Source organism: Roseibium sp., assembly GCF_965232425.1.
Classification (GTDB): Bacteria; Pseudomonadota; Alphaproteobacteria; order Rhizobiales; family Stappiaceae; genus Roseibium.
The window spans coordinates 115,343-173,013 of record NZ_OZ246971.1; the positions used below are offsets into that span (position 1 = coordinate 115,343).

Sequence of the window (57,671 nt, forward strand, 5' to 3'; positions counted from 1 at the left end):
TGACGCAGACCGATGGCTTCGATCGTTCCAGGCGGTGCGAGGCACAGGTTGACCGCCATTCGCCCTTTCGCATCGCCGGCAATGGCTTCCCAATGGGTTGTCGATCCACAGATCTTGCAGGTGTGAAAGGCAAGCTGGCGTTCGCCCCGTGAGTACCTGATCGTGGCGTCCGGTTCAGCGCTGATGACAATGGTCCCCGGGCCGCCATGACCCCACACCGTGCCGAGGCTCCGGCAGATCGAACAATTGCACGCGACCGCATGGCGGGGCTGCACCGACATTTCGAAGGTCACCGCACCACAGTGGCAGGCCCCCTTGATGGGAAGCGCCACCGTGGAGGGATCGCCTGCACCGGCCATGGACTATTCCAGACCGATTTTCTGTTTCAGAAGATCGTTCACGGCCTGCGGATTGGCTTTGCCCTTGGAGGCCTTCATGACCTGTCCGACGAACCAGCCGACAAGGTTCGGCTTTTCCTTGGCCTGCTCGACCTTGTCCGGGTTGGCCGCCAGGATCTCGTCGACAATCGCCTCGATCGCGCCAAGGTCCGTGACCTGTTTCATGCCGCGATCTTCCACGATCTGCGCCGGGTCGCCGCCTTCGGTCCAGACGATCTCGAACAGGTCCTTGGCAATCTTGCCGGAAATCGTTCCCGCCTTGATGAGGTCGATGATCGAACCGAGCTGATCGGCAGAAACCGGGCTTTCGGAAAGATCCTTGCCTTCCTTGTTGAGCCGCCCGAACAATTCGTTGATGACCCAGTTGGCAGACAGCTTCGCATCGCGTCCCTTGGCGACATCCTCGAAGAAATCGGCAGACGCCTTTTCGACGACCAGAATGTCGGCGTCATAGGCGGTCAGCCCGTAGTCGCTGATGAACCTTGCCTTCTTGTCGTCCGGCAGTTCCGGCAGATGGCCGGACAGGTCATCGACGAATGCCTGTGTGAATTCCAGCGGCAGCAGGTCGGGATCCGGGAAGTAGCGGTAGTCGTGCGCCTCTTCCTTGGAGCGCATGGACCGTGTCTCGCCCTTGACCGCGTCAAACAGCCTTGTTTCCTGGTCGATCTCGCCGCCGTCTTCCAGGATACCGACCTGACGGCGCGCTTCATATTCGATTGCCTGGCCGACGAAACGGATCGAGTTGACGTTCTTGATTTCGCAGCGTGTGCCGAAGTCACCGCCCGGACGGCGCACCGAAACGTTGACGTCCGCGCGCATGGAGCCCTGATCCATGTTGCCGTCGCACGTGCCGAGGTAGCGCAGGATCGTGCGCAGTTTCGTCAGATAGGCCTTGGCTTCATCGGAGGACCTGAGATCCGGCTTGGAGACAATCTCCATCAGCGCAACGCCTGACCTGTTGAGATCGACGAAAGACATGCTCGGATGCTGATCGTGCAGGGACTTGCCCGCGTCCTGTTCCAGGTGCAGGCGCTCAACCCCGATCTCGACCTGTTCGTCCGGCATGTCGAGCAGGATCTTGCCCTCGCCGACGATCGGCTGCTTGAACTGGGAGATCTGATAGCCCTGAGGAAGATCGGGATAGAAATAGTTCTTGCGGTCGAACACGGACTTCAGGTTGATCTGCGCCTTGAGGCCAAGGCCGGTGCGGATCGCCTGGCGCACGCACTCCTCGTTGATGACCGGCAGCATTCCGGGCATGGCCGCGTCGACAAGGCTGACATTGTCGTTGGGGTCCTTGCCGAATTCTGTCGAGGCGCCGGAAAAGAGCTTGGCTTCGGACGTGACCTGGGCATGGACTTCCATGCCGATCACGATCTCCCAATCGCCGGTCGCGCCCTTGATGAATTTCTTCGGGTCGGGTGTGCGTACGTCGACAATCGTCATCTTCGTCAAAAATCCTGTTCTGTTCGATTTCGCGCGCGCGATCAGGCAGGTCGGCAGGAATGCTGCGGCGCGAATTTCTAGCTGCCTGATGACCTATTCGGGAATTGCGCCGGCTGCAAGGGTTTCCTTGTGTGCCACGCCAGCTTTCACACAAAGTGACGTGTTTGAACGCCGGGCACGCATCCGGCGCGCGCACGAGGCGGGCCTGCGCAATGTTCTCAGCCTTCGCCGGGGTTCTGCGCGTTTCCCGTCCGCATGATGAAGCCGATCAGAACCGCAACGGCCTGATAGAGTTCGAGCGGGATTTCCTGGTCGATTTCGATCTGCGAGAGCGCTTCGGCCATCATCGGGTTCTGCTCGATCGGAACCCCGGCTTCCCGCGCGAGTTTTTCGATCTGCTCGGCAATCGTGCCGCCACCCTTCGCGGTGACGACGGGCGCGCCCTCGTTCTCGTATCGAAGCGCGACGGCGAGTTTCTTTTCAGGCTTATCTCCCGGCTCCATCGTCCCCTCCTCAGGATTGCCTGTCGACAAGTGTGCCGTAGCTGACGGCCGACCTCGGGGGCAGCCCGCGCACAAGCCGAAACTCCTGCAAATCAAGCCCGGCATCGGCAAAGGACGCCATCATCGTCTCCTCGAGAGCCTTCAGACTGTCGAAGGTGGCCGGTCGTTCGACCCAAAGGCTGACATAGGTGCCGCCGCCTCTCAGGCTGACGGCAGCCTCCACCGGCCCGGTCGCCGTGAGATCCATCGCGAACCGGAGCCGCCAGGCAGCCTCGTTCTCCCCGTCTTCGGACTGTCCGCCACCATCGCGGCCGACCTGCAGCTGCAAAATTCCCGTTTCCTGACCAAGGGCCAGCGGCAATTCAAGCACAAGATCCATGGGGCGGGACGCCGCCTGGGCACGGTCGTCTCCGGCAAGACCCGTGTTGACGAGCTGGGTCATCCTGACGCGCGCAAGGGCCGCGTCGGTTTCCTTCAGCATGGCCTGCAGGATCTGAGGCGTGCTTCCCGGCAGGAAGCCTCTCGAACCCGGCTGGGCTTGCCCCTGCGGCGGGTCCTGCCGCGAAGGCGGTTTGGGCTGCGCGGCGGGCCGCGTGACCTGTGCGTCTGCGCCGAACTGCTGCAACAGCGATCGGAAGGACAGCAGGACCGACTTGAGATCCGTCTGTGCACCCGGTGTGGCGCCACGCGGTAAGGCGGCGTTTGCCTCCCTGAACTGGCCCGAAAGGCGCACGGACTGCTGCATATCCGCGGCGGAAAGGTTCTGTCCCGTATTCAGGCGCAATCCGAGGATCTGCTGCATCGCCTTCACGACGGGGTCCGGCAGGGAAACCTTGCCCGACGCCTGCAAGGACACCAGATTTCCCGCCTGTGCGAAGATGTTTGCCAGGCCGGACTGCTGTTCGCCGAGTGCCTGAAAGGCCTGACGCGCAACCTGATGAGCAGGCCTTGTCTCCGTCCTCGCGTTCAGGTCCGGAGCCGCTCCCGGCTGCAGCGCAGATCCCGATCTCGGTGTCTGGTAAGGCTGGTGTTGCGCAACGCGCAGGCTTTCTCCCGCTTGCGGCAATCCCGCGCCCCCAGGATTTGCGGCCGGCGGCGGCTGCGCAGCTGAGCTTGCCGTGCCCGCGGCAGGACGGGCCTGAGGCGCTACAACATCCGCCGCCGTGCTGCCCTGTCCAGCGGGCAAAGGGCCGGTCGCCGAAACCTGTGTCTGGGTTGATACCTGAGCAGGTGCCTGGCCGGTTGGTTGGCCGGCTATCTGGGCATTTGCCTGGGCCGGCGCGGCCCTTTCCGGTACCGGGGCCGGTGAACTGACCGCAGGCCTGCCCGGCGCCGCTTGCGCAGGGACGGAACCGGATACCGGTGCAGAAGGTACCTGCCGGGTGTGAGCGGCCGTCGGGGCCGTGCCGCCCGAAGCCAGCGCCGGTGCACTTCCAGAAGTGGCAGGCGTTCCGGGTGCCGATCGCGGTGGCGGCTGTTGAATTGACGGGGTCTGCCCGCCTGCACCCGGACTTGTCTGCGCAGCGGGCCGTGCCGGTCCGGGTGCTGCTTCTGCGGACTGAAGGGGCCCCGAGGTGGTGCCTGCCGACGCCGGACTGGCCGGTGTCGCCACGGGTGCCTGCCTGATGCCTTCCGCCCCCTGTTGCAGCGCAGCAGGTGCCCCCGGCACGGTCGGGGCTGAACCGGTGGACGACGCAGAGGTTGCGCCCGGTGCTGACGCCGGCGGCTGCGCCGAACCGCGCGGAGGCAACGCCTGCGGGCTCTGCAGACCGGCATTGCCGCTTGCTGGCGCAGCGACGGTTGCCGTTGTGCCCGCACCGGTTCTGGCAGAAGCGGGAGGCGGAGCTGAACCGGAGGCCGTTTGCGGCTTGGGAACGGGTGCACCCGGATCGGTCCGCAATCCCTGCGCGCCCGGTGCAGCAGCAGGTGGGGTGCCTTGAGGCGTGACTGTTGTCGGAGATCCGGGTTGCTGCGACGGACCTGCCGGCGACTTCCCGGGAAATCCCGGATTGGGCGGAACCTGTTGCGCCGACGCGTTCTGCACGGGGAGATTTCCCCGGGCCGGCACGGCTTGTACGACTTTCGCAAGCTGCGAACCCGGCGCGCCCTGGGTTGCTGGCGGCTGTGCGGTTCCACCCCGGGCCTGTAGCGGCACGTCGTTGGTTGCCGGCCTGCCGGGCAGTAGCTGTTGTGGCGGCGGCGCGGTCTGCTGCGGCTGTTGTAACTGAACCGGTGTCGCGGGATCCGCGGGCAAAGCCTGCGCCGTTGTCACCTTGATCACGGGACTGGCCCTGTCGCCGGAAACGGAAACCGTCACATCGCTTCCCGGAGGCAGCTTGACCGGGATCTTGAGATCAATTTTCGCATCGTCAGTCGCAAGCCGGACGACACCACCGGGCAAATTGGCTTCAACCCTGGCCTTCAGTTCGGTTCCAGGCTCAAGCCGCACCGCCGCCACCGAGCTTCCCTGGGCCAGGGCGAGTGGTTGCGCGCTTACCGTTTCGACCATCGCAACGCCTCTCGCATTCGCAGTCGCAGAGATTCGCAAGGTTGCAGTATGACCGCATTCGCCCGACCTGCACAGAGTTGACCCTGATCAATGCCGCCGGAGCCTTAACGGTTCATTGTGCAGGCCTGCATGACTTGAGAAACCGACTTGGCCACTCGATTTGCTCGCGGACAACCTGGGGCTGACCTGGACTGAAGGCTGTGAAGGGAGAAACAGCGTGAACTGGATGGACCGCCTGAACGAGCGCGCCGGCTTGATGGGCAGAATGCTCGACACCATCGGTGCCATGGAAAAAATTCCAACAGGGATCAGATCCGATGCCGAGTTGCGGTCGGCTGCCCTGAGATGCATCAACTGCGGCAATGCCGAAGCCTGCAAGACATGGCTCGAAGCGCACCCGGACGGGGCACAGCGTCCCATGAAGAATTGTCCGAACGCCGAGCTTTTCGACAGCTGGCTGCAAGACTGACTGAGTTTCAGGTCTGCCTGCGCTGCCGGCGCAGCCAGAACATCGCGCCGCCCAACGCCGCGCCCCCGACAAATCGAAACGGGAACATTGCCAGCGCGCCCGCGTCCTGCGAGATCGGTTGCGGTATCTGAAGCATGCCGACCGCAGCTTCGAGCATGAGGGAAAGCGCGGCGGCTGCGAAGCCGACGATCCAGAGCTTTTGAAGCGTGTCAGCACGCCAGCCCAAGTAACCGCCGATCAGCAGCGCAAACGGATTCAAAAGTCCCGAAAATCCGAGAAGATCTATCCAAGTATCAGAAAGCACGTTCATTCCCCTCTCATAGCGGCACGTCCGTCGAATGGCGAGACATTTCGTGACGCAATTCAGAGGCTGTCCGGATATTTTTTTCTATCCGGTCAAATATTTCTCTGAAATACTGGCGATTTTACCAATCAATTCGATGAAAAATGATATTTTCTCGCAACATGAACGATCATTCATGTGTGTTTTTCGCTGTTTTACTTTTGAATTTGTTGTGATATATTATTAGGGAACATAAGTTAAATTTCCGAGACCTCTCGGAAATCAATTCTATTTGCACACCATTTAATCATGTCTTTAGCCTCAGCCGCCCCTACTGATGATCCAACCATCGAAGCTCTGGGAAAATCCGACCGGCGGCTTGGTATCATCTGCCACAATTGCGGGCGGTTCAGATATATGAACGGGTCCCGATTCTCACAGGAGCAGAAAGTCTCGGCTCTCAGTGAAACGCTTGTGTGTTCGTCCTGCAGGTCGCGGGACGTGAAGGCGATTGCCGTCTCACGGAATCCTGAGAATGGGTACTGGCCCGCGGAAAGCAGCTGACTTTTGCGGCAATTCCGCAACAGGTGGCCAGAACAGTGTTCCGTTTCCTGCCAATGCGCTGACCGAGATTGATCGCGCTCCCTCGCCGTGATACGCGGACCACCCGATAGCGAGGTTTTATGTCCGGACAACTGGAGTCCCGATAAGTCCCGGCTAAACGATAGCCGGACAGTTCAAACCGGCGTTGCGTGCGACTGGCCGCAGCGACCGTCGACCTGTATCGATTTCTCAGGCACTTCAACAATGGACATATCAAAAGCCGAACAGCGGGTTCTTCACCTGCTGGCGCAAGGTGGCTGCATCATCGTGGAGAAAGACGAAGATGGCCGCATCATCAATCAGGAAACCGTCACGCGTGACGGATGGTACTGGGGCGGATGCTCGCTGAGACTGTTCCGAAAACTCAGGTACAAACGATTGATCGCCTCAAAAAACAGCGGTCCGTACCGGATTACCCAGCTCGGACTGAAACGCGTCCGTCCCCAGCTGGACAACAGATGACACCGGGCGGACTGTCTTGAACCCGAAAGATGCGCACCGGTTTGCCGGTGCGCATCTTTCATTGACGTGTTTCACGTATCTCTTCTCAGCCCGTTCTCCAGACCGGGCCGGACGGCGGGATGGCTAGGGTACAGACCCATAAATGAAGCCGATTTGGCGGCAGAAATGGCAAAATCTCGAGAGGAAGCGTGTGCAGAACGGGCTTTATGCCCGGTCAAGCGCGGTGACGCTGCGAGGTAAAGCCATTTTGCCGTCCTTCGGTGTGGCCGTTTTGGCCATCTGCTGCGTCGCGAAAGGCTTGAAAATGAACCACATTTCCTGCGCTTTCGCTCCTCGCAGTTGGTCAAAACGATCCAAACCAAATTGACTTCATTTATGGGTCTGTACCCTAGCCCCCCTCGTCTGGGCTTGCGATGTCGGGAAGGTCGCCGAGCAGATACCTGGGGCCGCGCCCATGGCGTGCCGCAGCATCGCCTGCGTTGTAGAGCCGGCAGGACTTCATGGACAGGCACCCGCATCCGATGCACGCATCCAGTTTGTCGCGCAGCGTGGTCATTCTCTCGATCCGGTCGTCCAGGTGCTTCCGGAACTCCCTGCTCATTCTGCTCCAATCCGCCTTGTTCGGTGCCCGGCCCTCCGGCAGCTGCGCAAGCCGGGTGGCGATCTCCGAGATCGTGAAACCGAACTCCTGGGCGACGAGCGCAAACGAAAGACGGCGAATGTCCGCACGCAGAAACCTCCGCTGGCCGCCGCTGTTCCTGACGGGATGAACGAGCCCCTTTTCCTCGTAGAAACGGATCGCCGATACTGACAAGCCCGTCCTGTCCGCGAGCTCGCCGATCGAGAGAAGATCCGTCCCCTTCATAACCTTTTTCAAATAAATTCCTTTTTACCCTTGACCTCAAGTTTACTTGAGGAATTATCTCATGTGTCCACGAGGAGTCAAACCCCGAAAGGACAACACCATGAGCACTGCCTTCCTGGAACATGTCAACGTGACGGTCACCGATCCGGCGGCGACTGCAAAGCGGCTGGAGCAATGGTTCGGCTGGAAGATAAGATGGCAGGGAGCCGCCATAAACGGGGGCGTGACCTACCATATCGGCAACGACACAAGCTATGTCGCGGCCTACTCTCCCTCCACTGACACGACGCCCGTGAGCGGTGAAAGCTACAGCCATCACGGCGGCCTGAATCATATCGCGGTGGTTGTCGACGATCTCGACGCGACAGAGGCGCGGATAAAGGCCGGTGGCTACGAAACACACAACCACCAGGACTACGAACCCGGCCGGCGTTTTTATTTCGACGATGACGACGGCATCGAGTTCGAAGTGGTGAGCTACAAGTGACCGGGCTGGCCGGGTTCGGAGAAACTTGCTTCCGCAACCCGGTCCACCTTTGTTCGGTTGAGCCCGAAATCGGTTTTTTGATGACACCTCAGGATCCTGAACTGGTGACGGACGGACGCGGCCGCTTCTCCAGTGACAAATGTCGATTGTGCGTTCCAAACAGGACGGCGACGGGCTCGGTCCTACCTTTGAAAACTATTGAGAACCGGCCCCGGTTGCTCCACGGCCAGTGAAGTGCCGTGAGGGTTGCATGGCCCTATTTTGGCACTTTCTTCTGAAACACTCCCTCATTGGGTAGAATTTCCAATGTCCAAATGGCCCAAAACGGGCATCGAAGGACAAGGGGAAACCAACGGGAGGGATGCATGAAGCTGGTGCGTAACGAAGACATCGCCTGGGCCAACGGCCCCGGATACAGGAAAAAGATCCTGCTGCGGGACACGGACATCAACATGGACGGCGGCCTTGTCCAGATTGTCGAAATTCCGCCGCATACTCTGGTGAATGAGCATTTTCACAAGTCGTGCACGGAGGTGTTTCACGTCCTGTCCGGCAAGGGGACCTTCCGGATCGAAGGTCGGGAGTTCAATCTTGATCCGGGCCAGACCCTGACCTGCGAACCGCTCGAGGTGCACAGCACCGAGAACCCACACGATTTTCCATTCACTTATGTCGTTTTCAAAACCAACGTCGTCGACAACGATATTTTCTGGTGCGATCGACCAGCGCTTTAGGATACGGACTCACGCGGGAAGACCGCGCGCCCTCAGCGCGCAGCCGCACAACGTGTGCCCAGGCTCGGGTGAGCGTCAGTGTCCAGTCAGCACGAGCGCCGTGATCGGGTATCTGAGCGCCTGCCCGCGGATCATGATCGCATGGACAATGCCGACGGTGTCGACAACGTGGAGGAACACGAATTCTCCCGTCCCGAGGTTTTCGTCGGAAGTCAGCCTGTCGTGATTGCTGGTATAGGCATTGACCGAACAGCTGGCTCCGGGAGGAAGCCTGTCGAGGCCGCCTTCGTACAACGGCTCGAGGATCGCCGTGACGGTTCCCTGTTTCGTTGCTGCCTGCGACGTGTCGAACAACTGACTGCCTGCGGTCACCTGGCCGGATGCAATCACGTTCTGAACGTCCGTGACGACGAGGGGGATAATCGTAAACGGCACCGAGGGGCAGAAGGCTTCCGCGACCATTCCCGGCTTCATCACCTGCGCTTCAATCTGACTGAAACCCGCGACGATGCGTTCCTGCTGCGAATCCGCCGGGATCAGCACACCTGCCGGGCGCATCAGCGGATTGACGATATCGCCCGGTCTGAGAACGAACTGGCTCACCGTGCCGTCGACACCTGCATAGACGGTCATCTTCGACAGCTCGACTTCCGCTTCCTGCAGCCTCGCCCGCGCGCTTTCCAGGCTGGCCGGCAGGGCAACATTGATCTTCGTTTCAACAAGTTCCTTGTTGGCCTGCGCGGCGGCGAGCGCACCTTGCCTGGAATCCACCGTTGTCTGCAATTTCTCTATGTCGCGCTCACTGACCACATTGGCATTGCGTTCAAACAGTTCCTGCTTGGTGTCGAGTTCATCCTGTGCCTGTTTCAAGGCAGCTTCCGCCTGCTCGACCTGCGCGCTGGCAACGGCAAGCTCGCCCTGTGCGAGCGCGATTTCACCCTCGATTTCGGCAACCTGCTGCTTCGCTGTGTTAACATCCGCTTCCTGGCGGCTGCTGTCCAGCTTGAACAGCGCATCGCCCGCCTTCACCTCCGTGTCGAGCGACAAGGGAACGAACACTTCGGCCACCCGCCCCGAGCCTTCCGGCAGGATCGGCAGGACACGGAACGTGGACACCGCGCTTGCGGAAGAGGGATGGAAATAGAAGATGAGCGTGATCAGCGAAATCGTCAGCATCAGGCATGAGACGATGCCGTAGCGCAATTCATACCAGACGGAATAAAGCGTGATCTCGTGGCCGATCCGTTTGCCCTGGACGTATCTGCGGAAGAGATAGTCCGGCAGGATCGTGATCATGGAACAGAACAGGGTTTCAAACATGTGTCCGGCCCCCCTCGGCTTTTTCGCCGGTGCGGGTTTCGGAGACCGGGCTCTCCGCGCCGCCCTCTTGTGCCGGACCGGCTGTCGCCTGTTCCTCCCCGCTGTCGCCACTTAACGTTTCCTGTGCCTCGAGGTAGGCATCGGCCGATACCTCGCCTTTTCCATCGAACTTTTTCGCGATCCGGTTGGCAGAATTGGCAATCGTGTCCAGGGGTGACATGAAATCCGGCAATTGAATGAACGCCAGCACCAGGGCGGCAACCCAGAAGATCTGGTTATGCGTGAACAGCGCAAGAAGCCCCAGAACCGCGACCAGCTCGAATTGAATTCGGCCGTGTTTGTGGGCCAGCCGTTCGGGCAGGGAATGCAGGTAGAGATAAAAGGTTCCCAGCAGCAGAATAATCACGATCAGCGCGATCAGCACCGTCAGCATCATCTGATCGCTGCCGTCTGCCTTGGGAATGAAAAAAGGCAAATGATGAGGCGCCAGCTCGTGCATTTTTTCAGTCATTTTCAAATCCGTAAATCAACAGGTCCGCACAACCTGTTCCACTATCAACGCTGCGTCAAACGAAAAGAATGGCAGTCGCGAGGACAGAATGGGCGCGCCGGTCGGGCGGGTTGAAGCGGCGCGCCGACGTCGATACGCACGCTGGACGCGGCGTAGATGGTGCGGAAATCGGTGTCTTCAGCGGGGCGCCATCCGGATGGCTCCATCGAGCCGGATCGTCTCGCCGTTCAGCATGTCGTTTTCGCAGATTGCGCGGACGAGACCTGCATATTCGTGCGCCTTTCCGAGGCGCGAAGGAAACGGCACCTGCTGGCCGAGTGATTCTTGCACTTCCGGCGAAAGGCCCAGCAACATGGGCGTCTCGAATATGCCCGGCGCGATCGTCATGACCCGGATTCCCGACTTCGAGAGATCGCGCGCCACGGGAAGTGTCATGCCGGCGACACCTGCCTTGGAGGCTGCATAGGCAACCTGTCCGATCTGCCCGTCGAAGGCTGCGACGGAGGCGGTGGACACGATGACACCGCGCCCGCCGTCAGGGGTCACGGGCGCAAGTTCAGCCATCCCTGTCGCTGCAATCGCGATGCATCTGAAGGAGCCGACCAGATTGACCGCGATTACCTTCTCGAACATGTCCATCGGGTGCGGCTCTCCGCGCGAGGTGGTTTTTGCAACCGGTGCAATGCCCGCGCAATTGACAAGGATCCGTTCCTGGCCATGCGACTTTCTCGCGAGTTCGAAACCTGCTTCCACGCTGGACTGACTGGTGACGTCGACATCGGCGAAGACCCCGCCGATCTCGAAGGCGGTTTCACGTCCCTGCTCCGCGTTGCGGTCGAAAATCGTGACCTTGACGCCCTCCTGAGCCAGCATTCTCGCGGTGGCGGCTCCCAGACCCGATGCGCCGCCGGTGACGATTGCGGAAAGTGTTGAATCCAGTTTCAAGCGCCCATCCTTTGCTTTATATATCTGTATTTATTATTTTTTTTCTTTTAGGTTGACGAAAACGTCAATTTTCGGAGTTAAACTCGCTCAGAAGAGCCCGAGCGTCAAGTCCAATCTCGGTCAAACTGTCACGTGGAACTTTCAAACCAGCAGAGGCATTTTTTTAGGCCAGACTATAGATCCGCCAGAACGACCAAATCGACAGGCTGGCTCATGCCAGGCACGCTCATGCATGGCCTGACCTCCAACAGGGTGGCAGGGTAGCCCTGCCTGAGCGCCAGGTCCCAGGTGGGCTGGTCTGTCAGCGACGCCGATTTCTGGGACTTGTTGGCATCCTCCAGCTTCGCGGCGCGGTTGACCGCATCCCCGATCACGGTGAATTCCAGCCGGTTCTTCGATCCGATGACACCGACCGTGACTGTTCCTGCAGCCGCCGCCGTTCCTATCTTCAGTTCTCCGGGCCAACCGGCAGCGCGGAACCGCTCCTGAGTTTCGGCAACACCGCCGACAAGCTTTTCCGCTGCCCTGAGCGCGTCCGCGGCATAGGTCTCAGAGGGATGAACAGCGCCGAATGTCGCCAGGATCCCGTCGCCCAGAAACTTGTCGACGCGCCCCCCCTCCTGATTGATCACTTCAACGGCAATGTTCTGATATTCAGCCAGAACAGCCAAAACGACTTCAGGCGGGAGCGTTGCAGACGTGGACGTGAAGGAACGGATGTCGGCGTAAAGGATAGCGGCCTCGCGCAAGCTGCCCTCCCCGGCCTCCAGAGACGTGTCCGCGTCGGTGATCGAGGCCGCAACCTCCGGCGCAAAGAAGCGCCGCAGGTCTTTCGCCGCGGCCTGTCCCCGCGTTGCCTCGAACAGCATCGAACGTCCGCGGTAGAGGGCAACCGAAAGGATGATCGTAACGGCAAAGATCACCATCGTCTTGTCAAGTTCGGCACCGATCAGGATGGAGTTGCCGGTCAGGTATTCGACATAGTTCCGCGTGACGCGCATGGAATCCATGTCGGCAAAAGCGGCGTAGAAGACCAGTCCCAGCCAGCCGGCAACGGCGACAAGCCCTGTCGTCAGAACGAAACGCGGGTCGAACCTGAGCGCGCGCAGTCCGATGAAGATAAAAACATACATCAGCGTCGGCGCCTTCAGATAGAACGCCGGATGCTGGTCGTACTGGATGTGGAACGAAAAAATCAGTCCGACCAGAAGCGCCATGTCGACGCCGATCGATATCAGGAGATACCACTGCGGCAGCTCGAACCTGTATGACAGTGCGAGACGCAGCACCGTAAACAGGAAGTAGGCACCCAGCGCAACCGGCACGAAATTGAAGCCGGCGGTTCCCTCGGCTCGCGGTGCGAGCGCGTAAAGCACCGAAAAGAACAGGACGAGCCCGAGTTGCACCCAACTTATCAGGCGCTCCGACGATGCTTCCCGCGCCCTGATCTCCAGCCGGACCCTTTCGGGCATGCCTGTCTCAGGAGGTCCGCCCTGCACGATGTAGCGAAGTGATTGCGAAAGTGATCTCATGTCGATCCAGCTTCAAAAACAGACCGGAGTGTCCACTTTCGGCGCGGATTTCGCAACAAGGGACGCGTGAATGTGACCGTCCGTGATGCCGCACCTCAAAAATCTCCCAAGTGCCGCAGCTGTTCCACCTTCTGCACGAGCTCACTTTGCCGCCGGCACCCGGACTTGGACAGCGCGGACTTGATCTGGTTGCGGACGGTGTGAATGCTGACCTGTCTCTGCTCCGCGACCTCCGCCGGCGTGAAGCCCTCGGCGAGCATAACCACCGACTGGGCTTCCGCATGGCTGAGCGACAACGAGCTTCGCAGCGTATCGACCACGGCGACCTGACATCCTGCAGGCTTGAGCGCAAGGAGAGTCGCGGCCATGCCGCCATTCAGGAAAGCCCCGAAAGGAGACTGATCAAGATCTCCAAGGCGCATTCCGATAGTCCGGCAAATCCACTCCCTACCGGTAAGATCGGAAAGCGCGATATTTGCAAACCGCTGCGGATTTCCCGCTGCCCGTTTTCCCGTCGCAGTCTTCAGACGCTCGTGAACATCACGCGATGAAAAATTCAGGCGTCTGAACATGTCGCTCCGGATAAGGCTGCCTGAGGCCAGCAAGCGCTGCGCTTCAGGGCATGCATAGTGGAGCACCCAGTCGGAGTCGACAACGAGCATCGCGGTCCCCGCACCGAGCAGATGCCGTTCCGATGCCCATTTCTCGAACTTCAACCCGTTGATCATGCGATTGATTTCGAGCGACTGCCGGATGGCCGGAGCTAGTGTGACGCAAAGATCCAGCCAGTCGTCTTCGTGGCCTTCCTTGTCCTTCGCGCGCATGTTGCCGCCGATCAGAAACATGCGGCTTGTATCATATGCCAGCATGGAACCGCCGCCTGCGCAAAGATCCTCAAGGGGAAGGAGTATGTCGGCGTAAAATTGCGTTCGCTTGAGCTGCTCGGGCGCGCACAGTTCATGCGACGTGATGGCCTCTCCGATACCGCATTTCCGAAAATTTGCCGCGAACGGGTTCTTGTCCGCGAAATGCGTTTCGTAGAGCGTCAGGATTGACGGATCGTACCCGGACGAACAAGCCAGCGGCGCTGCGTTGGTCATCTGGTCGTAGCCGATCAGCTGGGTGCAGACACGTGTCCTCATGGCCCCGGACATGGCGTCGAGAAACACCTGCCACTGGCCCGGATCCACGGAGGCCGCCATTGCCAGGTTGGACAATTCAATGATTTTCTTTGAAGTTACGACCACGCTTCCCCCAAAAGTGGTATCGATAACGTTTTGTGTCAGCCCACCTCTGCAACCGCATTGCAACTCAAAATTTATGGGCTCATATAGTCCATATGGACCATGCGTTTAATGCATGCGTCTAGTAAACAGATATTGATCGTGTTGTTCGGTTTCAGGCAGCGTGAATTTTGCTGTCGTTACCGTAATTCGTTTGCAACATGGGAATTCCCGCATTCCCGCAATCGGCGAGCGGTCAATTTTTAAAGCAGTGTTGTTTTTTTGGGCGGCCATTTTGGGCCGCCGTTTTTTTATACGGTCCAGGCTAACGGGCCACATTCACGACATTCAAAAAACAAAAGCGGCTCCCGAACGGGAACCGCCTTGAACTTGGTCCGCGTCCACCTGCCGTCAGGCTTTCAGGCGCCTGCGCGCCACAGCAAACAAGCCGATGCCGCTGAGCAGAAGCACGCCGCCGGCCGGAAGCGGAACGGTGGTCGGCGGATCGAAATGAACCGTCACGCTTTTCAGCTTCCAGAAGTCGTACTCCTTCTTCTTGAAGGAATCGAAGGCGCCAAACATGAAGAGCGAACTCGTGACACCACCGAAGGCAGAGAACGGGTTCGAATCCTGCCGGTAGCTCAGAAAATCGCCGTCTCCATATGCGCCATCGCCGCTCAGGTCATATCCCCAGCGGAAGTCGTCCCGGTCATCGAAAAAGCTGAAGGAAACCGAGGACATGGCCACGTCTACGGCTTCGCCGTTGTAGCTGAACGACGCCGTTATGAAATCGCTCCAGCCGCTGCTGTCCACCTGGTGGCTGTTGTCGCCGGGGCTGTTGGTTACACTTGCACCGCCGTAATACCGGCCGATGCGCGCGTCATCGGTGGCATTCAGCGTGTTGTTCGGGCCGCCGATCGTATACCCATTGACGTTGTTGTTGATGATGTTCCGATCGCTTCCGGACGCATCCAGATCATTGATGAACGCGCCCGCCGTGAAAGTCCCTGTCAGGCCGTTAACGGTAAGCGAGAACGATTTCGAAAGATTGGCGTGTTTGGTTGAATCGCCCGGATGTTTCCAAAGATTGAAAGTCGTCGGCGCAGCCGTGGCAGCGCTCATGCTCGCAATTAGCAGCACGCCGCCCAGTCCCAGTTTTTGCATTGTCTTCCTCAAAAAAAATTCTTCTAAGCACCCTAAGCCATTAACACACTGTCAAATATACCACAAGCCAATGTTAACCATGTTGCCAGTCAACTTTGCGGGATTGCCGCAGGATTGCGATACCCCTGCACTGCCGACCCCAAACATATTGCAGGGCAGGATCTTACGTGGATTGGTGCAGGTTCAACTGGCAGCGTCGCCGGATCCAGGTGCGGACCCATAAAATGAGGTTGTACCTAGGGCCTCAGAACCATGCCCTCGCTGGCGACCAGCGTGCCGGGATACGCGGCCTGAGCGGCAAGCCCGATCTCGTCAAGTTCATCGTCGGAACGGCGCGGATCGTGGTGGAACAGCACAGGTGTCCTGACATTGCCGACACGGGCAAGCTGCACGGCCTTCTGCCAGGTTGAATGCCCCCACCCCTTGAAACTCTCGTATTCGTCGTCGGTAAACATGGCGTCGTAAATCATGATGTCGGCGCCCTGCACGAACCCGGGAAGAACGTCGTCCACTTCGGGATCGCCATGTTCGTGGTCGGTGATGATGCAGATGGATTTTCCGTGATAGTCGAACCGGTAACCGCAGGCGCCTCCGGGGTGGTTGAGGCGTGTCGTGCGGATAACGAGATCGTCGTCGCGCGGAATGTTATCGCCAGCCGTGAAGGACCTGAATTCCACCGCTTTCAGCGTCTTAGCCGCAACCGGGAATATCGGTGGAGACATTATGCGGCTGACTATGTCGACAAGCTTCGTTCCGTCTTGGAAATGCCCGGCCCAAGCCGTGACTTCGAAATTCGGATCATAGGCCGGCTTGAAGAACGGCAACCCGCAAATGTGGTCGAGATGCGTATGCGTGAACAGAAGATCGAACTTGCGCGCTCTCGCCTTGCAAAGTTCCATGCCGAAATTGCGCGCACCGGACCCGCAATCGACCAGGATCAGCGCGTCACCGGCGCGGATTTCAAAGCAGGAGGTTTCTCCCCCGTATCGCAGCGTGCTTGACCCCGGTGTGGGCGTCGACCCTCTGACGCCCCAGCAGCGGAGTAAAAAATCTTCTGCCACGTTTCACTCCCTAACCACCGGAAGCCCCCCGGCGGGCATCTGCAAGATCGCGGGTCGTCCGCTCGAGCCTCAATGCCAATGTTCGCATGACTTCCAATGAAATATCCGGAAATTCTTTCAATAGTTTCAAGAAATCATCCTTGGAGACTGTCAACACGTCCATGTTGTTGGCGGCGACCAGCGTCGCCGTGCGCGGAACGTCGCACAGGATCGCAATTTCGCCGACGATCGAATTTTCCGCAACCTGGGCGACCTTCTTCTCACCTTCCGGCGTATCGACAAGAACATCCGCGGCACCGGACAGAATGATAAAGGCGCAATCGCCTTCCTCTCCCTGGGAACAAAGGCGTTCACCGGAGGTGTATTCAGTCCGTTCGCTTATGAAGGCCAGTAGACGCAACTTGGTTTCATCAATGCCATGAAACAAGGGTACCTTTCGAAGGGCTTCAACTTCTGTTTCTAGCGTCATCGCTTGCTCCCGCCGTCATTGTTGTTCCCGCTTATTCTTTTGTTGGCATGCAATTGGATGCTGCGGTTTCCATGCCTTCCCACATAAAACGGCATTTTTCTACCCTTTATCCGAAATCCGGCCCTGGTCCAGAACGAAGCGCTGGTCGAACTCGGCGGCAATTTCCGCATTCGCAGTGCCATACAGGAACGTTTTTCCGGAAAGGAAGTCCCGCAGGGCATCGCGCAACGCCTTGTCCTCCTCGGTCAGTCCGGTCGCAATATCATCCAAGATCGTAATCTTCGCGTTCTTCAAGAGACCGCGCACCAAAGCGATCCGGCGACGCTGGTTGGCCGAAAGGCGTGAACCGGACACACCGACATGGTATCCGAACCCGGCATAGATGATCGGATGCCGCAGCCCCGTTTCCTCGACAATCGTCCGGATGACGTCATCGATCCGGCGGCGGGCATCGCGCCGGTCGACACGCGCACGCCCAAACAGGAGGTTGTCTTCAATGGTCAATGGCGGCAGATAGACATCCGGATCGAACGCCACGAAGCTGTCGCTGTTGCTTACGACGCCGTCCAGGAATTTCTTGCGGGCCGCAATGACCTCATCCCGAAGTTCGTCGGTCATGACGCCAAGGCGATGCCTGGCCGGAACGAGCTTGAAGGCAAGTCCTGTCAGCTTCATGCGGTCGGCATCGGACAATCCGGGCCGTTGTTGTTCCGATTTCGCGATACGGACGATGCGTTCGAATTCCGGCAGGTCGTCCTGATTGATGAAGGAGTAGGATCCCAGCAAGCCGCTGTCGCCCGAAACGTTGGCGAACAGTTCGAGCATGGTCTCGGCGATCTTGAGACCGATCTCTTGCAGTTTCTTGTCGAACCCAGTCTCGGACAGGAACTTCTTGACCTCTTCGAGTTCCGGCACCTGATCCATCGTTATGTCCGGATCGGAGGGCACGGCGAAGAACAGATTTTCAGCCAGGCTCGCGCTCGCGTTGAAACTGTCCGCGTGCCAAAGCTCGACCAGCCCGGCAAGTTTGGGCTCGTTGGCAATCCGTCCGGCGAGGCTCTTGCGGACGTTGAGAATTTTCTCGGCAAACGCGTCGTTCATGGACGGATCCAACCGCGACTGAAGACCCAGGCGGTAGATGTCATTATCGAGCCGGACCGTCTCCAGCAGGGCAAGCGCCTTTTCGTCGAGCTCGTCGTCGTTGCTGACACCCGCGGCATCGAAGTCGTTCCAGTCCGCCGCCAGGTCATAAACCGGGTTCATGGTCTGGTTCGCCTCGTTCACGCGGCGCTTGTATTTCTTCTCCTCGTCGCTGTCCCTCTCCGGCGGTATCAACGGACGGTGGCGCAGGCCGTAATAGAGATTGTCCCTGATCGTTCCGGTCCAGACATGAACGGCGCCCCCGACATAGGCGATTTCGCGCCCGAGCGTGCTGTCGTTCAACTTGTCCAGATCGTGATCGCCGATCAGCACCTTGCCCGACGCGGCGGACACCAGACCTGCAGCCAGCTGGAGCACCTCGGATCGGCCGGACCCGTCCGGCCCCACGATCGCGCACTCGCTCTGCGCCGGCACGGTCAGCGAGATGTCCATCACTTCCTGGCCGGCCGCGCCACCCGAAAAGCTGACACGCTCGAACTTCACGTCACCGTCGAGCCTGACATCGTCGTCTGCGGTCAACCGTTCGGTGTCGTAGATATCCGGCGGATCGAAATTCTCGACAACGGTCTGGTACTTGACGCTGACATCCGCGGTCATCTGGTAGAAGGACAGAAGCAGCTTCCACGGACCGGCAAGGTCCTTGTAGGCTGCGATGACGGCGAGCAGCGCACCGATGCTGAGATTGCCCTGGATGACCAGATACCCGCCGATCAGGTAGAAGAAGAACGGCGTCAGCTGGTTCATGAAATTGTTCAGGAACTTGATGAGGAACTTCCGGTTGAAGATCTCGTAGCGGATCTTGAAGTTCTCATAGAGACGGTCGGAAATGTCCGCCGAATGCCAGGCGGCGGCGTCATTTGCGTGTATCTCCGCAACGCCGGTAATGCTTTCGCCCACCTTGTCGGCGATGACGCGTACGTTCTTGACCCGCTTGCGCGACAGGAGAATGACCTTCTTCTGCAGCATCGGGATGACGTAGCCCTGGATCGGGTAGGAACTGACGGCGGCAAGACCGAGCAGCGGATCCTGCATGAAGATGAACCCGAGCTGGACGATAAGCATGCCGCCCTGATAGGCCGGAAGCGCGAATGCCTCGCCGATATAGCCGCCGACATCCTCGACCTCGGAAGTGATCATCGGGATGATTTCACCCGAACTCACTTTCCGGAAATGCGGCAGGCGAAACCTCAAGACACGCTGAAAAAGCTCAAAGCGCAGCCTGCGCAGCATGCGCTCGCCCAGCCGCCCCTTGTAGACGTTGAGGTAGAACTTGAGCCCGTTCGAAACCACGACGAGCCCGAGAAAGGTAAGGCAGAGCAGGACCAGGTAGGGGATCTGATCGAAGTCGAAACCAAATACGTCGCGCGGGAAATTGTCTCCCTGAACCGCGTCGTTGACGATCAGCTTAGGTAATTCTAGCAGGAAATAGACCACCGGATACGTAAGTACGGTGACCATGAGGATAAATATCTGCTGGCGAGCACTGTACTTCCAAATGAATCCAAATAGGCTTTTTTCCATTCGCTCGTCCAAACACTTATGGATCAATTATGTTCATTGTGATCATATTGGTATATTAGCGACCCAAGATCGATGCGCCAGCCAGGATTAACATTTGCCACAAGCAGTTTAAATCCGTCCGATGCCGAAAATCTCATGTTCGTGAACATCCGGACGTGACAACAGTTGATGATATGAGACATAAGCTCCCAGGGGCAGCATTACAAATCAGGGGCAGTATGAGTTCCAAGACGCCGAAAATTCTGATCTACAGCCACGACTCGTTCGGACTGGGTCACCTGAGACGGTGCCGCGCGATCGCGCATTCCCTCGTTGGAGATTTCGACACCCTGTCCGTTCTGATCCTGTCAGGGTCACCGATCATCGGAAGTTTCGAATTTCGCTCACGCGTCGACTTTGTCCGGATTCCCGGCGTGATCAAGCTTCGGAATGGCGAATACACCCCGCTCTCACTCCATATCAACATCGACCAGACGCTTGCCATCCGGTCGTCAATCATCGAGCACACGGCGAAGGTCTTCGAGCCGGACATCTTCATCGTCGACAAGGAACCGCTGGGTCTGCGGGGCGAGGTTCTGGGAACGCTCGAAGCGCTGAAGCACACCGACACGCGGCTTGTGCTGGGGCTCAGGGACGTGATGGACGACACCCAGGTCCTGAAGGAAGAGTGGGACCGCAAGAATGTCTATCCCGCGCTCCGGGATCTTTATGACGAAATCTGGGTCTACGGCCCGGAGGACATCTGCGATCCGCTCGAAGGAATCGACGTTCCGGACTGCGTCACCGAGAAACTCAGATACACGGGATATCTCAGGCGCGAACTGTCGACCTCCTCGCTGGAACAGCCCGTCGCGGCCCCTTTCGGAGAAGAACCTTATGTGCTGGTCACGCCCGGCGGTGGCGGGGACGGTGTCGAGATGGTCGACTGGGTCATGCGCGCCTATGAAACGCGTCAGCGACCGCTCTTTCCGGCGCTGATCGTGCTGGGCCCGTTCATGCCTGCGGCGGCGGCGGCCCAGTTCAGCGAGCGCGCCGAACACCTGCGCGACGTCGAGATCATCCGGTTCACGCCACAGATAGAACCCTACCTGGCAAACGCGACAGCCATCGTCGGCATGGGCGGATACAATACGTTTTGCGAAATCCTTTCCTTCGACAAACCGACCCTTATGGTCCCGCGTGTTCTTCCGAGGCGGGAACAGGCAATCCGCGCGGAACGCGCGGAACAGGGCGGCCTGCTCAAGGTGCTGCCGATCGACCGCTATCCGGATTCCGATCTCATGGCGAAGGCCCTGTCCGACCTGCCCTCGCTCAAGCCGCCCTCGTCGGCCAATGTCGACCGGCTTCTGGACGGACTGGATGTCATCTCCGCGCGCGTCGGCGAGATCTTTGACATGAACCACGCCGCGGACGCGCGGAAGCTGGTCAACTTCTAGAACGCCGCGCCCACCACACCTGGAATCTACCGCACATGTCCCGTATCGCCGTTGTGGTCAAAGGCTACCCGCGTCTGTCCGAAACCTTCATCGCCCAGGAAATGCTCGGCCTGGAACGCCGCGGGATCGAGCTGCTGATCGTTGCCCTCCGGAAGCCTTACGATCCCTACATCCATGAACTGCACCGGCAGATCTCGGCGGAGATCCTGTACTTGCCGGAATATGTCAAAGACGATCCGGTGCGGGTTGCCCGCGCCAAGAACTGGGCCCGCAAGCAACCGACATTTGAGGCCGCGAAGAACCTCTTCGAGATCGACTTCCGGAAACAGCCGAATGCCGACCGCCGGCGCCGCTGGGCACAGGGGTGTGTCTTCGCGCATGAATTGCCGGACGATGTCAGCTGGATCTACACCCACTATCTCCATACGCCTTGCTCCGCGGCACGCTATGCGGCGCACCTGTCCGGCCGCAAATGGTCCTTCTCTGCGCACGCAAAGGACATCTGGACAAGCCCGGAATGGGATTTGAGGACCAAGATCAACGACGCGGACTGGGGTGTCACGTGCACGCGCGTCAATGCTGACCACCTGAGCGCACTCGCTGACGATCCCGGCAAGGTCGAGCTGCTTTATCACGGTCTTGATTTCTCGGGTTTTCCGACACCTCAAGAGCCGTATCCGATGCGCGCGGGCGACGCGGAACCGGTTCAACTGGTGTCGGTCGGACGCGCAGTTGAAAAGAAAGGCTATGACGACCTGCTCCAGGCCCTTGCCGGGCTGCCGCAAGAGCTGAACTGGCAGTTCACGCATATCGGCGGCGGAGAGCTTTCCGAAAGCTTGAAATTGGCGGCTCAATCGCTGGGACTGGCTGACCGGATAACCTGGCGGGGGGCGCAGCCGCGCGAAGAGGTGATCGCGACCTGCCGGCGTTCCGATCTCTTCATCCTACCCTCGAAGCTAGCCAGGAGCGGCGACCGCGACGGGTTGCCGAACGTCCTGATGGAAGCCCAGTCAATGGGACTGTGCTGCCTGTCGACCCGGGTTTCGGCGATCCCGGAATTGATCGTCGAGGACGAGACCGGCGTCCTGGTTGATCCGGGCGCGCCAGAACAATTGTCCGCAGCGCTGGAAAAACTGATCCGCGACCCCCAGTTGCGCCGCAACCTCGGCCTTGCGGCGGCACAGCGCGTCCGGTCACATTTTTCGACAGATCCGGGTCTTGACCGGCTGGCCGCAAAGTTTCGTAAAGTGGTGTGACGAAAAACGCCGGGCCGACCTGAATGAAAATCGCCTTCACAGCACCGATGAAGCCTTTGGATCACCCGGTGCCCTCCGGCGACCGGACGATGGGACGGCTCATTGTCAAGGCGCTTGAAACCAGGGGCCACGATCTTCGCATCGCAAGCACGTTCCGGTCCTGGCGCAAGGACGGTGCAGACGCCATCCAGGCAAAGGTCCGCAGCGAAGCGCTCGAGGAAGCCGACCGCATTTCAGCCGAGTGGGAAGCATCAGGCTACCGGCCGGACCTCTTTCTGACCTATCACCTCTACCACAAGGCACCGGACTGGATCGGACCGGCCTTGAGCGACCGGTTCGACCTGCCCTATGCCGTCGTGGAGGCAAGCCGCGCCCCGAAACGGCAGACCGGCAACTGGGCGCTCGGCTTCGCGGCCGCAGATCAGGCGCTCAAGCGGGCGGACGCGGTCGCCGCGATCCACAATGCGGACCTGGGATGCCTGAAGCCGGTCGTTTCCCCCGGAAGGCTGCAGGTTCTGCTGCCGTTCCTTGATGCCACTCCGTTTCAGGCGGCTTCCGAAACCGACCGTCCTCCCGCTTCGCCGCCGCTGAAGCTTCTTGCTGTCGGCATGATGCGCGAAGGAGACAAGCAACGCTCCTTCGAAGTGCTCGCCGAAGCGCTTGATGACATCGCTGCCCTGCCCTGGCACCTGACACTTGTTGGCGACGGTCCAGCCATGGATCACGTCCTCGGTCTGTTTCCCGCAGACAGGACAACCTGGCTCGGCGCCTTGCCTCCGGACCGGCTTCCGGCAGAATACGCCGCCCATGACCTGCTCGTCTGGCCCGCCATTCGCGAGGCCTTCGGCCTTGCGCTTCTGGAGGCTCAGGCGAGCGGCACCGGCGTGATCGCGGGTGATACGTTCGGAGTTCCCGATATTGTCCGCAACGGGAAAACAGGGCTTCTGTCGGCGGAGGGGGACGCGGCTGCCTTTGCCGCAAATCTCAGGCGCGTGATCGAAGATCCCACCCTTGCGGACCGCCTGGGCCATGCAGCAAGGGCGCATATTGCAGAGAACCACTCGCTTGCCGCCGGGGCGGCCAGACTGGATGCCCTGCTGCAGCGGGCGATCGACAATCATCTGCAGAGGGCATCGAAACGGTGACGCCAAAGGCCTTCATTCACGTGCAGCACCTGCTGGGGACCGGACATGTCGTGCGTGCGGCCGCCATCGGCAGGGCTTTGGCGGACAGAGGTGTCGAGGTCACGCTGGCAAGCGGCAACACGATACCGCCGACGCTTGACACGACGGCGCTCAAGGTCGTGGAGCTGCCTGCCTGCAAAAGCCCGGATGCGGCATTCAAGCGCCTTGTCACCCTGGATGGAGAAGACATTGACGAACAATGGAAATCCGGCCGGGTTAAAGCATCGATTCAAGCGTTTGACACGGACGAATTCGACCTGCTACTCACCGAGACCTATCCGTTCGGACGCCGCCAGCTCGACTTTGAACTGACACCGCTGCTCAGCCACGCCAAGGCAAAGAAGCGACCGCCCCTGATCGCCACATCCATCCGCGACATTCTGGTGCGCAAGAAGGAATTGTGGAAGGAACAATGGATGGCGGATCAGGCGCTGACATACTATGACCGTGTGCTTGTCCACGCCGATCCGGACTTCGTTCAACTCGGTGACAGTTTTCCCTTTGCCGACAAGGTCGAGCATCTGGTCCGCTACACCGGATATGTCGGCGGCGACAAGCGCCCGCGCGCCAGGGAGGCGGACGGAGAAGATGAAGTCATTGTGTCCTGCGGCGGCGGTGCCGTGGCCGAAGGCCTGCTGTCAGCGGCCCTTGTCGCCAAGCCGCTTTCGCGCAGGGCGGAAGACACCACCTGGCGCATCCTGATCGGGCATGACGTTCCGGAGGAAGCCTATCAGGCATACCGGCAGCGGGCGCCGGAGGGGATCCTCGTGGAACGCGCCCGGCGGGACTTTCCCGAACTCCTGAAGCGGGCGCGCCTGTCTGTCAGCCAGGCGGGATACAACACCGTTCTGGACGTCCTGATTGCAGATGTCGCCGCCGTCTTCGTTCCCTTTTCGCAGGAGAACGAAACGGAACAGACCCAGAGGGCCCATGCGCTGGAACGCCACGGCCGCGCGGTCGTCGTGGAGGAAAGCCTCCTGTCTCCCGAACGCCTTGCGGCCGCGATTGACGACGCACTGGCGCTTGCGCATCATCCGCACAAGGTTCTCCTGGGCGGCGCGGATCGAAGCGCGGACATCCTGATCCGGGACATCAACGACAACCGGCGCGGATCGGCTTCTTGACCTCGTCCATTCCCGGAGGAAATGCCCATGGAACTGCGCCATTTCAAAGCCATGAACAAAGTTCATGACACCGCCGGATATGTTGCGGCCCTGGAAGCCTTCGACAGCATTCCCCAGCTTCGCGAACTCAAGGTGCTGGCCCGTCAACGCGGCGGGATCGTGCCCGGCGGCTCCGTTCTGGATGTCGGTTGCGGTTTCGGACTGGAAACGCTGCGTCTTGCCGATGAGATCGGCTCAACGGGAACCATTGCCGGGGTCGACATCAGCCCCGACTTCATCGCCGAGGCCCGAACCCGTGCCGAAGAAGCGGGAGCTGCCGCGATCGACTACCAGGTCGGCGATGCGCATGATCTTCCCTTTGCAGATGGTACTTTCGACAGCGTGCGGGCCGAGCGCATGCTCATCTACCTAAAAGACGTTTCCAGTGTGCTCGCCGAGATGAAGCGGGTTCTGAAACCGGGAGGCCGCCTCGCCCTGATCGAGCCGGACTTTTCGACGAACACGATCAATATCGGCAACCGCCGGCTGATGCGGCGGATCGTGGATTACGAGACCGCCGTCGCCGTCGAACAGAGCTGGCTGCCCGGCCCGCTTGCGGTTGCTCTTTCCGCTATCGGTTTCAACGACATCGAGATCGCAACGCGGGTGCTGATCTTTCCGCAGGAGCTGGGCGCAACCTATTTCAAGAGCATCGGCGTTCATGCACAGGAAGCCGGCGTGATTTCCGGCGTGGAGCTGACGGAATGGCAGGACGATATTGACAGGCTGAGAGACAAGGACCAAGTGTTCGCCACGATAGGCTATTTTCTTTTCACCGCAACCGCTCCCTGACCGCACCGTGATCCCAGACAACCGCACCACCGACTTTCAGGTTTTCCGCGACGAACTCGTCCGTCACCTCGACTGGTTTGCAGATCGCGGGCGCAAGGTCTCGTTCTGGTGGCGCGATGACGACGCGATCGAACCGAGCACGGCCCTCGACAGGATGCTTGCACTTGCCAACGAACACCGGGTCGATCTTGCCCTTGCGGTCATTCCGAAGGACGCAACGGAAGCGCTCGCCCGGCGCCTTGCCGAAGAACCGCATGCCGTCGTGTTGCAGCACGGCTGGCAGCACAAGAATTTCCAGCTCAAGGCAAAGGGCGAAAAAGCCGCCGAGCTGGGGTCGCGCCGGGATCCCGATGAACTCATGGACCAGTTGCAGGCAGGAAAGGCGCGGCTCGAAACGCTTTTCGGCGACAAGTTCATTCCCGCCATCGTGCCGCCCTGGAACCGGATCGCTCCGGAGATTTCAAGACGCCTGCCCGGGGTCGGTCTTCCAGGCCTGTCCACCTTCACTTTTCACAATTTCCCGCGCGATCATCAGGTCCAGTCGCATATCGACATCCTGAAATGGAAGAAACCCGTCCGCTTCATCGGCTGGGAAAGCGCGCGCCTGCGCTTCGACCTGCAGCTGACCCGGCGGCGCAACACGGGCGTCGAACCGCTCGGTCTCCTGAGCCATCACCTCGCCCATGACGAGCCGAGCTTCGAGTTCCTGGAAAAGTTCCTCGCCATCGCCGCTCATCACGAGGGCGCGGACTGGCCGTCCGTGAAGGCATTGTTCGGCTGAGTGACGGGCCGGACCCGGTGGTAACGGGGGCCGGCCCCACCTGTCGCCACTCGTCCTTCCGGACAAGTGGGGCGAAGCCGAGCACCGATCCGGAAACCAGACGTCTTTCGCGCCGGAGGCGCGGCACCTTCGGTGGCATCGACGTTTGAGTTCGCTGTGCTCACGCTGACTTCTGGATTCCAGATCAGCGTTCGGCTTCGCCTCACTTGTCTGGAATGACGTAAAGCAAATGTCACCGGCTGCGATCGCCGCCCGTTGACGGGACAGGCTCCCTCACTCCGCCGCCGCGACCGGTTCTTTCAGCACAGCGCCGTACTGTTTTCTGAGCAGCGCCAGCTTCGGGTCGATATAGGTCTTGCAGAACGGCCGGTCGGGGCCCTTGGCGTAGTAGTTCCGGAAGCGCTCGTCGGAGGCCTTGAAGCCAGCAAGCGTGAGCACGCATGTCACCAGAGGTTCCTCGAATTGCGCCTGAAGCGCGCGCAGCGTGCGGCCGGCCTTGACACCGGTTCCCGCGTCGTAAACATAGATCGCCGAACGGTACTTGCCGCGCATCTTGTGGCGCGAGGTGCTGGAATGCGTGCGCAGATGGATCTCGATCAGGCTCTCCAGCGGCAGGACGACCGGATCGAAGGTCACGATGACGGCTTCCGACCAGTGATCCTCCGGCGGATCGGAGCGGATGAAGCCCTGCTCCACGCTCGAGACGCCTTCAAGCGCCTGAAAGACCGCTTCGGTGCACCAATGGCAGCCGCCGCCCAGCCCGATTTTCAATTCCGCCTCCACTGACATGTCTTGTCTTTCCAGTCTGCCAAAGAATGTATTTTCCGGAAAACGCCTTGGCGGAGATTCCCCCAGAGCAGTTTCACATGAATTTCAGATGCGGCCCCTTGGCGTTGCGTCCGTCGCAATTTAGGATCGCATCATCCTTCCGCCAATGGAGCCCTCCATGCCGCATCATCACGATCACGAGCATTCCGAGTTATCGGAGATCGAACTGCGTGTTCGCGCTCTGGAAACCCTCTTGACCGACAAGGGGTACATCGACCCGCCGGCACTCGACGCGCTGATCGAGACCTATGAAACCAAAGTCGGTCCGAAGAACGGGGCGAAAGTGGTGGCCAAAGCCTGGGCCGATCCGGACTACCGCGAACGGCTGATGGCAGATGCGACGGCCGCAATCGCCGAGCTCGGCTTTGTCGGTCGCCAGGGCGAACACATGGTGGCAGTCGAGAACACCGGCACGGCGCACAACATGGTCGTGTGCACCTTGTGCTCCTGTTATCCCTGGACCGTGCTCGGCCTGCCTCCCGTCTGGTACAAATCGGCGCCCTACCGGTCCCGTGCCGTGCGCGACCCGCGCGGCGTCCTGGCGGAATTCGGCGTGACGCTTCCGGCGGACAAGGAGATCAAGGTCTGGGATTCGACCGCGGAAGTCCGCTACCTGGTCGTCCCGGAACGGCCGCAGGGAACGGACGGCTGGTCCGAAGAAGACCTGGCTGACCTCGTCACCCGCGACAGCATGATCGGAACGGGACTGGCGCTTGATCCGGCCCAAAAGGAGAGCGCGGCGTGAACGGGGCACAAGATCTTGGCGGCCAGATGGGCTTTGGCCCGCTCGAACTTGAGGACAACGAACCGAATTTTCATGCCAAATGGGAAGAACGCGCCTTTGCGCTTACGCTCGCAATGGGGGCAACCGGGACCTGGAATATCGACAGTTCCCGCTTTGCGCGCGAATCCCTGCCGCCGCCGGTCTACCTGACGTCGAGCTACTACAAGATCTGGACGCTCGGTCTGGAGAAGCTTCTGGTCGACAACAGCCTTGTAAGCGCCGAGGAGCTGGACGCGGGAAAACCGCTCGGGCCGAGCCAGCCGCTCAATCGTGTCCTGAGGGTAGAAAATGTTGCGGCGACCCTGAAAAAGGGCGGCCCCGCCGACCGTCCGGAAACGCAACCGGCGCGCTACAAGGTCGGCGACAGGGTCAGAACCAGGCGCATGAACCCGGAACACCACACGCGCCTGCCCCGCTATGCCCGCGATGCGGTCGGCACGGTGGAGACGGTTCACGGCGTCCACGTCTTCCCGGACACCAATGCGCGCGGTCTCGGCGAGCAGCCAACCTGGCTTTACGGCATCGTCTTCAATGGCACGGATATCTGGGGCGCGGACAGCGACCCGACCCTCACCCTCCGCCTCGATCTCTGGGAGCCTTATCTTGACCTTGCATGAAGCAGTCAATTCGACGCCTCGCCTTCCGCTTGACGCGGATGGCGGACCGGTTTTCGAAGCGCCCTGGCAGGCACGGGTCTTTGCCATGACCTTGCAGGCCCATGAGGCCGGGATGTTCGAGTGGACCGAGTGGGCCGAAACCCTCGGCGCGGAACTTGCCGGGGACGGAGACGGCAGCGGCGAAAAGCGCGGTTACTACGATCACTGGCTGAGCGCTTTTGAGAAGATCCTGCATGCGAAGGGCGTTGCGGGTGCCGGGCAACTGGGAGAGCTTCGGCAGGCATGGGACGAAGCTGCGAAAGCGACCCCGCACGGCGCGCCGATCGAGCTGAAAAGGTGACCAGACCGAGATGAAGCTGAAGGTACCTCCCCCCCTGGTCCTGATCGTTGCGGTGACGATGACATACGCCGCCGCGTCCTGGTTCCCGGGGCTGACCTTCAAATTCCCCGGGCAGTTCGTGCTGGCGGCGATCCTGTTTTTCCTCGGCCTGATACCGGATGTGCTCGCGCTGCTGACCTTTTTTCGCAAGAAGACCACGGTGAACCCGATGACTCCGGAAAAGTCGACCACATTGGTGACGGACGGGATCTACCGCATCAGCCGGAACCCGATGTATCTGGGGCTCCTGTTTCTGCTTGTTGCCGCATCGCTCTATTTCAGCAGCTTCCTGTCGATCCTGATCATTCCGGCTTTCATCTGGTACCTGACGGAATTCCAGATCAAGCCCGAAGAGGAAAGCCTGAAACGCGTCTTCGGCGACGCCTACGAAGTCTATATGAAGAAGGTTCGCCGCTGGGTCTGAAGCCGGACTTCATGTCCCCATGTAGAGCCCGCCGCGCTCCTTGAAGGCATCAGCGGCAAAGCGCAGGAACGCCCTGATCCGCGCAACGTTTTTCAGGTCGGGATGGGTCAGGACCCAGATGTCGAGATAGCGCGACGGTTCCATGCCCGGCAGACGGACCAGATCCGGGTCCGGATCGCCGAGGAAGCACGGCAAACGGCCAATGCCCATGCCCGCCTTCACGGCCGCCAGCAGGGCGATCATGTCGTCGGCAACGAGGCTGATGAAGGCAGACGGATAACGGGCTCTGATTTCCTTGGGAACGCCCTTGCCCCACCACTTGAAAGTCACGCAGGGCAAAGAGACGCTGCCATGTCGCGTTTCCATGACCTGCCGGTGCTTGCGTGCGAAGGAACGGGACATGTAATAGCAGCGGTTCTGTCCTGTCGCCAGGCGGCCGAAAAGCGTTTCTCCCGGATTGTCCGTCACTCTCACCGCAATGTCGGCTTCGCGCCGATGCAGGCTGAGTTTTTCGTTGGCCGCGATCATCTGCAGTTCGATACGCGGGTGCCGTTCGGCGAATTGCTGCATGATTTCGGCCAGTTGCACCTGAAACAAGAGCTGCGCGGCCGTCACGCGCAGCAGACCTTCAAGTTCGGTATCCTGCGCGGTGATGCGCGTGTCGAGCGCCAGCACTTCGGCTTCCATCCGTCTGGCTGTGGCCACGGCTTCCTCGCCGGCCGCCGTCGCCACGAAGCCTTCGGGCAAGCGCTCGAACAGCCGAGTCGCCATTCGGTCCTCCAGGGCAGACAAACGCCTCGAGACCGTGGAATGGGTAACGCCGAGCCCCTTTGCCGCCTTGGTCACGTTGCCCGCGCTGGCGATGGCCAGCACGAATTTCAAGTCATCCCAGTTGTCCATGAGGTATCGATCACTTTCAAACGGCAAGATTCAAACGCCCTTTTCATGGTGGTGCATTTTTGCACAGCCCTGTTTGAAAATTGATGAATTTTTCGCGACCACGATCCGGGATAGCGTCGACGTCACTTCAACAGGGAGACCTCACATGACCGTACAAGCCCTTGCCATGATCACCGTAACCGACAGGGAGACCCTCGGGGCCTACCGCGAAAAGGCCGCCGATGCCCTTGCAAAGCATGGCGGCAGCGTCGTGGCTGCAGACCCGGAGGTCACGGTTCTTGAAGCCGCCGGCGACACGCCTAACATCGCCGCGCTGCTGTCCTTTCCGAGCGTTGAAGCCGCAAAGGCCTGGCGCGAAGACCCGGCCCTTGCCGATATCCATGCCCTTCGCAACAAGGGCGGCAAGTCCACGATCGTGGTTCTGCCGGGCTGACGGTGCGACGGTGATGCGCTCGCGCTGATGTCCGAATTACGGATCGGTGTTCTCTGGTGCGCCATTCGTCCGGACGTGCTCAACGCTGCGGCCTTGGCCTATCGCGCCAGCCGGCAACATCCCTAAAGTGTCATCCCCGGCTCGACCGGGGTCGACTCCACGTTTGACCACGCGGGTGCGCCAAGAACCGGTACCTGGGCGAAGTCTCGTTCGGACGACGACCGTTCTGGATACGAGTGGATCCCTGATCTCCGCTGCGCTGCGTCCGGGAAGACGCACCATTGGAGCATTTTCCGGCATTTGAACCGCTCCCTCATCCTGAGGAGGACCGGATGGTCCGTCTCGAAGGATGGCGGCGAGGCAGGAATACGTGGCCCATCCTTCGAGGCTCCGCTGCGCTCCGCACCTCGGGATGAGGGAGGAACGCGGCGCGGCTGCCAGGCGGCTAAGCCAAAGGCTTCACCAGCCGCATGCGCCAGGTAACGCCTTTCTTGTCGGAGACGAGGCGGTAGTCATCGAGGACTTCCCATTTTGCTGGATCGTCGGTCGCAGCCCACAGGCTGTTGATCAGCCTGTTGGCACCGGATTCCGGCCGCTTCGGCGAATACATGGACAGCGCGATGACGCCGTCCTTTTTCAGGAACGGCACGTAGCGGCTGACGACGGCAGCCGGGTCGTCGGCGAAGTGGAGCACTTCGTTGAAGACGATCGCGGAGAAGGTTTCGCCCGCCTGCGGTTCGAAGGAATGCATGTCGCCGGCCCTGAGAGACGCGATCGAGGGATCGACATCGGCGATCTCCAGCGATGCCGGGGAGAGGTCCATGCCGACATAGCGCTTGATGCCCATCGGCTGCAGGCGTTCGTAAAGGAGCCCCTCGCCGCAGCCGATATCCAGAACCTCGTCCATGGATCCGGTCAGGGACAGCCACATGCCGATGATGCCGTAGCGGCCGCTCTCCGGAAGCGAGCGCAGAAAGGCCCAGCGCCCGGCTTCGTATTCCTCGTCCCAGCCATCGGCAGTGGTGGCGTTTTTCGACATGGCGGCTTCCTGACAGCAAAGGCGGGCCGCTACGGCCCGCCGGAGAGTTTCAATATTCAAAGCATCACTTATAGGGATCTGCCGCGTCGCGCAAACCATCGCCAAGGAAATTGAACGCAAGAACCACGATAATGATCGGGATGACCGGCGCCATCAGCCAGGGATAGACCGTGACTACCGAGATGTTCTGCGCCTCGTTCAGGAGAACGCCCCAGGAGATTGCCGGCCGGCGCAGTCCGAGGTTCAGGAAGGACAGCGCCGTTTCCCCCAGGATCATGGCCGGGATCGACAGGGTCGCGGAGGCAATGATGTGACTGGTGAAACCGGGCAGAAGGTGCCGCGTGATCACGCGTTTCGGCTTGGCTCCCATGAGCACCGCCGCCTTGGCGTACTCCTCCTCGCGCAGCGACAGAAGCTTTGACCGCACCGCACGTGCAAGCCCGGGCCAGTCAAGCAATCCGAGAATGATGGTCAGCCCGAAATAGATCCAGATTGGGCCCCAGGTCACGGGGAGCGCCGCCGACAGGGCCATCCAGAGCGGGAGTTCGGGGAGCGAGCGGATGATCTCGATCATGCGCTGGATCATGCTGTCCAGAATGCCGCCGAAATATCCTGCGATCCCACCGAAGAAAAGACCGAGCACGATGGAGATCGTGACGCCGACAAGACCGACCGTGAGTGACAGCCGGGCACCATAGACAAGACCGGAAAACTGGTCGCGTCCGAGACGGTCGGTGCCGATCAGGAACAGCGTGCCGCCTTCCGCGGGGCAGAACAGGTGGAAATCCGCGTCAAAGAGCCCCCAGAACTCGTAAGACGCGCCACGACAGAAAAAGCGGATGCGCTGAACATCCTCGGTGTTCTCGGTGAACACCCATTGCAGCGTTTCCATGTCGATCTCGGAGGTCATTCCGTAGACGAACGGACCGACGAAGGAGCCCTCGTGGAACATATGCACCACCTGAGGCGGCGCGAACAGGTGCTGGCTGTCGCGCGAGTTCGGGCCGTAGGGCGCGATTACTTCGGCGAAGGGCACGCAGAGGTAAAACAGGATCAGCACGACGCCGGACCAGACGGCGATCTTGTGGCGCTTGAACTTCCACCACATGATCTGCCACTGGGACGCCTGGTAAAAGCGCTCCTGCTCAGCCGTCATTTCCTCCGTGACGGCCGGGTTGAACGGGGTCGGGTCGACGTAATGCTCTACGTTGCGGGGCGGCGTGCCGTCTCTTGCGTCCATGGTCACGACGATGCCCTCCCGCCAAGCCGTATGCGCGGATCAAGCACCGCGAGCAGAAGGTCGGATATCAGCATCCCGATCAGGGTCAGGACCGCCACGAACAAGAGGATGAACCCGGACAGGAACTGGTCCTGCGACTGCAGTGCGGACAGCAGGATCGGCCCGACGGTCGGCAGGCTCATGACGACGGAAACGATGACCGAACCGGAAACCATGGAGGGGATCAGGTTGCCGATGTCGGCAATGAACGGGTTGATCGCCATACGCAGCGGATACTTGACCAGAAGCTGGTTTTCCTTGAGCCCCTTCGCGCGGCCCGTCGTGACATATTGCTTGTGCAGTTCGTCCAGGAGGTTCGCCCGCAAGCGCCTGATCATGGCAGCGGTGCCGGAGGTCCCGATCACGATGGTCGGCACGATCAGGTGGGCGAGCACCGACATGGCCTTGTCGAAGCTCCAGGGCTGGTCGATGTACTCGGGTGCCATAAGCCCCCCGACCGACAGGCCGAACCACTGATTGAACAGGTATAGCAGGATCAGCGCGAGCAGGAAGTTGGGTGTCGCCAGGCCGATATAGCCCAGAAACGTGAAACCGTAGTCGGCCCAGGAATATTGCCGTGTCGCCGAAAAGATGCCGATCGGGAACGACACCACATAGACGAAGAGAATGGTCGCGAAATTGAGCACGATCGTCAGCGGCAGCGTTGGCCCGACGACCTGTTCAACCGGTTTGTCGAATTCGAATGACCAGCCCCAATTCCCCTGGATCAGGCCGTCAAATCCATGCGGACCGGGCCACAGACCGATCCAGATGAGGTATCGCTCGAAGAACGGCCTGTCGAGCGAGAACTCCTTGCGCAGGAATTCCAGCTTGGCGACCGAGGACTGCTCGCCGGAAGATTTCAACGCGGCGATCTGATTGGAGATGTAGTCGCCGGCAGGAAGTTCGATGATGAAGAACGTCAGAAGACTGATCACCAACAAGGTCGGGACCATCATGAAAACCCGGCGAATAATGTAATAGAGCACCTATACTCCCCTCACCCCGACGCGACCGCCGCAACGCCTCCACATAAACCTCACGCGCATGGCGGCGACTTCCGTCCTGCAGTCCGGGACTTATCCGGCACATCCCCGGCAACCCGTCCCGTCAATTCCCAATCCACTTGCATCCGTAACGCAACGAACCGAACAGCCGGTTCACGTTTCCCGCAAGCTCAGCATGTCTTCCCGCGCTCTGGCAAGTCAACATGTGCGGAAGACCATGCGCGCGGCAAATCGATATTAGCCCTGATGGAACCGTTTCGATTTGCCGCGCGTTCTTGCGCGAGGATGCCGGTCAGCCTATTCACTCAGAAAGAACTCATCCATCCGGTGAATGCCGAAATGTGCGCCGGGGTCCCAGCCGTAGATGCCTTCCAGCGGGACATTCTTGACATCCTTGATAACGACCGGCTGGCGGACGCCGGACACCAGTCCGATATGGATGGTCTCTTCGGCGTGGATCTGGAGGATCTCATCCCAGATCTTCGTGCGCTCTTCCGGCGTCTTGGACACGAGCCACGCCCGATAGAGTTCCATCAACCGCTCGGCGGGTGCCCAATCGGGTTTCTCGCCGCCCTCACCGCGGGTTTCATAGTGGTCACCCCAGGAGTGCCAGGACAGTTCGTCGCCGCGCACGGGGACATAGTCCGACGGCGGCATCTCGGATGTGGGGATGCCGTTTTCAAAGCCCCACCAGACAGACATCAGCAGATCGCCCGAGATGGCGCGCTCGCGCATGTTGTCCCGCTGGCTCGGCTTGGCAAACAGCTTGACGCCGATCTCAGCCCACATTTCCGTCACCAGTTCGAGGGCATCTTCCTGGACCTGGGCCTCACCGGCGGTCTCGACGATGATCTCAAGCGGGCGGCCGTCCGGGAGCAATCTTATGCCCTTGTCGTTGCGCTCGGTCAGGCCGATTTCGTCCAGAAGAGCGTTCGCCTTGTCCGGATCGTAGTCCGCCCACTTGCTCGTGAGCTCCGGCTTGTAGAGCGGGCTGGCCGCAAGGACGGTGTCATTGCCCGGGGTGCCGAGACCGAAAAACAGGACGCGATTGAGCAGGTTGCGGTCAATCCCCAGCGACAGGGCATGACGGAAACGCGAGTCGCGCAGAAGCTTGCGCCAGACCGGGTCCTTGACCGTCAGGTTCGGCTTGATTGCGATCTCCGATCCCTTGCTGTTGGACCAAAGCGCCGTCTTGTAGTCGTTCTGCTTTTCTCCCTTCTTCAGAACCGTGATGTCGGAGAAACTCAGGTTCCGCGCCTGAAGATTGCTTTCACCGGCCTGCGCCTTCGCCGGGATCAGCTTGCCGTCGGCCACCGTCATGATGACCTCGTCGATATAGGGCAGCTGCTGACCTGTGCTGTCGACACGGTGATAGAAGGGATTGCGTTCCAGGATGAAGCGCAGATCGCTGTCGTCGCGCTTGCGCACCCAGGGCTGCAATGTCGGCAGGTCGACATTGCGCGCGTTGTACATGTCGTCTTTCTTGTTGTGCAGCGGCGCCCAGCTGCGCGCCTTCACCTTCTCCGCTTCCTTGGCGATGAAATCAGGATCGCCGTACTTTTCGTGGAATTGCCGCAGATAGTGGGACGGCCGGTAGATGAAGGGCGGCCGGGACTTCGCCAGTTCCGGCAGGAACAGCGGATTGGGCTCTTCCCATGTGAAGCGGACGGTCGTGTCGTCGATCACCTCGAACTTCGGGCCCTTGCCGTTGACCAGAAGAAACGGTGGCAAACCGGAAGGTGTCAGGTTCTCGTCGCTGACGATATCCTCGAAGTAGTACCGGATGTCTTCGGCATCGAAGGGGTCGCCGTCGGACCACTTGTGGCCTTCGCGGGTGTGCAGCGTGAAGATCCTGCCGTCTTCGACGTCGACGGCCGCGAGGATGTCCGGAACCAGTTCTAGCTTGTCGTTGTAGCCGACCAGGCGCGCATATCCCCATACGTTGATCAGGCGCACGTCCTTGGCGCGGCCGATCAGCGTATCGAGAGACCCGCCGTGCTTGCCGACCTCGCGGCCCTTGGCTTTCAGGTCGACGACAAGCGGTTCGGAAGGAATGCGCTCGGCGATCGGCGGAAGCGAAGCGTCGAGACCGGGCGTCTCCTTCAATTCCAGCGCCGCCAGCGGCGTCGCGGCCAAGGCTGCACCTAACAGCAACCCCGCCCTTTTCAGATGTAACAATTTCATGCTGCAGTCCCTCAAGTGCCCCGGAATTCTTCAGTCCGGGTGCGCAAACAAAATGATCTGGCTCCATTTCCACCAGCAACGGCACGGTGCCGTCGGATATCTGGAACGGTTCCGGCCACAAATGCGGCTCGCTAGCCCTGTTGGCGTCGAGCGCGGCGAAATCCAAGGGTGTCGACAGGTCCGGTTCCGGCACGGCCGACAGAAGCGCCTTCGTGTACGGATGGAGCGGGTTGCCGACGACGGTGCGCGTTTCCCCCATCTCCACGAGGCGGCCACGGCACATGACCGCTATGCGATCGGCGACGTAATCGACGACGGCCAGGTTATGGCTGACGAACAGATAGGTCAGGTTGAGATCCCGTTTCAGATCCTGAAGCAGGTTGAGGATCTGCGCCTGTACCGAGACGTCGAGCGCCGATGTCGGTTCGTCGCACAGGATGAACTCCGGATTAAGCGCAAGGGCGCGCGCGATGCCGATGCGCTGGCGTTGCCCACCGGAGAAGGAATGCGGATAGCGGCGCAGGAACCTCGGGTCGAGACCAACCAGGCTCATCAGGTTGCGGACCCGTTCCGAGCGCTCCTGCTGCGTCCCGATCCCGTGCACTTCAAACGGCTCCAGCAGCGTGTCGTTGATGGTCATGCGCGGATTGAGCGAGGAGAACGGGTCCTGGAAGATGAGCTGAACCCGGCGGCGGTAATCCATAAGGTCCGCGCCCTTGAGATTGGCGACGTCTTCCAGTCCCTTGCCGCGATTGTAGAGAACCTCGCCACCCTCGATGCTGAGCGCGCGCAATATGGCTTTCGCGGCAGTGGTCTTGCCGGATCCGGACTCGCCCACGAGGCCAAGACATTCGCCGCGGCGGATCGTCAGGCTGATGTTGTCGAGCGCGGTCATGGTCCTGGTCCGGGCGCTCAGGAGCGACCCCTTGCGCAACGAAAACTGCTTGGTGACATTGCGCATCTCGACCAGAGGCTCACCCGGTGCGACATCGCAATGCGGCCGGTTGCTGGTCAGGTCTTCGGCCTTCAGCTCGATCGGGCGAATGGGGACGAGGCGCTCGTCCTTGTCCATGTGGAAACTCGGGACCGCATTCAGGAGCGCTTTGAGGTAGTCGTGCTGCGGGTTTGAGAAGAGCTGCTCGGCCGTGCCCTTTTCCATGATCCGGCCATGGTAAATGACGGCGATTTCGTCGGCCATGTTCGCCACGACGCCGAAATCGTGCGTGATCATCAGAACGGACATGCGCAGCTCGGACTGCACTTCGCGAATGAGTTTCAGGATTTCGGCCTGGATCGTCACATCCAGCGCCGTGGTCGGCTCGTCGGCGATCAGAAGAGCCGGATGGCAAATCATCGCCATGGCAATCATGGCGCGCTGGCGAAGACCGCCCGACAATTCGAAGGGATAGGTGTCCAGGGCACGCTCGGGGTCGGGAAACTGCACCAGGCGCAGCATTTCCGAGGTCAGCTCCCGCGCCTCCGCGCCTGAAACATTTCTGTGCAGGAGGGCAGCCTCGCCGATCTGGTCCCCGATCGTGTGCAAGGGGGACAGGGACGTCATCGGTTCCTGAAAGATGATTGCGACCCTGTTGCCGCGCAGATGCCGCATTTCCGGACCTTTGCGTTCGAGCCCGGCAATGTCCACCGGCGGCTCCGCACCGGTCGGGTCAGCAAGGATCACCTTGCCGGAAGAGATCGACGCTGCCTGGGGAAGCAGACCCATGATCGTCTGTGAAATTACCGTCTTTCCGGAGCCGGATTCGCCAACAAGCGCGACCGTTCGGTTTTCGGGGACGACAAAGGAAACGTCGTCAACTGCCCGAACACGGCCTTCCGCCGTATCAAAATCAACCGTCAGTCCCTCGATCGAGAGAACATTCACCGCGCGTTTCCTCCCCGGCAAGGATTGTCTGCGAGAGCCTTAATAAGCCTTTTCTGCAATAGAAAGACAACCAAATTCGCCGTTGATTAGCAATGCAGAAATGCAGCGAAATGCGCTGCGATATTCATCACTTTGATCAGAATCCTGTCTTTTTTTCAGAATCTTGCGTGCAAGTGCTTAATGCAAAGGTCATTTGGCACCCTTATTCGGCTGCCGAAACGGGAAGCTTTCGGGTCGCCGGCGTATCCGCGACCGTCTCCGGATAGGGATCGATCCAGTAGACCTCCATCAACCCGCTGCGTCCGCGCAGATGATGGGCGCCGACGGGACGCTTGTTCTGTTCCCGCGGCAGTCTGGAGACCGTGTCGGCGCTGGCCAGTATCGTCAGTTCAGGTTCACCGTCGACTTCCTTGCCAAGCGTTTGGAGGCGTTCCGCCGCATTCACCGTGTCCCCCACGACCGTATAGTTCCAGCGGTCGAGCGCGCCGACGTTGCCGACAACGGCGCGTCCGGTGTGAATGCCGATCCTCGTATTGATCACCGGCCGTCCCTCGGACCTGGACCGCAAGTTGGACTCCTTCAGCGCACATGCGATGCGCCGCGCGGTCCTGACGGCCGCCTCGGCATGGTCGGGCCGTTCATCCGGAGCGCCCCAGAAGGCAAGCATGCCGTCACCGAGGAACTTGTCCACCGTACCGCCCTCCGATTCAACGGCTTCCACCAGGATGGCGAAGTGATCATTCAGCAGGCGGGCCGTTTCTTCGGCACTCAGGTGCTCGGACAGAGCCGTGAAGCCGACAATGTCGGTGAACAGGATGGTCAGTTCCGCTTCCCGAGCCTGTGCCGCCTCGCCGCCACCCAGCCGCATCAGCTTGATGAAAAGAGACCGCGGCACGTAGGTGTTCATCGCCTTCAGCCCCTCGACCATGGAATTGAAGGCGAGCGCAACCTGATCGATTTCCGCGACCCTGCTGCGCGGCATCGGTTCCACTTCGTTGAGCGAGAGGCTGCCGACCCTTTCCGACTGAACCGCGAGATTGCGCAGCGGCCTTGCGACCCTTCGGCCGAGCCAGAACGCGATCAGAACCGAAATCACCAGCGCGCCGAATCCGACGAACATCGACCCGGCCAGCCGGCGGACTTCCCGCGACACGGTTGCGCTCTGATAGTACTGACCGATTGTCCAGGGCTGATCGCTGAACCCGTCCAGCGATGCCTTCATCATGATATATTCTTCGTCTTCCGCCTCGACGAACGACACGTCAATGCCGAGGTCGGCGGCCTTCTGAAACTCCTCTATCGGCTGTTCGCTCGCCATCGCGGCAAGCACGGGGTCGCCGACTTTCTGCCAGGCCTCGGGGAGCTTGTTCTCGATCGCGCCGCCGGTCTGCAGGCGTCCGGCATCCGAATGCATGATGACGCGGCCGGATCCGTCGAGGATGAACACGGTGTTGTCCTGGCCCTCATCCTGCGCCCTGACGATGTGCGACAGGTCTTCCATCGAACTGGCCGCCGTCAGCGTGCCGATAAAATCACCTTCCCTCACCAGCGGCACGGACACATTCGCAAAAAGCCCGACCTCGTGTTCGACCAGCGGGCCCCAGGTCGGCGGGCTCCCCGGTTCCAGCATCGGCAGGCTGGCCGGGGTCATCCCCGGCGTGGGCACGTCGGTCTCGATACGCCACAGTTTTCCGGAAGGTGCGCGATAGATGCCGAGGCGTTTTCCGTCCGGCGCTGTAACGGCAAGCGTGGTTATGTCGCTGTTGGATTTCAGCGCGATCGACAGATCCTCCAGCGTGCGCTCGGGATCGTCGATCCGCAATGTGCCGTCATCAAAGTAAGGTTTGAGGCCGACAACCGCATTTTCGACGGAGGTGAAATGCGTGCGCAACTGCGATTCCAGCGCATCCGTACTCAGGATCGTCTTGTCGTTCAAAAGGGAAAAGGTGTTGCTGAAATTCGCGCTGACCGAAAGTCCGAGCACCAGTCCGATGGCCAAAGCGACAAACGCGCCGAAGCCCATGCCGACAATCGAAGTCAGCGGGAGCTTCATCCGTCGATCCTGGCGCTTGCCCTTGGCCATCCGGCGCAAATCCTCTCGTTGCTTCCAGCAGCTTACCTGCCAGACTCTTTGCGTCAAATTAAGGCTAGGACAGAATAAAGGCGCGGTTTTGCCAATCCGGTGTTACCCGGACTGGCCGGTGAGCTGCCGCAATGCGAGTTCCTGAAGCAACAGGATCGTTTTCCCGTCGCTGATGTCACCGGTGCGGATCATCGCCAGCGCCTCTTGCAACGGGATGTGCAGCACCTCGATGTCCTCGCCCTCGCTTTCCTCACCGCCTCCGTCCGATACCTTGTCTTTGGGCTGGTAGGTGCCCCTGTAAAACGAAAGATATTCGGTCACCGAACCCGGGCTCATATGCACGTCGAAGAGATGCTCGAGCGCAGACACCTCGTATCCCGTCTCCTCGACGAGTTCGGACCGCATGCGCTCCTCGGGGTTGGCCCCCTCCAGCAGACCAGCGGGCGTTTCGATCAGGAACGGGTCCCTGCCATTCAGCAGCACGGGCAGCCGGAACTGGCGTGTCAGCAGAACACAGTCCGTCTCCGGGTTGTGCAGCAGGCAGGTCACGCCGTTGCCGCGGTCGTAGGCTTCGCGGACCTGTTCCTGCCAGGACCCGTCGCTGCGCCGGTAGTCGAACCTGTAGCGGGTCAGCTTGCCCCAGTTGTCGGACAGGAGCGTTTGATCGATGAAGCGCAGATAGTCGGTGTCGTTCGGCAAGGAGACGTCCTCGAATTGACGTGTTCAGGTATCGGGGGTGTTGTCGGCCGCAAGCCCGATTTCGTTCAATATCTCAAGCGTGTGTTCGCCCAGCGACGGCGCAGCGCGGTCCAGCACAAGGGTGCCGTTCGTGAACGCGATCGGCGTGCGCACGGACGGAACGCTGCCCCCGGCAACGCCATCGGCGGGCAAATCGACCTTCAGGTTCCGGTGCGCGACCTGCCGGTCGCCGAAAACATCCGCGACGGAATTGATCGGTCCAGCCGGCACGCCCTCCAATTCCAGGGCGGCCAGCAGGTCGTCCCTGGCACGGACGGAGGTCTCCGCACTGATCAGCGGCACGAGTTCGGTTCTTGCGGCGACCCGTGCGGCATTGGTCGCAAATTTCGGTTGTCCGGCGAGTTCCGGCACGCCGAGCACTCCACAAAGCCTCTTGAACTGGCCGTCATTGCCGACCGCAATGATCAAGTGACCGTCCTTTGCCGGAAAGACCTGGTAGGGCACGATGTTCGGGTGGGCATTGCCGAGCCGTTTCGGGGCCTTTCCGGAGACGAAGTAGTTGAGCGCCTGGTTCGCCAGAACAGCCACCTGCGCGTCGAGCAGCGCCATGTCGACCCACTCGCCCTCGCCCGTGCGGTCGCGCCTGCGCAGGGCGGCAAGTATTCCGACGACACCGTAGAGCCCCGTGAAAATATCCGCGAACGCGACACCGATTTTCTGCGGCGCGCCCTCAGGTTCGCCGGTCAGGTCCATGATCCCGCCCATGCCCTGGATCATGAAGTCATATCCGGCCCGGTGCGCATATGGGCCGTCCTGACCAAACCCCGTGATGGAACAATAGATCAGCTTCGGATTGACCTCTTTCAGGCTGTCATAATCAAGCCCGTATTTCTTCAGGCCACCGACCTTGAAATTCTCGATGAGGATATCGGCGCCAGCCACGAGGCGGCGGACCGTTTCCTGGCCTTCCGGAGTCCTGAAATCGACCACGATCGAGCGTTTGCCGCGGTTGCATGCGTGAAAATACGCTGCATCGCGCTCGGCTCCGCCGGCCTCCTTCACGAAGGGAGGCCCCCATCCCCTCGTGTCGTCGCCCTGCGGGCTCTCCACCTTGACGACATCCGCCCCGAGATCGGCGAGCGTCTGTCCTGTCCAGGGTCCTGCCAGGATCCTGGCGAGTTCGACTACCTTGATGCCTTCCAGCGGCGCTGACATTCTTCGAAATCCCGGGGTTATGGCAAGGTCTCAGGCTTCTGCGGTCTTGCGGTAGATGTGATACCGGCCCGGATGAATCCCGTCCGGCTTTTCCAATATTTCAAAATTGGTCAGGTTCAGTTGCAGCGCCGTCAGGATATAGCCACCGACCGCCATGCGCTGATCGATCAGCGGCTCCAGCCAATTCACGATTGCCAGATCATTGGTCGGATCGGCTGACCCGATATCGATATGGGCAAAGGATGCCTTCGCGCCAACACGCGGCCCGCAAAACGCAAGCGTGTCGCGGATATCGCCCAGGATCATGTGATCGGCATCCGGTGCGCAGCTCGGGTGGCAGTTCATCGCGAAATCGAAGACAAAGATCTCCTTATCCGGATAGATTTCGCGCAGATGATCGTACGTGCGGCCGTTGCCGAGCCCCAGTTCAAGGATCGGCCCTTCGACCGCATTGACCTTGTCAACGAGGTGTTCCAGCAAGATCTTCTGCGATGTCATGCGGCGAATAAAGCTGTCCAGACGACTCATAAAACGTATCCCTGTCACTCATGAGGCCTCTCACATAGTCAAACGGGAGCCTGAGGTCAAAAGCCATGCCCGCGATTGCCGCACAATCGCGTGCCTTGCCGCTCTGAAACAGCACTTTGCCATCATCCGGGATCATGGTAACGCGTTAACCGAAGGGTCGAGAGGCAACTCCGGTTCCGGGAAAAAACACAACAACAAGCGCAGGAGACCTGAATGCGTTCCGAAACGGCGCCGGCAATACGGCTGGAAGACTATCAAACGCCTGCCTATCGCATCGACAGGGTTCACCTGACCATACGGCTCCACCCGAGCGAAACCGAAGTCGTGTCGGTTGTCTCCGTCACGCCCCAGGAGGGCACCGATGCGGGAACACCACTCCTTTTGGATGGCGACGAGCTGACCCTCCGCGCCATCGCGTTGAACGGTAGGGCGCTGGAGGCGAGCGCCTACTCCGTCTCGTCCGACAGGCTGGAAATCCTTGCTCCGCCTGCCGGACCGTTCGAACTCACGATCACGACCCTCATCAATCCGGATGCAAACACGAAACTGATGGGTCTCTTTAGATCTTCCGGCACCTATTGCACGCAATGCGAGGCCGAGGGGTTCCGGCGGATCACCTACTTCCTGGACCGCCCGGATGTGCTGGCGGTCTATACGACCCGCATCGAGGCGTCCCGGAAGGACTGTCCGGTCCTGCTTGCGAACGGTAACCCGGCAGAAGCGGGCGACATTGCAAACACGGACCGTCATTTCAGCACCTGGCACGATCCCCATCCGAAGCCCGCCTATCTGTTCGCGCTTGTCGCAGGCGATCTTGCCCGTGTTCCGGACAGCTTCCGGACGGTGTCGGGCAAGCACGTGGACCTGAACATCTTCGTTGAACACGGAAACGAAGCCCTGTGCGGCTGGGCGATGGACGCGCTCAAGCGTTCCATGACATGGGACGAAGAGACTTTCGGCCTGGAATACGATCTCGATGTCTTCAACATCGTCGCCGTTTCCGACTTCAACATGGGTGCGATGGAAAATAAGGGCCTGAATGTCTTCAACGACAAATACGTGCTCGCCGACCCTGAAACGGCGACCGACCAGGACTACGCGAACATCGAGGCCGTGATCGCCCATGAATATTTTCACAACTGGACCGGCAACAGGATCACCTGCCGCGACTGGTTCCAGCTCTGCCTCAAGGAAGGGTTGACGGTCTTCCGGGACCAGGAGTTCACCTCCGACATGCGCTCCCGCCCGGTCAAGCGAATCGCGGATGTACGGCTTTTGAAGTCGCACCAGTTCCCGGAGGATGCAGGACCGCTCGCACATCCGGTGAGGCCCAGAATCTATCACGAAATCAACAACTTCTATACGGCGACCGTTTACGAAAAGGGTGCCGAAGTCGTCAGAATGCTCAAAACGGTTCTCGGCCCGGCGAACTTCAGGAAGGGACTGGATCTCTATTTTGAACGGCATGACGGAGACGCCACGACCATCGAGGCATTCCTGACCTGCTTCGAGGATGCAACCGGCACCGACCTTGGTCAGTTTGCGCTCTGGTACGAACAGGCCGGAACCCCGGTCCTGTCCGTCAAAACCCAGCATGACCCAGCGCGCGGGACCTTTTCCGTCGATCTTGCGCAAGAGATCCCGCCGGTGCCGGGCCAGAGAAAGAGCAAACCGGTTCTGATGCCGCTTCGCTTCGGCCTCGTCGACGCCAATGGACAGGATATGGAGCCGAGTGCCGTGGATGGCATCGAGATTGCCGGCGACGTCATGCTTCTGGAGCAGGCCAGACAGAAGGTCACGTTTTCCGGCATTCCGTCAAAACCGGTGCTGTCCCTCCTGCGCGGCTTTTCGGCACCGGTGCGGCTCGACCAGAACCAGAGCGAACAGGACCTGCAGCATCTGGCGGCACATGACGGTGACCCCTTCAATCGCTGGCAGGCCGTGCAGACGCTGGCGATGCGCGAACTGCTCAGACTGACGCACCTGTCGCGCAACGACGAAGCGCTGTCACCATCGTACAGCGTGATCGATGTCTTCGGGAAGGTTTTGCAAGACAGGGAGCTCGATCCCGCGCTGAAGGCGCTTGCGCTCACCCTGCCGAGTGAAGCCGACATCGCACAGGAAATCGGTAAGGACGTCGATCCTGACGCCATTCACGATGCACGCCAGACATTTCGCAGGGAGATCGCCGCCCGGCATTCTTCCGCGCTTCGGGAAGCTTTGACGAATTCCATGCCGTCCGGCCCCTACTCGCCCGATGCGAAACCGGCCGGAATGCGCGCACTGGGCAATCGGGCGCTTCACTATTTCGCTGTTTCGGATGCCGAAAATGCAGCCGAAATCGTCTGGGACAGGTTTCGCAGCGCCGACAACATGACCGACCGAATCGCGTGCCTGACACTCATCGTGCATGATGCCATGCCGCAAAAAGACGAAGCACTGAACGCTTATCGCCTGCGCCACGAAAACAATTCCCTGGCCATGGACAAATGGTTCATGGTGCAGGCGACCGCGCCCGGGTCAGGAACCCTCGAACTTGTACGCGCCCTGAGGTCGGATCCCCTGTTCGACGAAACCAATCCCAACAGGGTGCGCGCGCTGCTGCAGTCGTTTGCAACGGGCAATCCGACGCAATTCGCCCGAATAGACGGCGCCGGGTTCGAATTCATCGTCGCAGCAATTCTGGAGCTGGACAAACGCAATCCGCAAGTCGCGTCGCGACTGTTGACCAGCTTCCGTTCGTGGAGGGCGCTTGAGTCGCAACGTTGTGCGCTGGCGGAGTCTGCGCTGTTGAAGATTTCATCATGCGAAGAACTATCGAGAGACAGCCGGGATATCATCGACAGGACACTGCAATAGTGCGCAATACTGGAAAAGGTTAACAAGAGCGCCCAGACTCTGCGGGGACGTTAACCATTTTCTTCTTGGTTGGGACTGGACAAAAACCGCATATTTGATTCAAATGGAAGTGATTCGGAGTGAGCTCCGATGCGGCGGTTTTTGAGGCACACTTTCCATGGCGCGAGCACTGACTGGCGACGCTTCCACGCGTGGCCACGAAAAGGATTCGAACGCTGAAAAGAGTTCAGGCGAAACGCGCCCGCAACTCAAGTCAGCCCTGGCAGCCTTGCGGAACGTGATCGTCACGTCCGACACGATCATACGCCGCATCATCCCCGGCCTCGCCATCGTCTTTATTCTCGTCCTTGCCCTTTTCCGCGCCGGCGAACTCGTGACGAGCCACACGGAAACCGAGAAATCCGCACAGACCACGCTCAGCCTGATGGCCTCCGTCGTGGCAACCCGCCTGAAAGCCGTCGAGGGCACGCTTCCGGCGAACGGGTTCCGGACCACGTTGAAGCGCGCACTCGCCGACAGCCTTCCGGCCGGCGCCACCGGAAAGTCGCGGGTGTTTCTGGTAGCCGACAAGCGGGGAACGATTGCCGCGACAGCCCCTGCGCACCCTGCCCTTGAAGGCAAGCCGATAACCAACCTGCTCAGCCCCTCCCAGCCACTCACCGTATTCGGCGCGCGCGCCGGCGTTCTGACGGTGCCGGTCAACCTGGCAAGCGACGGCACAAGCGAGACCTTCCTGGCGACCGTGCACCATCTCGACGGCAATCTGGGCATGATTGCCGTGCTGCAGCCGGAAAGCGCCGTCTTTGCCAGCTGGAGAGACGATCTGTCCGCGAATGTCACCCTTTTTGTCGGGACATCCCTCGTCCTGCTTGCGGTCATCTACGGTTTTTTCAGCCAGGCGACACGCGCGGAAACCGCCGACGAGATGTATGCGGCCACACGCGGGCGGATCGATACCGCGCTCACGCACGGCCGTTGCGGCCTGTTCGACTGGGACCTCTCGCGCGGACGGATGTTCTGGTCATCTTCGCTTTACGAATTGCTGGGGCGCGAACCGAAGGATGACATCCTGAGCTTTGCCGATGTCGCGGACATCACCCACCCGGACGATATCGACCTGCTTGGCCTTGCCGAGCACCTGCTTGAGACCGGTGAAACGCTGGTGGACGAAACCTTCAGGATGCGCCATGCGGACGGCAGCTGGATCTGGCTGCGGGCCCGCGGCGAAATCCAGTCCGAGCCCGGACGCGCCGAACCTCACCTGATCGGGATCTGCATCGACATCACGGAACAGCATCGCCTCGCCGAACAGAGCCGCATGGCGGATCTGCGCCTTCGCGACGCGATCGAGACCATCTCGGAAGCCTTCGTGCTGTGGAACGCAAAGAACGAACTGGTGATCTGCAACTCGAACTACCAGTCTCTGCACAGCCTGCCGAGCTACGTGATCAAGGCCGGCACGCCCTACGGAGACGTGATGGCCGCGGCCTCGAACGCGGAAGTCGCGCCGCAACCGGTCACGGTGAACCAGCGCGGCGGTGCTCCGGAAGGGTCCTACGAGGCCCAGCTCGAGGACGGCCGCTGGCTGCAGATCTCGGAGCGGCGCACCAAGGACGGCGGTTTCGTCTCCGTCGGCACGGACATCACGGCGCTGAAGAAACACGAAGAAAAACTGATGGAGTCCGAGAAACGGCTGAAGGCGACCGTTTCGGACCTCCAGAAGTCCCGCCAGACGCTTGAGTTCCAGGCGCGGCAGCTTGTCGAGATGGCAGACAAGTACCAGGAAGAAAAGACACGTGCCGAAGCGGCCAACCAGGCGAAATCGGAATTTCTCGCAAACATCTCGCATGAACTCAGAACACCGCTCAACGCGATCATCGGCTTTTCCGACATCATGACACAGGAGATGTTCGGGCCGATCGGTACGGAGCGCTATTCCGACTATTGCAAGGACATCTATTCCTCCGGGACGTATCTGCTCAACGTGATCAACGACATTCTCGACATGTCCAAGATCGAGGCCGGAAGGATGTCGATCGATACCGAAGTGGTCTGCGCCTCCTCCGCCGCCGAAGACGCCAGCCGGATCGTCACCGGAGCCGCCACCGAAAAGAACATATCGGTCAGTACCGATGTCGGCGAAGACCTGATGGTTCATGCCGACAAGCGGGCGCTGAAACAGATCCTGCTGAACCTTCTTGCAAATGCCGTCAAGTTCACGTCGGACAGCGGCGTGGTCACGCTCAAGGCAGAGCCGCGCGGCGACAAGCTCAGGTTCGAGGTCAAGGATACGGGGATCGGCATTTCGGAACGCGATATCGAACGGCTTGCGCAGCCCTTCGTCCAGGTCGAGAACCAGTTCACGAAAACACACCAGGGTTCAGGTCTCGGGCTCGCCATCGCCCGCTCGCTGGTCGAGCTGCATGGCGGGAAGCTCACGATTCATTCCGAGGTGAAAAAAGGCACGACGGTCAGCTTTACCCTGCCGCTGGCCGAAGAAGAAACCGGCGCCTAGAGTACGAACTCATAAGGAGCCACTGAACTGCTCGACGGTGAACGCGTCCTTGATCGCACTTGCCGTCTTTGCCGCATCGATGATGCCATCGATTACGTGTATCGCCATCAGTTGTTTTTGGAAAAAAGAGCCAGCATTGCCGCGCAGTCTGCGTCGCTTGGGTTTTCGGACATCACTGCTGCGCGCGCAGCTTCTTTGCTGACGCCCTGACCTGAACTCTTTCCCAACTCGATATAGAGCGCGACCAGCTTTTCGCAGGTTGGTTTGGCATCTTTTCCGTCCGCTTTTGCGGCCGCTACATGCAGAGACAGGGCCAGCGCTGCGAGGCACACAATCTTCATGGCCGTGTTTCCTTGAATGAAATGGAAGCTTGCAAGACGTCAATTCGATTTCGGGCCACAGGAAAGATCACCCGTCTGATAGATCTGAACCTCACTCATGGTGTCTGCGGGCAGGCGCACAACGAAAGTGCCTCGTTCGGAATCGATCAGCATTTCGCCGGGGCCTTCGACAGAACACATTTGCCGCGCGTTGCCGGCGTCTTCTTCGCAACGAATTTTGCCGTCCGTCGCACGCACCACGATGTCTTTGTATTCCATCAGCATGATCGCCTGTTCAAGACGCTCATAGTAAAGACCGACGTCGGAAATGATTTCGCATTCAGTCGCCTGTGCAGTGGAGGACACGGGCAGAAACACCAAGGCAAATGCCCCGAATACGCCAGAAAGCAGGCCGGGTTTGAGGCTTCCGTGGATTAGGAAAAACACATTGGTGTTTAAATGAAGCTCGACTTTTGGACGGTTCTTGACTTGTGCGATCACAGAAAATCCTTCTCTCTGCATCGACACTAACGCTGCGCAAAAAACCCTCAAGCTATGGATTTTATTAGCTGAGTGCCTAAAACATTCTTTTGGTCCGGGAGCAGACAGACGCGAAATGAAGAAACTGGAGCAGTTTGCCGACAAAATCTTGTCGGCCAATAGCCCGCAGGAAGCTTGGGAAAACACGATCGGTTTTTTCGAAAGTTTCGGCTTTAAGGGGGCCGTCTATGGCCAGCGCAGACGAAACGTCGTGCCGACTGCCAACGATATCTGGTTTTCCGATCAGTTGACCGAATGGAAGGCTGCTTACTTCAAGCAAAAAGACTACGAGCGCGACCCGCTGTTCATTTACGCGCCCAATCTGCCCAGCCAGTTCATGACGGGAATACACTTCCTGCCGGATCACGCCTATCTGACCGAGGAAGACATTGCCGTCATTCGCCGGGCTGAGGAATATGGGCTGACGTCCGGGATTGCGCTCAGAATGTCGCGAGAGGACGATCCGGTCGTCAAAGGTTGGAACCTTGTCAGTGCCTTGCCACGGGCCGATATCGAAGCAGTCAACGAAGAGTTCGGCATGTTGCTGCATATCTGTGCGGCGATTGCGCATCACAAGATCGGTCGTCTGGAGAACCTGTCGCAAGCCAGCCTGACCAACCGTGAACGCGAATGTCTTTTGTTGCTGGCCAAGGGCTTCAGAACTGCCCGGATCGCTGAACATATGTCAATTCAGGCGGTCACGGTCGACCTGCATTTGCGCAATGCACGGGCAAAGCTTGGTGCGCGTACGCGTGAGCAAGCACTGGCGACTGCGATCGTGACCGGTCGCATTCACATTTAGCAATAGCCCAGGCAGGCCCTGTGCGCACTGCGCCCAATCATACGGACTGACTGATCAGCCCAATCAATTGGCTGAAAATGAAGCCGACTAGTGCAAGCTCCGTTGAGATGCGGTCCTGCGTTATTTTCGTGTGTTCTGAGCGTACAGCCTGAGCAGCGCCAATGCCTTGCCTATGCCACCCTATGGATTTCCATAACTATCACCTTCGTAAAGGCGCAATAGTCATTTCCCTTGAAATTGTACCCTGTTGCCCGGGAGAGCGCTTTTGCAACCACCAAAGCAAACCACTCCGGTTTCCCAGCCAAGAGCCGCTATCCCCGCCGGCCAGGCGTGCCCCGCATGGCCAAACATTCAGATGAGTACTGTTGTCACTCAACCTAATGCCGGACGAGGGCACTCCGAAAAAATAAGCTAAAAAAATGAATCCTGAATGCCGATTGGACCTGGCAGGAATTTGCCCCAAGCGCGGGAGGCGGTCACACCACCGCCCCCATGCAAAGACGCTTTGATTCTCAATCGGCGGGCTCAGATCCGGTTGCCTCTCACCCAGTTCAGAAGCCGCATTTTATCGACCAGGCCACCACCGGTCCGGTTCATCTTGCTGGAGTATCTTGTCAGGCTTGCCTGGGCCGCCATGCCCGGATACGTGCAGACGAACGTGGTCATGTTCGTCCCCGGGGTTTTTTCCATCTGGTACCCGAACAGTTCCAGGCCCACGAGTTCGCGACCGGTTACGAAGTATCTGTTGTGGTTCGCGTCCCAGAAATCGGCGGCGGAGTTGATGTCGGTTTCCAGAACGAACCGTTTTTGCGCATGCACCGCGCCGAGTACCCAGCAATCATTGATCATGATCGACCAGTCCTTCAGTTTCTGGACATTGATTGCACCGCCCGGCGACAGGTTGTACCGGTGCTGGGCGTCCAGACCAAATACCCAATAAAGCTGCTGTGTCTGAGCCAGGCGGCCCATGAACATGTCGCCACCCTGTTGGAACGATTTTTGATAGACGCGCCACGCAATGTTCGATGACAGCCGGGCCAGGGTCGCGTTCGCACCGACTTGCAGACCTGCATAGACCGCCCTTTCACGGGCGTCCGGCAGGAATTGCAGTTCGCCAAGGTTGTAGTTGGCCCTGGCGGTGCGCATCAGATCATGTTCGAATTGAAGTCTTGAATACATGTGCCTTGCCTCGTTTCCAGTGTTTCACGCAGGTGCGGTTGCACACCGAAACATGGCAATTGAAGCCGCCCCTTCCGTGTGACACGCGGCACAGCGAAAGTAATCCCTCGGCATTTTCGTGGATTTCGAGAGGGCACGGCCAATCGTGCGAAGACACCACACGCTTCTCCGTGAACCGCTTGGCAGATTGAAGACACGGTCTAAGTGGCGGTGGTAACCTGCTGCCTCCTGCGGCAAACAGCGGTTTGATAGTGGTTTTTGCGGCCGCGTCAGCAGGGGCGATTGACGGGTCCGGCTTTCGACCGCTTGCGGGCCGAGCTGCATGGCGGGAAGCTCCCGCTTCATTGCGAGGTCAAAAAGGGCACCACCGTCAGTTGCACGCTTCCGGTTGCGGAACGCGATACCAACTGAGCGGCGGCACGCCTCGTATTCTTGCTAAAATCAATTTGCGCGCAGCGATTACGCAGCATGCGGGCTCAGGATCGGGTCTGCCTGTGTTTCGGGATGCTCCGCGTTCAGTCCGGCAAGCCGGAAAACCTCTTCGACCCGCCGTTCGAACTCCATTTTCTGCGCCATCTGTCTGACGGCATTTACCTGTTTTCTCTGCTCACCCTCGATGTCCAGCTGCATTCCGTGTCTCGGGTTGGCGTTCTGAAACCTGCTCAGATTGACACCAGCCCTGCGGCAGTCCTGGTTCATATTCTCCGGAAACTGCGTGCGCTCAAGCGCAACGAAGATGAGTTCTGCTCGATAAAGTCCGAAACTCTGACCCTCTTTTGCGTGAACTAATTCGAAGCTCTGGCTGGTCACGCGTTTCGGATGTGCGATCGGTGGTTCAGCGCCGTGTCCGATGCCAAGTCCATCAGGCGCGACCAATCTTGGCAATTCTGAAGCAAAATGGCTCTGGCGCCTTCTCTGATGCTTCTTGACTACCTCGATGACTGCTTTCCGCGATTCTGAAGAGTCACAGTAAATCACGACGGTGTCGCACTTTCTTGCACCTGGCGCGGCGACCTTCGCAGCGTACAACCCTGGTATGTCCCAGATCTTTTTCAGGATCGTGGTGAACGCACTGGCGCGCGTCTTTTCCTTCAGGTTGATATATACACGTTCCTTGCACTGGACCCGCTGTGATGTCCGGTAGTGGATGAATGATCCGATCCACTCGTCCCAATTTGGAAAGTCGCTCACGCTTTTCATTGCTTTCCATTCATGGCTCTGGATTATGCTAGTGACACCGGGGAGTTTGTTTTGCAGCTTATTGCTAAGCATTCTTCTGAAGCTGTCCATCGTACTCCGGGATACACGATCTTCGGGGTTTGCGGGGTTTTCGCTGCTGATGTACCCGTAGATTTTACCGATCGCGCGGTTTTGCTGTGACAGATGCGTTAGTCCTTTCGGTTTATGAGTACTTTCAACGGCTATGCGCATCAGTTCCGCACGGTTTTGCCATGTCCAGTCAACTACGGTTTGCAAGTTCCGATGAAGTCCCATTTGATCGCTCCGTGTTCAGTTCGTGACCTGAAGATGGAAGAGCAGGCGCGGCTTTCCCTGTGACGCGCGTTACAGTGCAAGCATGCCGGTGCGCCTTTCCGGATTGAGACGAACCGTCTGAATGTCGGGATTCGAGGAGGTTTTGAACTCTTCGCGTGTTGTCACTCCGGCCTGACACCACTGCTGTCCGGTTTGGAATTTGCTGTCGAACTTATGTCATTGAGAAAGAGGCAGTATTCCGTTCAGCGTCAAGTTGGGACAAGGACTGTTTCCCGGATTTGTCGTCCCGGTTTGGCGCGTAAGCGGCAAGACCGGGATCTAGTACGCCGTGTGGCCTCAGGTTAGAAGAAGCGGGAGAAACAAGGGGTTACTGGTTCCCTGCCTTCCGCTGCGCTTCAGCAGGGATGACAAGTCAGCATACGCAAGCGCGCCCAAAGGGACCCATTTCGTCTTAAACCGGACAGCAGTGGCCTGACACCGGGAATCGTCACCCCTGCAGGAGAGCAAGAAACGGGCGGATCAGCTCTCCACCACCTCGACCGCGCCGATCAATCTGACGAACGTGGTGCGCACCTTTGTCTGAAGGTCGGCGAGTTCAATCTCAAGCCGTGAAAAAGTCGGGCTTCCGGATGCCTGGACCAGAAGATCCAGAACCCCGCCCGGTGCTTCGGCAGGCTTGAAGTCTCCGGAGAGCGAAAGCCGCAGAACCTGGGTGAGCCGTTGATACATCCGCAGTGCTTCCAGCAGCAGGGCCGCGTCTCCTGGTTCGAGAAAGCCGGCTTCCCGCAGCCTTTCCAGCGCCTCCTCGGTTCCCTGGGCCAGGATGCCGGGCGTCTCATGTGCGTTGGCCAGTTGCAGGTACTGGGCCAGGAATTCGATATCGACGAGACCACCCGCGACCTGCTTCATGTCCCAGATATCCTTTGTGCCCTTCTCCTTTTCGATGCGGGCCCGCATGGACCGGACATCATCGGCGAGTTTTGTGGCATCGCGGGATTTCTTCAGGGTTTCGCAGATGCTGTCGCCGATCTTCTGAGCAAATTCCGGTGAGCTCGAGGCGATCACCCGTGCCCGTGTCAGAGCCATGTGTTCCCAGGTCCAGGCACTGTTTTCCTGATAGGAAATGAACCCATCGAGGTTCGTTGCCAGCGGCCCGGCATTGCCGGACGGACGCAGCCGAAAATCAACCTCGTAAAGGAGACCTTCCGCGGTCGGTGCCGACAGGGCGGTTACCAGTCTTTGCGTGAGACGGGTATAATACTGCGTGATCGCGAGCGGCCGCTTGCCATCCGTTTCCTTGACGTCTTCCCGTGCTTCGTAAAGCAGGATCAGGTCGAGGTCCGAGGAGGCGGTCATTTCGCGGCCGCCTAGTTTCCCCATTGCCAGGACCGCGATGTTGCCACCGGGCACGACACCGTGTGTTTCGGCGACATGGCGGATCACCTGAACCAGGGTCCGGTCCACGACCACCTCGGCAAGACGCGCGAGCGCAAAGCCGACGCGGTCTGCAGAGAGCGTGTCGGAGAGCAGTCTGAGGCCAATCAGGAACTGCTGCTCCTGGGCGAAAATGCGGGCGCGGTCGAGCGCCTCCTCGTAGAACCGCGCCTGCGACAGGGTCTGGTCCAGCCCGATCCTGAATTCCTGCACGCTCGGCATGGCACCGAAAAAGGCCGGGTCCAGCACCGCATCAAGCACGTGGACGCGTTTGGAAACAGTCTCCGCCATGCGCGGGGCCGTCCCCATGGTGGTGGCCAGCAGGGTCAACAGTTGTGGATTGGATCTGAGGAGCGAGAAGAGCTGAACACCGGCGGGTAATTTCGACAGGAAGCTGTCGAAGGCGACCAGCGCGGCGTCGGCGTTGTCGGTTGCCGCCAGAGCACCGATGAGCGTCGGATGCATTTCGGTCAGCCGTTCACGCGCCTTGGTCGACCGCGTGCACGGATAGCGGCCGAAATGCCAGGCCTTGACGATGTTGGCGGCCTCGTCCGGCTTCCTGAAACCAAGACGTGCAAGTGTCTCAAGCGTATCGGGATCGTTGTCGTCACCGGTGAAAACAAGATTGCCCAGTTCGGAGGACAGTCCGGGCTCTTCCTCGAAGAGTTCGGAATAATGCAGCTGGACCTTCTGCATGTGGCCAAGCAGTTCGGTTTCGAACGCGCCGAACGTCTCGAACCCCATGAGAGCGGAGACGCGTTTCAATCCGTCGTCATCCTTGGGCAGGAGTTGCGTCTGTTCGTCGTTCAGCATCTGGATCCTGTGTTCCACGTTGCGCAGAAACACATAGGCGTCCCGCATCTCGTCGCGGGTTCTCAACCGTATCCAGTCCGCATTGCTGAGAGCATTGAGCATGTCGAGCGTGCGCCTTCCGCGTAGCGCCGGATTGCGTCCGCCTGCGATCAGCTGTTGCGTCTGGACGAAGAACTCGACCTCTCGGATGCCGCCGCGGCCAAGCTTCACGTTGTGCCCGGCGACGGCCAGAACACCATGACCCTTGTGCATGTGGATCTGGCGCTTGATCGATTGAACGTCGGCGATCGCGGCAAAATCCAGGTATTTCCGCCAGATGAACGGCACGATTTCGTGCAGGAACGCTTCACCTGCCGGTACGTCGCCAGCGCAAGCCCGCGCCTTGATAAGCGCCGCCCGCTCCCAGTTCTGACCCAGCGATTCGTAGTAGACCAGCGCTGCCGGCACGGACATCGCCAACGGTGTCGCTCCCGGATCCGGCCGCAAACGCAGATCCGTGCGGAAGACATAGCCGTCCTCTGTCCGGTCCTGCATGATCTTGACCAGGCGGCGTGTGAGGCGCACGAACTCGACCGGCGCTTCCGCACTGCCGGACATGGGGGCCTTTTCGGGATCGTAAAGCACGATGAGATCGATATCGGAGGAATAGTTCAGCTCATTGGCGCCGTGTTTTCCCATCGCCAGCACGATCAACCCGCTGCCGACCTCCGGCTTCTCCGGATCGAGCGGTGTGAACTTGCCCCGGCGTGCCAGATCGTTCAGGCAAAACCGCGCACCCGCGTTGAGCGCCGCGTCGGCAAATCCGGCGAGAGCGCGCGTGACCTGATCCAGTTCGACGGCGCCGCCGATATCCGCGAGCCCGAGCGTCAGGGCGAGGTCCTGCTTCAGGTGACGAAGTTGCCGCATGATCGACGCCTCGTCTTCCGCCCTTGCCTCCGATGCGTCTTGCAGCAGCCGCCGAATACGCTTTTCCGGAGCCTCCTGCAGGATACCGAACGCTCTTGCGGGATCGGAAAGAATGAGGTCGCGCAGGTAAGGTGAGTTTCCGAGGATACCGGTCAGGAACGCCGCGATCAGAGGCCTGTCCTGAAAACATGTGCGAAACGTGTCGCCCATGTCCTCGTGGTTGAGCAGATCATCGACGAAGAGCGCGGCGCGCGCACTATCAGGAGCTTCCGGAACGATCCTGATCCGATCTATCAAGGCTCCCTTCGCGGCGTCATCCGCCGCGTGGCTGTTCGGTCCGACCGGATCTTTCTTCTCCATCCCCGCTCCTGACACTTTCATGCGAAACCGGCGTCAAATCTATGCGGGCACTCAGTCCCGGATGTTCATTTTTGAAGCGCAAGTCTCCGCCATGCAAGCGGGCAACCGCCTTGACCAGGCTCAATCCCAAGCCGGTTCCCGGTTCCGATCTGCTTTCTTCAAGCCGGACGAAGCGATCCATGACCCGGTCGTGGTCCTTTTCCGGTATCCCCGGACCGTTGTCCGATACGGACAGCCAGACGCGTCCCCCCTCTTCCCCTCCCTTCAAGCGAAGCACCAGGGGGCCTTCTTCCGGGCGGCCGTATTTCAGCGCGTTTTCAATCAGGTTGACCAGAACCTGGCTGATGAGATCCCTGTTGCAAACGGCCTCCAAGTTTTCCGCAACGTCGATCTCCAGACGGCCGCCCTCGTCTTCGACAAGAGGTTCGTAGAGTTCGGCAATCTCCGCAACGAGACGGTTCAGGTCCGCCGGTTCCATCACCGAACCCGGGGCCATCGATTCGACGCGCGCAATCCGCAGAAGCGCGTTGAAAATGCGCAGCAGATGATCGGTCTCATGAAGCGTGCTTTCAAGGGCGCCTCGATACCCCGCTTCCCCCTTTGCGTCCCGCAACGCCGTTTCGACACGGGTCTGCAGCCGGGTCAGCGGAGTTTTCAGGTCGTGGGCAATGTTGTCCGTCACGTCCTTCATCGACTGCATCAGCAATTCGATACGGTCCAGCATGTCATTGAGATTGACGGCCAGCCGGTCGAACTCGTCGTTTGTTCCGGCAAGCGACAGGCGTTCGGAGAGATCGCCGTCCATGATCATCCGGCTGGAGGCGGATATGTCGTCGATGCGTTTCATCACGCGCCGGCTGACGAAGAACCATGTGATCGCGGCCATGACCACCACGACGACCAGCCAGAGGCGCAGGGCGTTGGCAAGCAGGTTGGAAAATCTGAGCTGATCGCCGAGGTCCCGGCCGACGAGCAGTCGAAACCCGCCGCGCAGCTCGAATGTGCGCACCATTGCCTGGCGCTCGACATCCTCGGTCCCCTGCCCCAGTAGCGTGTAGCGCACCCGGCGCAAACCGCCGTCCGCCTCTTCCAGAACAACGGTCGGAAGGCGCGCAATGTTGCCGACAAGAGCGTTGCCGGCGAAATCGACAAGCAGATAGAGACTGGCATCGGGGTGCTGGGTGCGGTCGTCGACGGTTTCGACGAGATCGCGGATGCCGCCCCGCACATAGACATCCGAAAGACCCTTGAGTTCCGCATCCACGGCCTGAACGACCTGTTCGGACATCAGGTTGTCGGTGCTCTCGGAAACATAGACGACGAGCACGCCCGACATGACTGTGAAAACAGCAATGTAGAGCAAGGACAGCTTGAACGCTGTCGTGCGGACAAATCTAGTGAGCCGCGTCACGGATGGTGTACCCGGCCCCGCGGATTGTGTGCAGAAGGGGCGTTTCGAAGCCCTTGTCGATCTTTCCGCGGAGGCGTGAGATATGAACGTCGATGACGTTCGTCTGCGGGTCGAAGTGATACTCCCAGACGTTCTCCAGAAGCATTGTCCGCGTCACGACCTGACCGGCGTGCTGCATCAGATACTCCAGAAGACGGAATTCACGGGGCTGGAGCGGGATCTCGGTTTCGCCGCGCCGGCAGGAATGCGCCATTCTGTCGAGAATGAGATCACCGACCGTGTAAGTGGTTTCAACCTGGCTGGATGATTTGGGCCTGCGCGCCAGCGCTTCGACACGCGCCTGAAGCTCGGTGAAGGCATAAGGCTTGGGGAGATAATCGTCTCCGCCCGCCTTCAGACCCTTGACCCTGTCGTCAACCTGGCCGAGTGCGGAGAGGATCAGCACAGGCGTGTGATTGTCTTCCTGCCGCAGTTCCTGA

Annotated in this window: 49 protein-coding genes and 2 pseudogenes (2 of these 51 running past the window's edge); 18 read left to right on the forward strand and 33 right to left on the reverse strand. The window is 59.8% G+C overall.

All coding sequences use genetic code 11. The features are described 5' to 3' along the window. The 4 genes and pseudogenes from ACO08A_RS00600 to ACO08A_RS00615 all read right to left on the reverse strand — a co-directional run. A protein-coding gene (locus ACO08A_RS00600) for a GFA family protein (RefSeq protein ID WP_422039353.1) crosses the window boundary here: on the reverse strand, positions 1-359 show its 5' portion. Its footprint begins 37 nt before the window's first position; 359 of the gene's 396 nt are visible here — the first part of the coding sequence; its start codon is at positions 357-359; its stop codon lies beyond the left edge, outside the window. 3 nt (positions 360-362) lie between these two features. Then, the gene (gatB, locus tag ACO08A_RS00605) at positions 363-1,844 is read right to left on the reverse strand and encodes an Asp-tRNA(Asn)/Glu-tRNA(Gln) amidotransferase subunit GatB (RefSeq protein WP_422039354.1); all 1,482 of its coding nucleotides are present in this window, start codon (positions 1,842-1,844) and stop codon (positions 363-365) included. A gap of 320 nt (positions 1,845-2,164) precedes the next feature. Then, a pseudogene (locus ACO08A_RS00610) lies at positions 2,165-2,452 on the reverse strand (EscU/YscU/HrcU family type III secretion system export apparatus switch protein); the annotation flags it as partial. Next, positions 2,358-4,856 (reverse strand): flagellar hook-length control protein FliK, encoded by a 2,499-nt coding sequence (locus ACO08A_RS00615; RefSeq protein ID WP_422039355.1) that lies wholly within the window; start codon positions 4,854-4,856, stop codon positions 2,358-2,360. The pseudogene ACO08A_RS00610 and the gene ACO08A_RS00615, both read right to left, overlap by 95 nt. A gap of 226 nt (positions 4,857-5,082) precedes the next feature. Here ACO08A_RS00615 and ACO08A_RS00620 point away from each other — a divergent pair, with 226 nt between their 5' ends. Further along, entirely contained in the window at positions 5,083-5,325 is a 243-nt protein-coding gene (locus tag ACO08A_RS00620; RefSeq protein WP_422041837.1) for a DUF6455 family protein, read from the forward strand. A gap of 7 nt (positions 5,326-5,332) precedes the next feature. On the opposite strand, the gene ACO08A_RS00625 is transcribed toward ACO08A_RS00620, so the two are convergent. Further along, on the reverse strand, positions 5,333-5,635 hold the full coding sequence (locus ACO08A_RS00625) for a phosphatidylglycerophosphatase (protein WP_422039356.1): 303 nt from the start codon (positions 5,633-5,635) through the stop codon (positions 5,333-5,335). Between the two features lie 780 nt (positions 5,636-6,415). Here ACO08A_RS00625 and ACO08A_RS00630 point away from each other — a divergent pair. Continuing rightward, complete coding sequence (locus tag ACO08A_RS00630) at positions 6,416-6,673, forward strand: YjhX family toxin (protein ID WP_422039357.1); 258 nt, start codon at positions 6,416-6,418, stop codon at positions 6,671-6,673. Between the two features lie 388 nt (positions 6,674-7,061). Here the strand turns inward: ACO08A_RS00630 and soxR are convergent, their stop codons facing one another. Further along, positions 7,062-7,538 carry a redox-sensitive transcriptional activator SoxR gene (gene soxR, locus ACO08A_RS00635; protein ID WP_422041838.1) on the reverse strand — a complete coding sequence of 159 codons (477 nt, stop codon included), beginning with the start codon at positions 7,536-7,538 and terminating at the stop codon, positions 7,062-7,064. Positions 7,539-7,638: 100 nt separating this feature from the next. Between soxR and ACO08A_RS00640 the strand changes: the two genes are divergently transcribed. Next, complete coding sequence (locus ACO08A_RS00640; RefSeq protein ID WP_422039358.1) at positions 7,639-8,025, forward strand: VOC family protein; 387 nt, start codon at positions 7,639-7,641, stop codon at positions 8,023-8,025. A 365-nt stretch (positions 8,026-8,390) separates the two neighbouring features. Continuing rightward, complete coding sequence (locus ACO08A_RS00645) at positions 8,391-8,759, forward strand: cupin domain-containing protein (protein WP_422039359.1); 369 nt, start codon at positions 8,391-8,393, stop codon at positions 8,757-8,759. A 75-nt stretch (positions 8,760-8,834) separates the two neighbouring features. On the opposite strand, the gene ACO08A_RS00650 is transcribed toward ACO08A_RS00645, so the two are convergent. The 9 genes from ACO08A_RS00650 to ACO08A_RS00690 all read right to left on the reverse strand — a co-directional run bounded on the left by ACO08A_RS00650 (position 8,835) and on the right by ACO08A_RS00690 (position 19,603). Further along, on the reverse strand, positions 8,835-10,079 hold the full coding sequence (locus ACO08A_RS00650; RefSeq protein WP_422039360.1) for an HlyD family secretion protein: 1,245 nt from the start codon (positions 10,077-10,079) through the stop codon (positions 8,835-8,837). Continuing rightward, positions 10,072-10,590 carry a hypothetical protein gene (locus tag ACO08A_RS00655; RefSeq protein WP_422039361.1) on the reverse strand — a complete coding sequence of 173 codons (519 nt, stop codon included), beginning with the start codon at positions 10,588-10,590 and terminating at the stop codon, positions 10,072-10,074. The genes ACO08A_RS00650 and ACO08A_RS00655 overlap by 8 nt, the downstream gene beginning before the upstream one ends. 177 nt (positions 10,591-10,767) lie before the next feature. Then, a complete protein-coding gene (locus tag ACO08A_RS00660) occupies positions 10,768-11,535 on the reverse strand; it encodes an SDR family NAD(P)-dependent oxidoreductase (protein WP_422039362.1) in 768 nt (255 codons plus the stop codon). 173 nt (positions 11,536-11,708) lie between these two features. Continuing rightward, positions 11,709-13,007, reverse strand: a complete 1,299-nt coding sequence (locus tag ACO08A_RS00665) for an adenylate/guanylate cyclase domain-containing protein (RefSeq protein WP_422039363.1) — start codon at positions 13,005-13,007, stop codon at positions 11,709-11,711. Between the two features lie 155 nt (positions 13,008-13,162). Continuing rightward, complete coding sequence (locus ACO08A_RS00670) at positions 13,163-14,284, reverse strand: helix-turn-helix transcriptional regulator (RefSeq protein WP_422039364.1); 1,122 nt, start codon at positions 14,282-14,284, stop codon at positions 13,163-13,165. A gap of 417 nt (positions 14,285-14,701) precedes the next feature. After that, on the reverse strand, positions 14,702-15,454 hold the full coding sequence (locus ACO08A_RS00675; protein ID WP_422039365.1) for a VPLPA-CTERM sorting domain-containing protein: 753 nt from the start codon (positions 15,452-15,454) through the stop codon (positions 14,702-14,704). Between the two features lie 236 nt (positions 15,455-15,690). Then, positions 15,691-16,515: an MBL fold metallo-hydrolase gene (locus tag ACO08A_RS00680; protein WP_422039366.1), complete on the reverse strand. Its 825-nt coding sequence runs from the start codon at positions 16,513-16,515 to the stop codon at positions 15,691-15,693. A gap of 10 nt (positions 16,516-16,525) precedes the next feature. Continuing rightward, entirely contained in the window at positions 16,526-16,984 is a 459-nt protein-coding gene (locus tag ACO08A_RS00685; protein ID WP_421982280.1) for a cyclic nucleotide-binding domain-containing protein, read from the reverse strand. A gap of 99 nt (positions 16,985-17,083) precedes the next feature. Next, a complete protein-coding gene (locus ACO08A_RS00690; RefSeq protein WP_422039367.1) occupies positions 17,084-19,603 on the reverse strand; it encodes an ABC transporter transmembrane domain-containing protein in 2,520 nt (839 codons plus the stop codon). Between the two features lie 281 nt (positions 19,604-19,884). On the opposite strand from ACO08A_RS00690, the gene ACO08A_RS00695 reads away from it, so the two are divergent. The 6 genes from ACO08A_RS00695 to ACO08A_RS00720 are packed head-to-tail and all read left to right on the forward strand — an operon-like array spanning position 19,885 to position 26,278. After that, a complete protein-coding gene (locus ACO08A_RS00695) occupies positions 19,885-21,102 on the forward strand; it encodes a glycosyltransferase family protein (RefSeq protein WP_422039368.1) in 1,218 nt (405 codons plus the stop codon). A gap of 35 nt (positions 21,103-21,137) precedes the next feature. Next, a complete protein-coding gene (locus ACO08A_RS00700) occupies positions 21,138-22,358 on the forward strand; it encodes a glycosyltransferase family 4 protein (RefSeq protein WP_422039369.1) in 1,221 nt (406 codons plus the stop codon). A 23-nt stretch (positions 22,359-22,381) separates the two neighbouring features. Beyond that, positions 22,382-23,503, forward strand: a complete 1,122-nt coding sequence (locus ACO08A_RS00705) for a glycosyltransferase family 4 protein (protein ID WP_422039370.1) — start codon at positions 22,382-22,384, stop codon at positions 23,501-23,503. Next, positions 23,500-24,666 (forward strand): glycosyltransferase family protein, encoded by a 1,167-nt coding sequence (locus tag ACO08A_RS00710; protein ID WP_422039371.1) that lies wholly within the window; start codon positions 23,500-23,502, stop codon positions 24,664-24,666. The genes ACO08A_RS00705 and ACO08A_RS00710 overlap by 4 nt, the downstream gene beginning before the upstream one ends. Before the next feature lie 27 nt (positions 24,667-24,693). Further along, positions 24,694-25,497, forward strand: coding sequence for a methyltransferase domain-containing protein (locus ACO08A_RS00715; RefSeq protein WP_422039372.1), 804 nt, complete (start codon positions 24,694-24,696; stop codon positions 25,495-25,497). A gap of 7 nt (positions 25,498-25,504) precedes the next feature. Beyond that, positions 25,505-26,278 (forward strand): polysaccharide deacetylase family protein, encoded by a 774-nt coding sequence (locus ACO08A_RS00720; RefSeq protein WP_422039373.1) that lies wholly within the window; start codon positions 25,505-25,507, stop codon positions 26,276-26,278. Between the two features lie 273 nt (positions 26,279-26,551). Here the strand turns inward: ACO08A_RS00720 and ACO08A_RS00725 are convergent, their stop codons facing one another. After that, positions 26,552-27,067: a peptide-methionine (S)-S-oxide reductase gene (locus ACO08A_RS00725; protein WP_422039374.1), complete on the reverse strand. Its 516-nt coding sequence runs from the start codon at positions 27,065-27,067 to the stop codon at positions 26,552-26,554. A 157-nt stretch (positions 27,068-27,224) separates the two neighbouring features. On the opposite strand from ACO08A_RS00725, the gene nthA reads away from it, so the two are divergent. The 4 genes from nthA to ACO08A_RS00745 are packed head-to-tail and all read left to right on the forward strand — an operon-like array spanning position 27,225 to position 29,310. Continuing rightward, positions 27,225-27,851: a nitrile hydratase subunit alpha gene (gene nthA / locus ACO08A_RS00730; RefSeq protein ID WP_422039375.1), complete on the forward strand. Its 627-nt coding sequence runs from the start codon at positions 27,225-27,227 to the stop codon at positions 27,849-27,851. Then, entirely contained in the window at positions 27,848-28,507 is a 660-nt protein-coding gene (gene nthB / locus ACO08A_RS00735; protein ID WP_422039376.1) for a nitrile hydratase subunit beta, read from the forward strand. Before nthA ends, nthB begins: the two co-directional genes overlap by 4 nt. Then, positions 28,494-28,847: a nitrile hydratase accessory protein gene (locus tag ACO08A_RS00740; protein ID WP_422039377.1), complete on the forward strand. Its 354-nt coding sequence runs from the start codon at positions 28,494-28,496 to the stop codon at positions 28,845-28,847. The genes nthB and ACO08A_RS00740 overlap by 14 nt, the downstream gene beginning before the upstream one ends. Before the next feature lie 10 nt (positions 28,848-28,857). After that, positions 28,858-29,310 (forward strand): methyltransferase family protein, encoded by a 453-nt coding sequence (locus ACO08A_RS00745; protein WP_422039378.1) that lies wholly within the window; start codon positions 28,858-28,860, stop codon positions 29,308-29,310. Between the two features lie 9 nt (positions 29,311-29,319). Here ACO08A_RS00745 and ACO08A_RS00750 read toward each other — a convergent pair whose 3' ends face one another. Continuing rightward, positions 29,320-30,210, reverse strand: coding sequence for a LysR family transcriptional regulator (locus tag ACO08A_RS00750; protein ID WP_422039379.1), 891 nt, complete (start codon positions 30,208-30,210; stop codon positions 29,320-29,322). Positions 30,211-30,355: 145 nt separating this feature from the next. On the opposite strand from ACO08A_RS00750, the gene ACO08A_RS00755 reads away from it, so the two are divergent. After that, the gene (locus ACO08A_RS00755; RefSeq protein WP_422039380.1) at positions 30,356-30,643 is read left to right on the forward strand and encodes a DUF1330 domain-containing protein; all 288 of its coding nucleotides are present in this window, start codon (positions 30,356-30,358) and stop codon (positions 30,641-30,643) included. A gap of 445 nt (positions 30,644-31,088) precedes the next feature. Here ACO08A_RS00755 and ACO08A_RS00760 read toward each other — a convergent pair whose 3' ends face one another. The 9 genes and pseudogenes from ACO08A_RS00760 to ACO08A_RS00800 all read right to left on the reverse strand — a co-directional run bounded on the left by ACO08A_RS00760 (position 31,089) and on the right by ACO08A_RS00800 (position 42,559). Then, a complete protein-coding gene (locus ACO08A_RS00760; RefSeq protein ID WP_422039381.1) occupies positions 31,089-31,682 on the reverse strand; it encodes a class I SAM-dependent methyltransferase in 594 nt (197 codons plus the stop codon). Between the two features lie 64 nt (positions 31,683-31,746). Further along, on the reverse strand, positions 31,747-32,922 hold the full coding sequence (locus tag ACO08A_RS00765; RefSeq protein ID WP_422041839.1) for an ABC transporter permease: 1,176 nt from the start codon (positions 32,920-32,922) through the stop codon (positions 31,747-31,749). Between the two features lie 2 nt (positions 32,923-32,924). Next, positions 32,925-33,950, reverse strand: coding sequence for an ABC transporter permease (locus tag ACO08A_RS00770; protein ID WP_421982264.1), 1,026 nt, complete (start codon positions 33,948-33,950; stop codon positions 32,925-32,927). 315 nt (positions 33,951-34,265) lie between these two features. Then, positions 34,266-36,152 (reverse strand): ABC transporter substrate-binding protein, encoded by a 1,887-nt coding sequence (locus ACO08A_RS00775; RefSeq protein ID WP_422039382.1) that lies wholly within the window; start codon positions 36,150-36,152, stop codon positions 34,266-34,268. Positions 36,153-36,159: 7 nt separating this feature from the next. Then, positions 36,160-38,034, reverse strand: a pseudogene (locus ACO08A_RS00780) (dipeptide ABC transporter ATP-binding protein); the annotation flags it as partial. Between the two features lie 202 nt (positions 38,035-38,236). Further along, positions 38,237-40,087, reverse strand: a complete 1,851-nt coding sequence (locus ACO08A_RS00785; RefSeq protein WP_422039383.1) for an adenylate/guanylate cyclase domain-containing protein — start codon at positions 40,085-40,087, stop codon at positions 38,237-38,239. A 132-nt stretch (positions 40,088-40,219) separates the two neighbouring features. After that, a complete protein-coding gene (locus ACO08A_RS00790; RefSeq protein WP_422039384.1) occupies positions 40,220-40,816 on the reverse strand; it encodes an NUDIX domain-containing protein in 597 nt (198 codons plus the stop codon). Positions 40,817-40,840: 24 nt separating this feature from the next. Then, positions 40,841-42,031 (reverse strand): CaiB/BaiF CoA transferase family protein, encoded by a 1,191-nt coding sequence (locus tag ACO08A_RS00795; protein ID WP_422039385.1) that lies wholly within the window; start codon positions 42,029-42,031, stop codon positions 40,841-40,843. A 30-nt stretch (positions 42,032-42,061) separates the two neighbouring features. Continuing rightward, on the reverse strand, positions 42,062-42,559 hold the full coding sequence (locus tag ACO08A_RS00800) for a class I SAM-dependent methyltransferase (RefSeq protein ID WP_422039386.1): 498 nt from the start codon (positions 42,557-42,559) through the stop codon (positions 42,062-42,064). 213 nt (positions 42,560-42,772) lie between these two features. Between ACO08A_RS00800 and pepN the strand changes: the two genes are divergently transcribed. Both pepN and ACO08A_RS00810 read left to right on the forward strand, forming a co-directional pair. Further along, positions 42,773-45,418 carry an aminopeptidase N gene (gene pepN / locus ACO08A_RS00805; protein WP_422039387.1) on the forward strand — a complete coding sequence of 882 codons (2,646 nt, stop codon included), beginning with the start codon at positions 42,773-42,775 and terminating at the stop codon, positions 45,416-45,418. A gap of 157 nt (positions 45,419-45,575) precedes the next feature. Further along, on the forward strand, positions 45,576-47,933 hold the full coding sequence (locus tag ACO08A_RS00810; protein WP_422039388.1) for a PAS domain-containing sensor histidine kinase: 2,358 nt from the start codon (positions 45,576-45,578) through the stop codon (positions 47,931-47,933). A gap of 107 nt (positions 47,934-48,040) precedes the next feature. Here ACO08A_RS00810 and ACO08A_RS00815 read toward each other — a convergent pair whose 3' ends face one another. Then, positions 48,041-48,274 (reverse strand): hypothetical protein, encoded by a 234-nt coding sequence (locus ACO08A_RS00815; RefSeq protein WP_422039389.1) that lies wholly within the window; start codon positions 48,272-48,274, stop codon positions 48,041-48,043. 39 nt (positions 48,275-48,313) lie between these two features. Beyond that, the gene (locus tag ACO08A_RS00820) at positions 48,314-48,754 is read right to left on the reverse strand and encodes a hypothetical protein (protein ID WP_422039390.1); all 441 of its coding nucleotides are present in this window, start codon (positions 48,752-48,754) and stop codon (positions 48,314-48,316) included. Positions 48,755-48,869: 115 nt separating this feature from the next. Here ACO08A_RS00820 and ACO08A_RS00825 point away from each other — a divergent pair, with 115 nt between their 5' ends. Continuing rightward, positions 48,870-49,595 (forward strand): LuxR C-terminal-related transcriptional regulator, encoded by a 726-nt coding sequence (locus ACO08A_RS00825; RefSeq protein ID WP_422039391.1) that lies wholly within the window; start codon positions 48,870-48,872, stop codon positions 49,593-49,595. A gap of 525 nt (positions 49,596-50,120) precedes the next feature. Here ACO08A_RS00825 and ACO08A_RS00830 read toward each other — a convergent pair. From ACO08A_RS00830 to ACO08A_RS00850, 5 genes are all read right to left on the reverse strand, one after another. Further along, positions 50,121-50,774 carry a hypothetical protein gene (locus tag ACO08A_RS00830; protein WP_422039392.1) on the reverse strand — a complete coding sequence of 218 codons (654 nt, stop codon included), beginning with the start codon at positions 50,772-50,774 and terminating at the stop codon, positions 50,121-50,123. A 459-nt stretch (positions 50,775-51,233) separates the two neighbouring features. Further along, positions 51,234-52,268, reverse strand: coding sequence for a T3SS effector HopA1 family protein (locus ACO08A_RS00835; protein ID WP_422039393.1), 1,035 nt, complete (start codon positions 52,266-52,268; stop codon positions 51,234-51,236). A gap of 519 nt (positions 52,269-52,787) precedes the next feature. Beyond that, positions 52,788-55,781, reverse strand: a complete 2,994-nt coding sequence (locus ACO08A_RS00840; protein ID WP_422039394.1) for a bifunctional [glutamine synthetase] adenylyltransferase/[glutamine synthetase]-adenylyl-L-tyrosine phosphorylase — start codon at positions 55,779-55,781, stop codon at positions 52,788-52,790. After that, positions 55,735-57,192: an ATP-binding protein gene (locus tag ACO08A_RS00845; RefSeq protein WP_422039395.1), complete on the reverse strand. Its 1,458-nt coding sequence runs from the start codon at positions 57,190-57,192 to the stop codon at positions 55,735-55,737. The genes ACO08A_RS00840 and ACO08A_RS00845 overlap by 47 nt, the downstream gene beginning before the upstream one ends. Next, positions 57,176-57,671 carry the 3' portion of a response regulator transcription factor gene (locus ACO08A_RS00850; protein WP_422039396.1) on the reverse strand. Its footprint extends 191 nt past the window's final position, so 496 of the gene's 687 nt are visible here — the last part of the coding sequence; its start codon lies off the right edge, out of view; its stop codon occupies positions 57,176-57,178. Before ACO08A_RS00850 ends, ACO08A_RS00845 begins: the two co-directional genes overlap by 17 nt.

Excerpts from the sequence above, each read along its gene's own strand:
- ACO08A_RS00750 (WP_422039379.1), bottom strand. The coding sequence starts at position 30,210 with ATGGACAACTGGGATGACTTGAAATTCGTGCTGGCCATCGCCAGCGCG.
- ACO08A_RS00800 (WP_422039386.1), bottom strand. The coding sequence starts at position 42,559 with ATGAGTCGTCTGGACAGCTTTATTCGCCGCATGACATCGCAGAAGATC.
- ACO08A_RS00785 (WP_422039383.1), bottom strand. The coding sequence starts at position 40,087 with ATGAAGCTCCCGCTGACTTCGATTGTCGGCATGGGCTTCGGCGCGTTT.
- ACO08A_RS00690 (WP_422039367.1), bottom strand. The coding sequence starts at position 19,603 with ATGGTCACCGTACTTACGTATCCGGTGGTCTATTTCCTGCTAGAATTA.
- ACO08A_RS00615 (WP_422039355.1), bottom strand. The coding sequence starts at position 4,856 with ATGGTCGAAACGGTAAGCGCGCAACCACTCGCCCTGGCCCAGGGAAGC.
- nthA (WP_422039375.1), top strand. The coding sequence starts at position 27,225 with ATGCCGCATCATCACGATCACGAGCATTCCGAGTTATCGGAGATCGAA.
- ACO08A_RS00685 (WP_421982280.1), bottom strand. The coding sequence starts at position 16,984 with ATGACGCTAGAAACAGAAGTTGAAGCCCTTCGAAAGGTACCCTTGTTT.
- gatB (WP_422039354.1), bottom strand. The coding sequence starts at position 1,844 with ATGACGATTGTCGACGTACGCACACCCGACCCGAAGAAATTCATCAAG.
- ACO08A_RS00665 (WP_422039363.1), bottom strand. The coding sequence starts at position 13,007 with ATGCCCGAAAGGGTCCGGCTGGAGATCAGGGCGCGGGAAGCATCGTCG.
- ACO08A_RS00715 (WP_422039372.1), top strand. The coding sequence starts at position 24,694 with ATGGAACTGCGCCATTTCAAAGCCATGAACAAAGTTCATGACACCGCC.
- ACO08A_RS00725 (WP_422039374.1), bottom strand. The coding sequence starts at position 27,067 with ATGTCAGTGGAGGCGGAATTGAAAATCGGGCTGGGCGGCGGCTGCCAT.
- soxR (WP_422041838.1), bottom strand. The coding sequence starts at position 7,538 with ATGAAGGGGACGGATCTTCTCTCGATCGGCGAGCTCGCGGACAGGACG.
- ACO08A_RS00645 (WP_422039359.1), top strand. The coding sequence starts at position 8,391 with ATGAAGCTGGTGCGTAACGAAGACATCGCCTGGGCCAACGGCCCCGGA.
- ACO08A_RS00755 (WP_422039380.1), top strand. The coding sequence starts at position 30,356 with ATGACCGTACAAGCCCTTGCCATGATCACCGTAACCGACAGGGAGACC.
- ACO08A_RS00695 (WP_422039368.1), top strand. The coding sequence starts at position 19,885 with ATGAGTTCCAAGACGCCGAAAATTCTGATCTACAGCCACGACTCGTTC.
- ACO08A_RS00620 (WP_422041837.1), top strand. The coding sequence starts at position 5,083 with ATGGACCGCCTGAACGAGCGCGCCGGCTTGATGGGCAGAATGCTCGAC.
- ACO08A_RS00835 (WP_422039393.1), bottom strand. The coding sequence starts at position 52,268 with ATGGGACTTCATCGGAACTTGCAAACCGTAGTTGACTGGACATGGCAA.
- ACO08A_RS00810 (WP_422039388.1), top strand. The coding sequence starts at position 45,576 with ATGGCGCGAGCACTGACTGGCGACGCTTCCACGCGTGGCCACGAAAAG.
- ACO08A_RS00765 (WP_422041839.1), bottom strand. The coding sequence starts at position 32,922 with ATGGACGCAAGAGACGGCACGCCGCCCCGCAACGTAGAGCATTACGTC.
- ACO08A_RS00640 (WP_422039358.1), top strand. The coding sequence starts at position 7,639 with ATGAGCACTGCCTTCCTGGAACATGTCAACGTGACGGTCACCGATCCG.
- ACO08A_RS00705 (WP_422039370.1), top strand. The coding sequence starts at position 22,382 with ATGAAAATCGCCTTCACAGCACCGATGAAGCCTTTGGATCACCCGGTG.
- ACO08A_RS00700 (WP_422039369.1), top strand. The coding sequence starts at position 21,138 with ATGTCCCGTATCGCCGTTGTGGTCAAAGGCTACCCGCGTCTGTCCGAA.
- ACO08A_RS00650 (WP_422039360.1), bottom strand. The coding sequence starts at position 10,079 with ATGTTTGAAACCCTGTTCTGTTCCATGATCACGATCCTGCCGGACTAT.
- ACO08A_RS00655 (WP_422039361.1), bottom strand. The coding sequence starts at position 10,590 with ATGACTGAAAAAATGCACGAGCTGGCGCCTCATCATTTGCCTTTTTTC.
- ACO08A_RS00630 (WP_422039357.1), top strand. The coding sequence starts at position 6,416 with ATGGACATATCAAAAGCCGAACAGCGGGTTCTTCACCTGCTGGCGCAA.
- ACO08A_RS00830 (WP_422039392.1), bottom strand. The coding sequence starts at position 50,774 with ATGTATTCAAGACTTCAATTCGAACATGATCTGATGCGCACCGCCAGG.
- ACO08A_RS00815 (WP_422039389.1), bottom strand. The coding sequence starts at position 48,274 with ATGAAGATTGTGTGCCTCGCAGCGCTGGCCCTGTCTCTGCATGTAGCG.
- ACO08A_RS00675 (WP_422039365.1), bottom strand. The coding sequence starts at position 15,454 with ATGCAAAAACTGGGACTGGGCGGCGTGCTGCTAATTGCGAGCATGAGC.
- ACO08A_RS00795 (WP_422039385.1), bottom strand. The coding sequence starts at position 42,031 with ATGTCAGCGCCGCTGGAAGGCATCAAGGTAGTCGAACTCGCCAGGATC.
- ACO08A_RS00760 (WP_422039381.1), bottom strand. The coding sequence starts at position 31,682 with ATGTCGAAAAACGCCACCACTGCCGATGGCTGGGACGAGGAATACGAA.
- ACO08A_RS00840 (WP_422039394.1), bottom strand. The coding sequence starts at position 55,781 with ATGGAGAAGAAAGATCCGGTCGGACCGAACAGCCACGCGGCGGATGAC.
- ACO08A_RS00625 (WP_422039356.1), bottom strand. The coding sequence starts at position 5,635 with ATGAACGTGCTTTCTGATACTTGGATAGATCTTCTCGGATTTTCGGGA.
- ACO08A_RS00745 (WP_422039378.1), top strand. The coding sequence starts at position 28,858 with ATGAAGCTGAAGGTACCTCCCCCCCTGGTCCTGATCGTTGCGGTGACG.
- pepN (WP_422039387.1), top strand. The coding sequence starts at position 42,773 with ATGCGTTCCGAAACGGCGCCGGCAATACGGCTGGAAGACTATCAAACG.
- ACO08A_RS00825 (WP_422039391.1), top strand. The coding sequence starts at position 48,870 with ATGAAGAAACTGGAGCAGTTTGCCGACAAAATCTTGTCGGCCAATAGC.
- ACO08A_RS00775 (WP_422039382.1), bottom strand. The coding sequence starts at position 36,152 with ATGAAATTGTTACATCTGAAAAGGGCGGGGTTGCTGTTAGGTGCAGCC.